This is a genomic window from Sphingobium sp. FG58 (assembly GCF_057809055.1).
Genome location: NZ_JBMDJF010000007.1, coordinates 1 through 55,747 on the forward strand (window position 1 = coordinate 1; position 55,747 = coordinate 55,747).

Genomic DNA, 55,747 nt, shown 5'->3' on the forward strand with positions numbered 1-55,747 from the left:
GCGCTACGGTTTCTCGACACGCTCGAAACGAACGGAGGCTGTGCCATGTCGCGTATCAGCCCTTGGGCCGCCAGGTGGCGAGCCGCCACAGATAGACAAGCACCGCCCCCACGACGCACACCGTCGCGGCCGGGCCGATATATGTGTCGATCTCGCTGAAATTCTTGCCCAGCACGAACCCGGCATAGGCCAGGATGATGTTCCAGATCAGCGCCCCGCCCGCAGTCCACGCCAGAAACTTCATATGCCCCATGCGGAACAGCCCGGCGGGCAGCGACACCATCGTCCGCAGCGCGGGCATGAAGCGGAACACGAACACGACGATCTGGCCATATTTGCCGAACAATCGGTCAAGCGCCTCCACATCGCGCCATTCCAGCGTCGCCCAGCGACCATAGCGATCGACCAAAGGCTTCAACCGGCCGAAGCCCAGCACATGCCCGACCATATACCAGAAATAATTACCCACCGTGGTGCCGAGCGTCCCCGCAACCAGCAACCACTCCATCGCCATGCGGCCCTGACCCACGCGAATACCGCCAATGCCCATGATCAGTTCGGACGGAATCGGCGGAAAGACATTTTCCAGCACCATCAGCGCGAAAATGCCCCAATAGCCGCCCGCGTCGATCAGGCGGAGAACCCAGTCGGTCATCGCCTGACTCTGGGTTCCCCGTGCTCCCGCGCAGGCGGGAGCCCAGTTGAAACGGCGGGACTGGACTCCCGCCTACGCGGGAGCACGGCGGGTAAAGACATCAACTAGGCCGCCGCCCGTGCCGCCAGCCTGGCGTCGATCGCGTCCCAGATCAGCCCGCCCGTATCGGTGCCGTCAAAGGCGTCGATCGCCACGATGCCAGTCGGAGACGTCACGTTGATCTCCGTCAGCCACTCGCCGCCAATCACGTCGATGCCCACGAACAGCAGGCCGCGCGCCTTCAACTCCGGCCCCATCGCTGCGCAAATCTCGCGTTCCTTGTCGGTCAGCACGGTCTTGGCCGCCGATCCGCCGACCGCCAGGTTGGATCGGATTTCGCCCGCCCCTGGAATCCGGTTGATCGCGCCCGCGACCTCCCCGTCGATCAGGACGATACGCTTGTCGCCTTGGGCGACGCCGGGGATGAAGGCCTGTACCATGAAGGGCTCAACCCATGACGCGTTGAAGATTTCCACCAGCGCGGAAAGATTCGATCCGCGGGCATCGACATGGAACACGGCGTTACCCGCATTGCCATAAAGCGGCTTGACCACAATCTCGCCATGCTGGGCCAGAAAACTGCGCACTTCGGCCAGATCGCGGGTGATCATCGTCGGCGGCATGAAACGGGCATAGTCCAGCACGAACAGCTTTTCCGGCGCATTGCGGACGCTGGCGGGATCATTGACCACCAGCGTTTCGGCCTGCACCCGCTCCAGCAAATGGGTGGCGGTGATGTAGCTCAGGTCGAACGGCGGGTCCTGCCGCATCAGCACCACATCGACGTCGCGGCCCAGGTCCAGTATCTCCGCCTCGCCAAAAGCGAAATGGTCGCCATCCACTTTCTGCACCTTGACCGGCCGCGCCTTCGCCAGCACCCGGCCATCGCGATAGGTCAGGTCTGGGGCGAGATAATGGTAGAGACGATGCCCCCGCGCCTGTGCCGCCAGCATGATGTGAAAGGTCGAATCGCCCGCAATCTTGATGCCCTCCATCGGGTCCATCTGCACGGCGACGGTCAGGGGGTTCAGTTCGGTCATGCTTGCGCTTCCTTCTTCATCCGTTCGTGCTGAGTAGGGGCTGAGCTTGTCGAAGTCCCGTATCGAAGCATCACCGGCACGCATCCTTCGATATGCCGCTTCGACAAACTCAGCGGCTACTCAGGACGAACGGGGAAGCCAAGGCTCACCCCCCATGCCAGACATTGGCCAGATGGCGTGGCGCGCGGCCCGGCGCAAGGAGGATGACGTCGATTCGCATATCGTCCCCCGCTTTGCCCAGATCATGCCAGAGGATTTCCGCCGCCGCCGCGACCCGGCGCAATCGCCGCTCGTCGATCGCCAGGTCCAGTTCCGCCGCCGTGGCGCGGGCCTTCACCTCGACAAAGGCCAACATCGCGCCCTTGCGCGCGACCAGATCGACCTCGCCCGCTGGCGTCCGCATCCGCCGTCCGACAATCTGCCAGCCTTTCAGCCGCAGCCACCAGGCCGCGATCCGCTCGGCCTGACGCCCGCGTCGTTCGGCGGCCAGTCTGGCAGGAATTGGGCGCTTCACCCCTTCAATTCCGTCGCCCGGTCATAGAGCGTGCGCCGGTCCAGCCCCAATTTCTTGGCAACCTCGCCCGCCGCCTTCGACACCGACAGCCGGGTCAGCGCCTCCAGCAACGCCGCGTCGGCATCCTCCGCGCTGGCGGGTGGCGCTTCGCCCGGCGGGCCGACGGTCACGACAATCTCCCCCTTGGGCGGCGCGTCGGCGTAACGAGCGGACAGTTCGCTCAATGTGCCGCAGGCGGTTTCCTCGAATGTCTTGCTGATCTCCCGGCTGACCGCCGCTTCCCGGTCGCCCAGATGGGCGGCCATGGCGGACAGGCTTTCGGACAGGCGCGGGCCGCTTTCGTAAAAGACCAGAGTCGCCCGCAGCCCGGCCACCTCGTCCAGCACATCCCCCCGCGCCTTGGCCTTGCTGGGCAGGAAGCCCATGAACAGGAAGCGATCGGTCGGCAGGCCCGACAGCGTCAGCGCCGCAATGGCCGCGCTGGGACCGGGCAGGGTCGTGATCCGCCGTCCCGCCGCCCGCGCATCGCGCACCAGCTTATAGCCCGGATCGGATATCAGCGGCGTCCCCGCGTCCGACAGCAGGGCGACCGATTCGCCCGCCATCCGCTCCACCAGCCGCGCCCGCACATTTTCGCCGCTATGGTCATGATAGGGCAGCATCGGGCGATCAGAGCCAGCATGGCGCAACAGCCGCGCGCTCACCCGTGTATCTTCCACGGCGACCACGTCCGCCAGCCGCAACACCTCCGCCGCGCGCGGGGTAAGGTCACCAAGGTTGCCGATCGGCCCCGCGACGATATAAAGCCCAGGTTCAAGACCCGAAGATTGAGTTTCCATAAGGACGCCAGATGACAGAGACGGATGCCTCCCGGCAAGCGGACTTGTTCGCTTCATTGAAGCGTGGCGCGCGAATCGCGCTTGCCGCGGGTACGCTGCTGCTCGCCGCCTGTCAGTCGATCGTACCCAAGGGACCGGCGCCCACCACCCCGACCGGCCCGGTTGGACCAAGCGGCCCGGACGTGACCCAAGGCCTGCCGACCGACACGCTGCGCCACCGCGTCGCGCTGCTGGTGCCGATGAGCGGTCCCAATGCCGGGGTCGGCCAGTCGATCGCCAACGCCACCACGCTAGCGCTGATGGACACCAAAACCGACAAGATCCGCATCACCACCTATGACACCGCCCTGGGCGCAGCAGCGGCGGCGAACCGCGCGCTGGCCGAAGGCAACCGCCTGATCCTTGGCCCCTTGCTCGCCGAGGATGCCCGCATTGTGGGGCCGATCGCCGCGCGCACCAATGTGCCGGTGATCAGCTTCTCCAACGACGCCAGCGCAGCGGGCAGCGGCGTGTATATCATGGGTTATAACCCCAACCAGTCGATCGAGCGGGTCGTCGGTTTCGCCCGCGACAAGGGGCTGTCGCGCTTCGCCGCGCTCATCCCGCGCGGCACCTATGGCGAACGGGCGGGCAATGCGCTGCTGCGCGCGGTCGAGCAGGCGGGGGGTACGGTCGTGTCGATGCAGAATTTCGACCGCAGCCCCGCTTCGATCACCGCAGCGGTCAAGAAATTGCAGGCCTCCTCCAGCTATGATGCGCTCCTGATCGCCGACAGCGGCAAGGTCGCGCTCCAGGTCGCGCCGATCGTGCGCAAAAATGGCGGCGCGACCGCGCGGCTGCTCGGCACGGAACTGTGGAATACCGAAGGCACGCTGGCCGCCAGTCCGGTGCTGCGCGGCGCCTGGTTCGCCAGCGTGTCGGACACGCTCTACGGACAGCTCGCGGGCAAATATCGCGCCCGTTACGGCACGGCGCCCTTCCGCCTGTCCTCGCTCGGCTATGATTCGGTCCTGCTGACGGTGCGGATCGCGCAGGACTGGAAACCGGGCAGCCCCTTCCCCGCGGCGCGCCTGCGCGATTCGGGCGGTTTTTCGGGCATTGACGGCGCGTTCCGTTTTGGCCGCACCGGCATCGCTGAACGCGCGCTGGAAGTGTCCGAAGTGGGGGCGGGCGCAGTCACGGTCATCGCGCCTGCGCCCCGCAGCTTCGCGGAGTAATCAGTCGGCTGCCGACCGGGGCACCCGCCCGGTCGGCAGGATCAGCGGCCAGCCATTGCCCGGATCGATGCAGGCGGTGATGCCATAGACATGGGCAAGCGCCTGCTCGGTCAGCACGTCCATCGGCGCGCCGTCCGCGACCAGCGCACCGCCGTCCATCAGCAGCAGCCGGTCGCACCAGCGCGCCGCCATGCTCAGGTCGTGCAGCACCGTCACCACCAGCGCCCCACCCCGCGCCTCGTCGCGCAACAGGTCCATCACGTCGATCTGGTGGCCGGGATCGAGCGCCGCGAGTGGCTCATCGGCGATCAGTCCCCGCGCACCCACCGCCAATGCCCGCGCCAGCAGCACCCGCGCCCGCTCCCCACCCGACAATTCGGTGGCGATCCGGCCTTTCAGATGCAGCACATCGGCGCGCGCCATCGCAGCCTCCACCGCCGCCTCATCCTCATCTGACAGGCGAGACAGCGGCCCCAGATGCGGCAGCCGCCCCAGCGCCACCAGCCGCTCGACGCTCAAGGGCCAGTGCAATGTCTGGCCCTGCGGCAGATAGGCGATGGCGCGCGCTATTGCCCGCCGGTCGATCCACGCGACATCCTGCCCGTCGATGCAAACCCGACCCGCCTGCGCCTTCGCCAGCCCCAGCATCGCCCGGATCAGCGTCGATTTGCCCGCGCCATTGGGTCCGATGATGCCGACCAACTGGCCCGGTGCCAGCATCATGCTGACATCACGCACCGCCGCATGACGGCCAAGCCGGACCGACAGTCCCTCTACCGCCAGGCTCACCATAGCCGCCGCTCCCGCATCAGGTGGATCAGGAACACCGGCACGCCCAGCATTGCGGTGACGACGCCGAGCTTCAATTCATTGGCCGACGGGATCAGCCGCACGCCGATATCCGCCAGCGTCAGCAGCACCGCGCCGCCGAGCAGCGAGGGCCATAGCACCGCCGAGGGCGACCGGTCGGTCAGCGGGCGCACGATGTGCGGCACGATCAGGCCGACAAAACCGATCGCCCCCGACACCGCCACCGCGCCGCCCACGCCGATCGCGACGCCCAGCATCATCCGCAACCGCGCCGCGTTGAGGTTCACGCCCAGCGCCTGCGCGCCTTCCTCCCCCAGCGTCAGCGCGTCCAGCGTCCGCCCGTCGGCCAGCAACAAAGCCGCGCCGATGGCGATGCAGGGCAAGGCGACGCTGACATGGACATAGCTGCGGTTTTCCAGACTGCCCATCAGCCAGCTCATAATCTCCATCGCCGCAAAGGGGTTGGGCGACAGGTTGAGCGACAGGCTGATCCCTGCGCCTGCCAGCGTTGCGACGGCGATGCCCGCCAGTATGAGCGTCAGCGGGCTTTCCGACGGTCCCGCCAGCAGGAACAGGCCGGCGATGGCGATCAGCGCAGTGGTGATCGCCAGCAACGGCAGGACCAGCGGGTGCAGGGCGCTCAGCCCAAAATAGAGCGCGCACACCGCGCCCAAGGCCGCCGCGTTGGACGCGCCCAGCACGGAGGGTTCGGCCAGCGGGTTGCGCAAATAGCCCTGCAAGGCCGCGCCCGACAGGCCCAGCATCGCGCCGACGAGCAGACCAAGCAGCATCCGGGGCAAGCGCAGGTCGATGATGATGGCGCGGGCAATGTCATCGCCGCCGCCGGTCAGCACCGCCCAGATCCGCGCGGGACTGATCGCGACCGCGCCCAGCATCACGGAACCCATTGCTGCGGCGACCAGCAGAAGCAACAGCGTGGGAATGAGCAGGGGGTGACGGCGGGCCGTCATGGACGCACGCCTTGGCGGTTGGCAAGGCGACGTGTTCCTGCGAAGGCAGGAACCCAGTTCTGAGCGCGGGACTGGGTCCCCGCCTGCGCGGGAACACGTCCTACTACAAGACAGGCTCCATGATCCTTCCGCTGACCTTTGCCATTGCCGCCCTGACGCTCACCGGCACGGCACACGCCACGCCGCGTCGCATCGTCTCGCTCAATGTCTGCGCCGACCAATATCTGATCGCGCTGGCCGACAAGAGCCAGATCGCCGCGCTCAGCAGCAATGCGCGCGATCCTGAATTGTCGGCGGCGGCGGACGCAGCGCGGGACTATCGCGTGCTGCGCCGCGCTTCGGAGGAGGTGCTGGCAATCCGGCCCGACCTGATCCTGGGCTATCCTATCGGGCCGAACATAGTCGCCGGTGCGCCGCCGGGGCAGTGGACCACATTGGGTCTGGCCAGCGCGGACAGCTATGCCGCGATCCTGGACCAGATACGGCAGGTGTCGCGCGCGGTGGGGCATCCTGAGCGGGGTGAACAACTGATCGCGCAGATGAACCGCGAACTGGCGGCACTGCCCAAAGCGAAGCGTAACGGCGTCGCAGCCTATTATCAGCGGCGCGGCTACATGACCGGCACCGGCACGCTGGTCGATGATCTGATGCGCCGGGTGGGGCTGACAAACCTCGCCGCGAAACTCGGCAAGCCCGCGCTGGCGCAGGTGCCGCTGGAGGCGATGGTCGCGGCGCGGCCCGACTGGCTGATTGTCGAAAGCGGCAGCGAAGCGGTGGTCGATCAGGGGACCGAAATGCTCCAGCATCCCGCGATCAAATCCATCCCGCGCATCAGCCTGCCGCAAAGCTGGACCGTGTGCGGCGGCCCTGCCTATGTGCAGGCGGCGCGGGCCATCGTGGCGCAACTTGGGGCGCCACGCAGCAAAAGCGCGACGCGGCTGAACGCGCCGAAATGAAGGAACGGGCTGCGCGCCCGTCCCCCCTTGTGCCATATCAGAAGCGGACACGCACACCGCCAAAGGCGGAGCGGCCATAGACGCCATAGCCATAGGCAGTGGCGTAGGCTTCATCGAACAGATTGTCGATCCGGCCATAGACTTCCAAATGCTCGCCCAGTGGCAGCGAGGCCCGCAAACCGGCAAGCGCATAGCCGTCCAGACGACGGGTGTTGGACGCATTGTCGAAACTGTCGCCCACCATCGTCACCGTGGCACCCGTCGAGAGGCCGAAAGACCAGACATAGTCCGCCGAGACGCTGACCGCATTGACGGCGCGGCGCGGCAGGCGGTTGCCATCATTGATCCCGCCCGACCGGTCGCGCGCATCGACATAGCTATAGCTGCCGGTCACGGTCAGCGCGTCCACCGGCTTTAACGCGATGCTGGCCTCCACACCCTTGGCGCGGGTGCGGTCCAGATTGCTGTAGCTGAAGGTCGCATTGTCATAATTGATCTGGTCGGTGGTATCGCGCAGAAAAGCCGTGACCGAGACTGTCGCCCGCCCGCCGTCCAGGCTCTGGTCGAAACCGACATCATAGCTTTTCGAGCGTTCGGGGCGCAGCGCGCTGTTGCCGCTGAACATGTCGTAAAGCTGATAGAGCGAGGGTGCCTTGAACCCTTCGCCATAGCTCAGGCGAATATTGGTCGCGCCCGCATTGGGCGTATAGTTGGCGTTCGCGCCGAATGTTGTCGCGCCGCCAAACTGGCTATGATCATCATGCCGTACGCCACCGGTGACCGACAGGCCGGTGAAGGGCTTGACGATCGCCAGCGCATAGACGCTGTCGATGTTGATCTTCGCCGACGACGTGCTGCCGAAGCCGAAGAAATCATAATCGGGCCGCTCATGTTCATAGCCGAACACCAGCTTGGCCTGATCGACCGGGGCATAGACGCCTTCATAGTCGAAGCGCAGGTTGGTGCCGGAATAGCCATAGTCCGGGTCGGTGCCGCGCACGAAATAATAGTCGCGGTCGTTGCGCAGATAAGTGACCGCCGCGCGGTTGGTCAGCTTCCCATCCAGCAGGGCGAGGTTGAGGCCCGCATAGCCCACATATTGGTCGAGCTTGCTCACATCGCTGCTGTCGGCAGGCGCGCCGAAGAAGCTGTCATAGTCCAGGTCGGCCTGGATATAATAGCCGCGCAGGTCCAGGCTCAGCGCATCGCTGAACGCCAGTTTCAGCCGGGCGTTGGTGGCGATATTTTCATAACCATCCTTTTCCGTGCCGCCCGCCGCCGAGGAAATGCCGTCGGTGCGGAAGTAAGCCGCGCCCACCCCGCCCGATGCGATGCCGCTGGTGCCGGAGACGTCCGCCTTGGCATTCACCGTATCGCTATAGCCATAATCGACCGAGGCGTTGGCACCAAAGCCGTCAGCAGGCACGCCGGTCATGATGTTGACCACGCCGCCGATCGCCTGGCTGCCATGCACCACCGAGTTGGAGCCGCGCAGCACCTCGATCCGCTTGATATTGCCGGTCAGCAAATGGCCGAAATCATAGCCATCGCCGATGCCGCTGGGGTCGTTGACCTTCACCCCGTCGATCAGCACCAATGTCTGTGTCGTTTCCGCGCCGCGCAGCGACACGCCGGTCACGCCGCCGACCGATCCATTGCGATTGAAGCGCACCCCCGGCGTCGTCGCCAGCAGATCAACCACATCGACCGCCTGCCGCGTCTGGATGGTCTGCGCGTCGATGACGGTGATCGCCTGCCCGACTTCGTCCCGCGACTGTTCGATGCCCGACGCGGTGACGACGATATTATCGTCCTGCGCCAGAGCGGGCGTAGCCGCCAGCAGCGCAATGAGAGAAATCCCTGTTTTTAACATTATAAATGCCCTGAGCGTCTGAATGCGACTTCAAGGCCAGGGCGTCCGCGCAAGCGGTCGCGCCATGATGCGGGACAAACGCCAGCCCCCGCCGCACGGCACGATGCGGCCCCGGCCGCACAGCGTCGCTCGACGGAAAACCACCGTGCCATGACCATCCCCTGGATCAGGGCAAGAGCGACCAGACGCCGGCAGGTCTCCTGGCTCGCGGGTCAGGGCAATAACGCACGGACCTTCCCAGACACATCGTCCAGTGGCCGGGCCTTGCGACCCGCGTGCATCATGCTCACCGCTTACAGTTGCAGGGACAGCCGCGGAATTGGGCGCTTGCACGCCCGCACCGCATTCCCATTTTCAGCCCCTTGCGGGACACCGGCGCGATCTAGCTGCAAGGGAAGCCAAGCCCCCCTCACGCCGCGCGCTCTAGGGGAAAGGCACCGCGATGCCAAGCGGCCTGTGGCGCTACGCCAGCGGAGCGTTGCCCCGGTGCAACACCGCGTCGGCCCGCGCCAGCACGACCAGCGGCAATCCCGCCGCCGCCGCGCGCTCTGCCGCCAGCCTCGTGGGGGCGGAAATCGTCACCAGCAGTGGGCATTGGCTCAGCACCGCTTTTTCCACCAATTCATAGGAACAGCGCGACGACAGCAGGGCAAAGCCGCCGTCCCAGTTCGCCCCCGCCCGCTTCATCGCGCCGATCAGCTTGTCGAACGCATTGTGCCGCCCGACATCCTCCCGCGCCAGAAGGATCGCCCCGTCCGCGCTGACCCACGCGGCGGCATGGGCCGCACCGGTGGCGGCGTTGAGCGGCTGATGCACCGCCAGCCCATCGAGCGCGCGAAAAATCGCCGCCCGGTCGGCGCGCGAACGCGCCGCTACCTGTGGCAGGGGCCGGATCGCCTGCTCCAGATTTTCAATGCCGCATATGCCGCACGAGGAGTCCGACGCCCGGTGCCGCACCCGGTCCAGCAACAGGTCCGTCCGCGACGGCGGCAGGGTGGCGCGGGCGACGATGCCTTGATCGGTGCGATGGGTATCCACATCGAACGGCGCATCGTCCGGGCCGATCAGCCGCTCGGCCAGCGCGAAGCCCTGCACCAGATCGCCAATATCGGCCGGCGTCGCCATCAGCACGGCATAGCCGATACCGTTAAATTCGATCGCAACCGGCACTTCGTCGGCCAGCGCCCGATCGATCGGCTGCGTCGCCCCATCGGCGGTCAGCCGGTCGAAAGTCATGCTCTGGCGGTCTGCATCCATCAAGAAGGGGTAGCGGTGGATCGCGCGCCGCTCAACCGGCGTCGCAATGCCCCGTCTCGTCCACCATGTTGAATTGCGCCGCATCCACTTGCGGAGCGCCCCTGGCCTGCGCCATGCGCGCAACGGCTGCGGCCACTATGGGGGAAAGCCGTTCGGGCTGGTCCTGCGCAATGGCAATGATCTGCGCTTTTATGCGCGGGTCCCAGAAACGGGTCAAATGCTCGGCCAGCGCCGCCACCGCCTTCGCCTCGCCCATGGTTTCCAGGTTGCGCGCAATCTGGTGCGCCATATAGACCAGCCGGTCCGTGGTGGACATGACTTCGGTTTCGTCGCTCATATGCCCGACCCTATTCCGCCGCTTCCAGCGGTGCAATGCGGCGGCTCATCCGGGCCTGATCGGCATAATCCTGCTGCCAGTCGCTCGGCCCGTTGGATGGCATCACCTGCACCGCCGTCACCTTATATTCCGGGCAGTTGGTCGCCCAGTCGCTATAGTCGGTGGTGATGACGTTGGCCTGCGTTTCGGGGTGGTGGAAGGTGGTATAGACCACGCCCGGCGCAACCCGCTCGGTCACTTGCGCGCGCAGCGTCGTTTCCCCGGCGCGGCTCTTCAGCGCGACCCAGTCGCCCTCCTTGATCCCGCGATTCTCGGCGTCCGACGGATGGATTTCCAGCCGGTCCTCCGGGTGCCAGGCGGTATTGGCGGTGCGCCGCGTCTGCGCGCCGACATTATAATGGGACAGGATGCGCCCCGTCGTCAGCAGCAGCGGGAAGCGCGGGCCGGTCTTTTCGTCGGTCGGCACATAGTCGGTGACGACGAACTTGCCCTTGCCCCGCACGAAGCCGTCGATGTGCATGGTGGGCGTGCCATCGGGCGCGGCGTCATTGGCGGGCCATTGCAGCGATCCTTCCGCCTCCAGCCGGTCATAATGGACGCCTGCGAAAGTGGGGGTGAGCGCGGCAATCTCATCCATGATCTGCGCGGGGTGATCATAGGTCCAGCCCAAGCCCATGGCATTGGCGACCAGCTGAACGATTTCCCAGTCGGCATAGCCGTTCAGGGGCGCCATCACCTTGCGCACCCGCTGGATGCGGCGTTCGGCGTTGGTGAAGGTGCCGTCCTTCTCCAGGAAGGTCGAACCGGGCAGAAAGATATGGGCGTAATTGGCGGTTTCGTTGAGGAACAGGTCCTGCACCACCACGCACTCCATCGCTGCAAGGCCTGCCGCGACATGATGGGTGTTGGGGTCGGACTGGAGAATATCCTCACCCTGCACGAACAGCCCCTTGAACGTCCCGTCGGTCGCCGCGTCCAGCATGTTGGGGATGCGCAGCCCCGGCTCGGCGTCGAGCGACACGCCCCAGGCCTGCTCGAACAGGCTGCGCGTGGCCACGTCCGACACATGGCGATAGCCGGAAAATTCATGCGGGAAGCTGCCCATGTCGCAGGCGCCCTGGACATTATTCTGGCCACGCAGCGGATTCACGCCAACGCCCTCTCGCCCGACATTGCCGGTGGCCATGGCGAGGTTGGCGATGGCCATGACGGTCGATGACCCCTGGCTATGCTCGGTAACGCCAAGGCCATAATAGATCGCGCCATTGCCGCCGGTGGCATAGAGCCGGGCCGCAGCGCGCACCTCGTCCGCCTTCACGCCGGTCAGCGGTTCGATCGCTTCAGGCGAACGGGCGGGTTGGGAGACGAAATCGGCCCAGTCGGCAAATTCATCCCAGTCGCACCGTTCCCGAATAAACGCCTCGTCATAGAGCTTCTCGGTGACGATGACATGCGCCATCGCGGTCAGCATCGCGACATTGGTGCCGGGGCGCAGGGGCAGATGATGGTCCGCCTCGACATGCGGGGATTTGACCAGATCGGTGCGGCGCGGGTCCATGACGATCAGCTTGGCCCCTTGGCGCAACCGCCTTTTCATGCGGCTGGCAAATACGGGGTGGCCGTCGGTCGGGTTCGCGCCGATGACCAGGATCACGTCCGACTGCATCACGCTGTCGAAATCCTGCGTGCCTGCCGACGTGCCGAAGGTCTGGCTGAGGCCATAGCCGGTCGGCGAGTGGCAGACGCGGGCGCAGGTATCGACATTATTATTGCCGAAGCCCTGGCGGATCAGCTTCTGGACGAGGAAGGTTTCTTCATTGGTGCAGCGGCTCGACGTGATGCCGCCGATGGAGCGGGTGCCATATTTGGCCTGGATACGGCGGAATTCCGACGCGGTATAGGCGATCGCTTCGTCCCACGACACTTCGCGCCATGGTTCGCTCACCGATGCGCGGATCATCGGGTTGAGGATACGGTCCTGATGCTGGGCATAGCCCCAGGCGAAGCGGCCCTTGACGCAGCTATGGCCGCGATTGGCCTTGCCGTCCTTCCACGGCACCATGCGCACCAGTTCCTCGCCCCGCATTTCCGCGCGGAAGGTGCAGCCGACGCCGCAATAGGCGCAGGTGGTGACGACGGCGCGGTCCGGGGTGCCGACCTCGACCACCTTCTTTTCGATCAGCGATGCGGTGGGACAGGCCTGCACGCAGGCACCGCAGGAGACACATTCGGACCCCAGAAATCCCTCGCCCTGCGACGCGGAGACTTTGGAATCGAACCCCATCCCCTCGATCGTCAGCGCGAACGTCCCCTGCACTTCGTCGCAGGCACGCACGCAGCGGGAGCAGACGATGCATTTGCTGGGGTCGAAATCGAAATAGGGGTTCGACTGGTCCTTCGCCTGCCCCATATTGGTCGCGCCGTCATAGCCATAGCGCACGTCGCGCAGGCCGACCGCACCGGCCTGATCCTGCAATTCGCAGTCGCCATTCGCGCCGCAGGTCAGGCAGTCGAGCGGATGGTCGGAGATATACAGCTCCATCACCCCGCGCCGCAACTGCTTGAGGCGATCGGTCTGCGTGCGCACGACCATGCCCTCTGCCACCGGGGTGGTACAGGAGGCGGGATAGCCATTGCGCCCCTCCACCTCGACCAGGCAAAGGCGGCAGGAGCCGAAACTCTCGACACTGTCGGTCGCGCAGAGTTTGGGGATGGAGCCGCCCAGCAGCGACGCGGCGCGCATGATGCTGGTGCCTTCGGGCAGGGTGACGGCCTGCCCGTCGATGGTCAGGGTGACGGACTTGCCAGTCGCAATCGCAGCGGGCGTGCCATGGTCGGTTTCGCGGGTAAAGGTCATTCCGCAGCCTCCTTCAACGGCGCCAAATCCGGACTTGGACTCGCGCCGAAATCTTCTGGGAAATAATCGAGCGCGCTCAGCACCGGATAGGGGGTGAATCCCCCCAGCGCGCAGAGCGACCCATATTTCATCGTATCGCACAGGTCGCGCAGCAGCGTGGTTTGCGCGTCGAGCGAGGTGTCGATCCGGGCGGGGGAACGGGAGTAGAGGGCTTTGCCAAGATAGCCCCCCTTCCCGTCATGCTGACGAAAGTCAGCATCCAGGGCGGCATCATCCAGCCTTGCATTACGGGACTCTGGATCCTGACTTTCGTCAGGATGACGAAGGGAAATGGGTGGCCGCGCCGCCATGATCCGATCGACAATCTCCACCCCGCGCGTCGATCCGATCCGGCAGGGCGTGCATTTGCCGCAGCTTTCCGCGGCGCAAAATTCCATCGCGAAGCGGGCCATATGCGCCATATCGACACTGTCATCGAACACCGTGATCCCGGCATGGCCAATCAGCCCACCCGCAGCGGCGAAGCTTTCATAATCGAAGGGCAGATGGAACATGGATGGCGGGAAATAAGCACCCAGCGGTCCCCCCACCTGCACCGCGCGCACCGGACGGCCATTCGCGGTGCCGCCGCCAATATCGTTCACCAGTTCGCCCAGCGTGATGCCAAAGCCGATTTCGTACAGCCCGCCATGCCGCACATTGCCCGCCAGCTGCACCGGCATCGTCCCGCGCGACCGGCCAAAGCCAACCGCCGCATAGGCATCCGCCCCTTCCGCCAAAATGAACGGAACGGCAGCGAGGCTCAGCACATTGTTGATGACGGTCGGCTGGCCGAACAGACCTTTCAGCGCAGGCAGGGGCGGCTTGGCGCGCACCTGGCCGCGCTTGCCCTCGATCGAATCGAGCAAGGCGGTTTCCTCGCCGCAGACATAGGCGCCCGCGCCCTCGCGCACTTCCAGCGTGAAGGGCGCGATCAGATGCGCCGAACGCTCGATCGCCAGCCGCATCGTGTAAATGGCGAAGGGATATTCGGAGCGGATATAGATATAGCCATGATGCGCGCCCACGGCATGGGCGGCGATCGCCATGCCCTCGATCAGGCAATAGGGATCGCCCTCCATCAGCATCCGGTCGGCAAAGGTGCCGCTATCGCCCTCGTCGGCGTTGCAGACGATATATTTGTCGCCCGCAGGCGCATCCAGCACCGTCTGCCATTTGATGCCGGTCGGGAAACCTGCCCCGCCGCGCCCGCGCAAGCCCGACGCCTTGACGGCATCGACCACGGCCTGTGGCGCCATCGCGCGCGCGGCGTCCAGCCCTTTCCAGCCGTCCTGCGCGGCGTAATCGGTCAGGCTGACCGGATCGATCACCCCGCACCGGGCAAAGGTGAAGCGCTGCTGCCCGGCGAAGAAGGAGAGTTGATCGACCAGTCCCAGCCGGTTGGGGTGGCTGCCATCCAGCACCGCCGCGACGTCCCATGGCCCCACCGGACCATAGCCGATGCGGCCGTCCGCCGTCTCCACCTCGACCAGAGGCTCGATGCTGAACAGCCCGCGCGATCCGGTGCGGATTACATCGCACCCGGCGTCGGCAAACGCCTGCGCAACATCGTCTGCGCCCAAAGCGACCGATGCCATGTCGCGGCTCACATAAATTTTCATGCCGCCACCTCCGCTGCGATCCGATCCAGCGCGGCCGTGTCGATCCGCGCCATGGGGCGACCGTCGACCAGCGCATTGGGGCCGACCGCGCACAGGCCCAGGCAATAGACCGGCTCCAGACTGACCGCGCCATCGCCGCGCGTCTCCCCCATCGCCACGCCCAGCCGCTGCGCCGCTGCCGCCTCGATCGCCGCGCCGCCGCGCGCCTGACAGCTTTCGGCCCGGCACAGCTTGACGACATGGCGACCCGCAGGCGTACGGCGAAAATCATGATAGAAGGTGACGACGCCATGCACGTCAGCGCGCGACAGGTTCAGCGCGCGCGCGATGACCGGCACGAGCGCATCCTGTACATAGCCAGCCTCTTCCTGCACCGCGTGCAGCAGCGGCAGCAATTGGTCGCGCGTCGCGCCGTGGCGCGCCGTCCAGCCTTCGATAAACTCTTCCATCCCGATACCCTGCCTTATGGCCGCAATTTTGACCGGATAGTGCGGCAGCGGGGCGCGCCGGTCAAATCGAAGCCAGCGATGCTTGATAGAGATACCCTATCAAAGCGATCCGAAGCCGGGCGGCAGGCGCAACCCGCGCGCCACCGCCAGCACCGCCTGCGCCAATGGGCCCATCGGCGCACTGTCCGACACGATGACGCCCACCCGGCTACCATCCCCCATGTCCGGCAGCGGCGTCGTGCGCGCCCAGCGCAGCCCGTCCAGCAAAGCAGCATGGCTGTCGGGAATGATCGAACAGAGCCGCCCCTGCTGCACCAGCCCCAACAGCGCGACATAGGAGTCGGCGGTGACCAAGGGCCGCAGCGCAAGCCCGCGTGTCGCCAGCCGCGCGTCCAATATCCGCCGATTCTGCATCCCCTGATGCAACAAGCAGAGCGGCAGACTGGCAACGTCCGCCCAGTCGACGACAGCAGGAATCGACACGCCATCCATCGCGCTCACCAGCATCGCCCGCTCGGCATAGAGCGGCACCGATAGCGCATGGGCAGGCGGCTCGAAATCCAGATAGGTGAGGCCCGCGTCCAGCTCGAACGCGGCCAGTTCACGCTCGATCTGGCGCGATGTAAGCGCGCGAACGGAAATATTCAGCCCCGGATGCCGCTCCAGCATCGCGGTCGCCAGACAGCCGATCGCGGGCATGGCCGCAGGGATCGCGCCCAGCCGCAATTCCCCTTTGAGTGGCCCGCGCGCCGTTTCCGCCGCCTGCCCCAGCGCCTCGGCGGCGGCCACCAACTGCCGCGCCCATGGCAAAATCGCCTCGCCCTCCGGCGTCAATCCGGCATATTTACGGTCGCGCCGGATCAGCCTTTTGCCCAGCTGCGATTCCAGTGTGGCAATGCCCGCCGACAGCGTGGGTTGCGACACATGGCATAGCGCCGCCGCCCGCGCAAAATGGCCTTCGCGCTCCAGCGCCAGGAAATATTCGACAAGGCGGGTCTGCATATATTTGGTATAGGCCTGATAGAAGGGCGCTATCAAGGAAGCATCATGACGGAACGGCGGATATTGGGCGCGGTGCTGGCGGGGGGCCGGTCCAGCCGCTTTGGCAGCGACAAGGCGCTGGCGGTGATGGCGGACGGACGGACCTTGCTGGACCATGCGGTTGCGGGCCTTGCGCCCCATGTCGCGCAGGTGGTGATTTGCGGGCGGGACGGTGGCCTGGCCGATCGGCCCGCGCCGGACATGGGACCATTGGGCGGACTGAATGCTGCGCTATACTACGCGCATATCCATGGCTTTGCCGGGATTTTGACGACGGGGTGCGATATGCCACTCTATCCGGTGGACCTGCCAGCGGCCTTGATCGGAGGGGATGCTGCGATATTGAAGGGTCAGCAACTGCTCGGCTGGTGGCCTGCATCTCTCGCGCCTGAACTCGACGCCCATCTGGCGGCAGACAATAACCGCTCCATCTATGGCTGGCTCGACCGCATCGGCGCGCGGGTGGTGGAGATGCCGGGGCTGGTGCTGCCCAACATCAACCGGCCGGAGGATCTGGCGGGTTTGTGACCTGTATTCCCGCGCAGGCGGGAACACAGTCCCGACGTTGCAACTGGATTCCCGCCTGCGCGGGAACATATGGGGACAGGTCAGAATGTCAGCGCCACGCTCGCCCCAATCTGCACCGGCACCCGCGTCCCCGCCACCGCTTCGCCGATCAGCAGCAGGGTCGGATCTTCGTCGCTGATCGTCTGCACCAGAAAGGCCAGCGCCGACAGCTTGCCGCGGATCAGCCGTTCGCTGGACAGCGAGACATTGACCGCCACCATCACCGGGGTTTCCGGGTCGCGCCCGGCCGCGATCAGGTTGCGCGCAATCTCGCCCGCCGCCGCGCGGCCCATATAGATGCCGATCGTCCCGCCGGGCCGTGCCAGCGCGTCCCAGTCGAGTTTCAACGGTTCGCCCGCCTTCAGATGGGCCGTAACCAAAGTCAGCCCGCGCGCCTTGCCGCGCAGGGTGAGCGAGGCATGGCCGCTCGCCGCCGCCGCGCTGGCCGTGGTGATGCCGGGACAGATGCGCACGGCTATGCCAGCCTCCCCCAGATGGTCCATTTCCTCCGCCGACCGGCCGAATATCGACGGATCGCCGCCCTTCAGCCGCACGACGCGCTTGCCCGCCCGCGCGGCGGCCAGCAGCAGGTCATTGATGCTCTCCTGCTGCTTGCTGTGACGACCGGAGCGTTTACCCACGCTCACCCGCTCGACCCCGGCGGGGATCAGGTCCCGCACTTGCCGCCCTACCAGCGCATCGTAAAAGACGATGTCGGCGGCGGCGATCAGCTTTTCCGCCTTGCGCGTCAGCAGGTCCGGGTCGCCCGGCCCCGCGCCCACCAGCCACACCTGTCCGGGCGCGATCAGTTCATTCGGCTGCATGAAGCGTCTCCTGTTGGGCCTGGGCCAATATGTTGGCCAGCGCCGGACGGCATGACCCGCAGTTGGTCCCGGCCCCCAAAGCGGCACCGATCGCGGGAACATCGACCAGCCTCTGTTCGCGAATGGCCGTGACGATGTTGTTCAGGCCAATGTCGAAGCAGACGCACACCACCGCGCCCTTGTCGGGCTGATTGCCCGGTCCGCGCGCGGCCAGCACCGATGCGCCGACGCTTTCGACAGCGAGTTGCCCGATCAGCCAGTCGCGGGTGGGCAATATGCCGCTGCGGGTGACGATCAGCACGCCCGCCAGCTTGCCGTCGCGGATGATCGCGACGCGGCGGGTGCCGCGCGTCATGTCGATCGCCTCGACCCGATCGCCCTTGGGCAGGCACGCTTCCAGCCGCGCCGGATCGCCATTGCCCGCCACTTCGTAGAGCGCGCCGCCCGGCACGGTGATGCGTGTGGCCCACAAGCATGGCACGCGGACGGGTTCGCTCCCGCGCAGGATCAGAAAGCCCTTCCACTCGGTAGCGACTTTTTCGACCCGGACCGGGGTGGCTTTGAACCCCGGCTGACCCGAATGGGGATCGACCAGCGGGCGCGGCAGCAGGCCGGTGCGGCCGCCGGTGGATTGCTGATCAGTCCAGTGGATCGGGGTAAAGACTTCGCCGGGGCGCTGGCCATCGCTGATCCGCGCGCGGAACAGGCTGTCGCCCTGCGGCGTCGATACGCGGGCGAGATCGCCATCGGCGATGCCCAAGGCGGCACCGTCTTGCGGGTGAACCTCGACCAGTGGCTCCTCGCGATGGCGCGCCAATTTGGGCGACAGGCCGGTGCGGCTCATCGTGTGCCACTGGTCGCGATACCGCCCGGTGTTGAGCGTCATCGGCCAGTCCTTGAGCGGCCCCTGCACATCCATTTGGCTGACCGGCAACAACCGCGCCTTGCCATCGGGCGTCGAAAAACGCCCGTCGGTAAAGGGCGTGTCGCCCCAGCGGAACGGCTCCATCACCTCATAGGCATCATTGCCCAGCGTCGCGTGTGCGCGCAGGTTCAGCAGCCGCACGCCGTCATTCTGATAGGCGGTCAGGCGCGCATGTTCGCGCCAGATGTCGGCGGGACGATCATAGGCAAAGGCGTTGCGCCATCCCATGCGGCGGGCGACTTGCGTGACGATCCACCAGTCCGGCTTGGCTTCGGCGGGTAGCGGCAGCAGCGCGCGCTGGCGGCTGATCGTGCGGTCGGAGTTGGTGACCGTGCCGTCCTTTTCGCCCCAGGCCGCGGCAGGCAGGCGAACATGGGCGTGGACACTGGTGTCGGTAGTCGCCATCACCTCCGACACGACGAGGAAAGGGACCGTCTCCAGCGCTTCGCGGACGCGATTGGCGTCGGGTAGCGACACGGCGGGATTGGTCGCCATCACCCACAAAGCCTTGATTCGGCCTTCGTTGATGGCGCGGAACATATCGACGGCTTTCAGCCCCGGCTTGGTCGCCATGGTCGGCGCGGCCCAGAAGCGGCCGACGCGCGCGACATTGTCTGGTGCGAAATCCATATGGGCCGCCAGCGTGGAGGCGAGGCCACCGACTTCGCGCCCGCCCATGGCGTTGGGCTGGCCGGTGATAGAGAAAGGCGCCGCGCCCGGCTTGCCGATGCGGCCGGTGGCGAGATGGACGTTGATGATCGCGTTGACCTGATCCGTGCCGCGGATCGACTGGTTGATCCCCTGGCTGAACATGGTGACGGTGCGCGGGGTCGCGGCGAAGAGTTCGTAAAATTGCTGGAGCAGGGCGGGCGAGACATCGCACGCCTTGGCCGTGGTCCACAGGTCATGGCCGGTGCGGATATGGTCCCAGAAGCCGTCGGGCGCATTGACGCTGCGCGCCAAAAAGTCCGCGTCCAGCAGCTTTGCCTGATCCATCCAGGCGAGCAGCCCGTTCATCAGCGCGACGTCGCTGCCGGGCCGCAGCGCCAGATGCAGGTCTGCGCCTTCGCAGGTTTCGGTGCGGCGCGGATCGATCACCACCAGTTTCGTGCCGCGCGCGGCGCGGGCGGCCTGTATCCGCTGATAGACGATCGGGTGGCACCAGGCGGTGTTGGACCCAATGAGAACGATCAGGTCCGCTTCGTCCAGATCGTCATAGCTGGCGGGGACGACATCTTCGCCAAAGGCCCGGTTATGGCCTGCCACCGCGCTCGACATGCACAGGCGGCTGTTGGTGTCGATATTGGCCGACCCGATAAAGCCCTTCATCAGCTTGTTCGCGACATAATAATCTTCGGTCAATATCTGGCCGGAGACGTAGAAGGCGACGCTGTCGGGACCATATTTGGCGATCGTGTCGGCAAAGCGTTTCGCCACCAGATCGAGCGCCTTGTCCCAACTGGCGCGCTTGTCGCCGATCATGGGATGGAGCAGCCGGCCTTCCAGCCCCACCGTCTCGCCCAGATGCGTGCCCTTGGAACAGAGCTTTCCGGCATTGGCCGGATGCGCCTCATCCCCCCTGATCGTCACGGCGCGGCCACCCGTCGGCGTCGCCGCGATGCCGCAGCCGACGCCGCAATAGGCGCAGGTGGTGCGGATCGCTTGACTCATCAGGCTGCCACCTTGGCCAGTTCAGGCCGGGCGATCAGGATGCGGCCATCCTCCTGTTTCACCGCGATCGTCGGGGTGCAGCCTTTATCCTCGCCCTGCGCTTCGCCGGTTTTCAGCGCGATATTCCAATTGTGCAGCGGGCAGGCGACGCTGTGGCCATGGACGATGCCCTGGCTCAGCGGCCCCTTTTTGTGCGGGCATTCATTGACCAGCGCGAAAATCTGGTCGTCGCCGGTGCGGAACACGGCGATTTCTTTCTCGCCACCGATTTGAACGGTGCGCGCACCGCGCTGCGGAATGTCGGCCAGCGTGCCGATGTCGATCCAGTCGGTCATATGTCTCACTCCGCCGCGATGGAGATGGGGTCGAGATGCTGGTGCAGGTCGCTATTGGCACCTGCCGCCCGCTCCGCCCAGGGATCGTCCTGCATGAATTGCTGCGAAAACAGGAAGCGGGCGCGCAGCGCTTCGCGACCGGCATCATCCTCGACGATGCGCTGCTTGACATAGTCGACCCCGACCCGTTCGATCCAGGGTGCGGTGCGCTCCAGATAGCGGGCTTCCTCGCGATAGAGCTGGGTAAAGGCGGCGCAATAATCGAGCGCTTCCTGCTCGGTCGCGACCTTGCACAGCAGGTCGGTGACGCGGACATGGATGCCGCCATTGCCGCCGACATGCAGCTCATAGCCGCTATCGACGCAGACCACGCCGAAATCCTTGATCGTCGCTTCCGCGCAATTGCGGGGGCAGCCCGACACCGCAATCTTGAACTTGTGCGGCATCCACGACCCCCAGGTCATCCGCTCGGTCTTGACGCCAAGGCCGGTCGAATCCTGCGTGCCAAAGCGGCACCATTCGGACCCGACACAGGTTTTGACCGTCCGCAGCGACTTGCCATAGGCGTGGCCGGACACCATGCCCGCCGCGTTCAGATCCGCCCAGACGGCGGGCAGATCTTCCTTCTTGATCCCGAAAATGTCGAGCCGCTGGCCACCGGTGACCTTGACCATCGGCGCGTCATATTTTTCGACCACATCGGCAATCGCCCGCAATTCACGCGGGTTGGTCAGGCCACCCCACATGCGCGGGACGACCGAATAAGTGCCGTCCTTCTGGATATTGGCGTGCATCCGTTCATTGACGAAGCGGCTCTGCTGATCATCGACATAGACGCCGGGCAGCGCACACAGCAGATAGTAATTGAGCGCAGGGCGGCAGGAGGAACAGCCGTCTGGCGTGGACCAGTGCAGCTTCTGCATCACTTCGGGGATCGACCGCATGTCCTGCGCCACGATTTCGCGGCGGACATCGTCATGGCCGAAACTGGTGCATTTGCACATCGTCTTGGGGCCAGACTGGACATCTTCACCCAGCGTCAACGCCAGGATATTTTCGACAAGGCCGGTGCAGCTGCCGCAGCTGGCCGATGCCTTGCAGCCCGCGCGCACGGCGTCCAGGCTGCACGCCCCCTTTTCGATGCAGGCGACGACCTGGCCCTTGCTGACGCCGTTGCAGCCGCAAATCTCGGCATCGTCCGAGAGCGCTGCAACGGCCGCCTTAGGGTCCAGCGCGCCTCCTCCAGAGGCGAAGGCTTGGCCAAAGATCAGAAGGTCGCGAATGTCGGCGACATTTTCGCCGCGCTTCAACAGGTCGAAATACCAGCCGCCGTCGGCGGTATCGCCATAGAGGACCGCGCCGACGACCCTGTCGTCCTTCACCACGACCCGCTTGTACACGCCGCGCGACGCATCGCGCAGGACGATATCCTCGCAGCCTTCGCCGCCGGAAAAGTCCCCCGCCGAAAAAACGTCCAGACCCGCGACCTTCAGCTTGGTCGAGGTGACGCTGCCCTTATAGCCTGTGTGCCGGTCGGTCAGGCCATCGGCCAGGCTGCGGCACATGTCCCACAGCGGCGCGACCAGACCATAGACATTGCCGTCATGCTCTACGCACTCGCCCACCGCCAATATGTCGGCATCGCTGGTGACCATATGGTCGTCAACCTTGATGCCGCGTCCGACATCCAGACCCGCCTCGCGCGCCAGCGCGACCGAGGGGCGGATGCCCACCGCCATCACCACCAGACTCGCCGGGATTTGCGTGCCATCCTTCAGGCGGACACCCTCAACCTTGCCGTCGCCGTAGATTTCGGCGGTGTCGGCACCGGTCAGGATCGTCTGGCCCCGCCCTTCCAGCGCGCTCTTGAGCAGCCAGGCGGCGGCTTCATCGAGCTGCCGTTCCATGAGCGTCGGCATGATGTGCAGCACCGTCACCTTCATGCCGCGCAGGGTCAGGCCATGCGCCGCTTCCAGCCCCAGCAGGCCGCCACCGATCACCACGGCTTCACCACCGCCCACAGCCTTGCCCGCCTCAGCCGCCGCCAGCATCGAATCGACATCCTTCATGTCGCGGAAGCTGATCACGCCGGGCAGGTCCTTGCCGGGGACCGGGATGATGAACGGGTCGGAACCCGTGGCGATCAGCAGCTTGTCATAGCCGATGGTGCGACCCGATTGGCTCGTGACACTCTTGTGGGTGCGGTCGATCGCCGACACCGGATCGGACGTGATCAGCGTGATGCCATTATCATCATACCAGGCGCGGCCGTTGATGATGATGTCATCGAACGTCTTTTCGCCCGCCAACACTGGGGACAGCATGATCCGGTTATAATTCACATGCGGTTCGGCCCCGAAGATGGTGACGCGATACCGCCCGGCATCGCGCGCCAGCAATTCCTCGACCGCGCGGCACCCGGCCATGCCGTTGCCGACCACCACCAGATGTTCGCGCACGTCATCGGCGGGGACGAGGATTTCCTCCTCGCTGTCCGTAACCGGACCCAATCCGTCCTGAAATTCCATCCTCGTCACTCCGGAAAACAAAAAAGCCGCCATCCTGACCCCCGGTGAGAACCGGAAGTCAGGATGGCGGCTTTGCCATCATAGTCGCCTTGCCGATCCGTCCCTGGATCGCTTCGGCTATGGTTGGAAGGGCAACATCGCCCTCTTGCAATGCACCATAAACGGAATCGCCTGACGGCTCAAGCGATTCCGTTCGTGATCAATCAATAGGCCCAGTCGGCCTGAAGCCACAATTTCTGCGTGTCCGTGGCCATCGCCTTGGCATCATAGCGGGCGTAGCGGACGGACAGCGCCGTCTTTTTCACCTTCGCCGATGCGATAAGGTTGATTTCATCGCCATAATGCTGGTCCAGCCGGTCGCTGTCGAACCGGTGCCAGACAGCCATCAGCGCCACGCCGGAGAGCGGACCCAGCTGCTTCCAGCCATAGCCGCCGCCGACATAAAGGTCGCGGATGCCGTTACCGGGCGTGGTCAGGAATTTGTCGGCCCAGCCCTGAAACTTGAAATTGGTGCCGAGCGGCGTCTGGAAGCTGGTAAAGGCCGCGCCGCTGCTGGCGCCCAGCACTTCGTAACCGGCGTTGAGTTTCCAGCCCTTCACGTCCAGCGTCGCGTCCGCCAGCCAATAATCCGCGCTGTAATTATTGGGATTAGCGTGATGGTCGGCCTGCTTGGCATAGCTCAGCTGATAGGAGAGTTTCGCGGCCTTGGACAAAGGCTGCGTCCCCGCCAGCCGCACACCATAGGTCTGGCTGGACAGGCGGTAGGCCTGCATCGCCGCTTCATCCTGATCGACCAGATAGGCAAAGCCGCTCAGCGTGCCGACCGGCGTGACATAGGACAGGTTGGCGAAAATATTGTCGCCGCTCACCGCCTGCTGCCGCGCGCCCTTGCCCTGGAAACCCCAGATGGTGCGCACGCTCCACGCATAGGAGACGTCCAGTTTCAGCCCCTTTGCCGGGGTGAGTTCCATCCGCACCGCGTCGAACGTCTGGCCATTGTTGCGGAAGGCGACATTGCCAACGAAGCGTTCGTCATCCAGCGCGATCCGCTGCCGACCGCCGGTCAGCGTGACCATCTTGGTCTTGTACTGGAGCTGTGCGATATAAAGCGCGATATTTTCAGGATCGGCGACGATCGGCCGGGTCGCTGCCCCATTCAGCCCGTCAAAATATTTGTCGACGACCGCCAGATTGCCCTGCCCGATCACCGTGGCGCTCAAGCCGCCGCTGGTCGCGACCAGCCCGGCACGGGCGCGGATGGTCAGCGCATCGGACTTTTCCGTCGCCAGCCCTTCCTGATCGGCATGTTCGTAGCGCAACCGCGCTTCGGCCACGGCTTTCAGCTTGATGTCCTGGGCCTGGGCCGTGGACATGGCGGTCCCTGCGGCGACCAATGTGGCCACCGTTGCGTATATATATTTCATGATAGTCATCCCCCCTCGGATGATGTTGCGACCAATTTAAGGAGGCGGCCTTGCTGTAAAGGTCCGCCCCCGCCCCTCCAAACTCCAATCAGATGCGCGCGCCCGTGCTCCAGGTCGCGCGCCACCGGGCCTTGACCATCGCAAGTCCCACAAAGGCGATGACCGCCAGCCCAGCGAAGATCAGGAACCCGGCCGAAAAGCTGCCGGTCAGCTGCTTGGCAAAGCCCAGCGAACTGGCGAGATAGAAGCCGCCAATGCCGCCCGCCATGCCGACCAGGCCGGTCATCACGCCGATTTCCGCCTGAAACCGCTGCGGCACCAGCTGAAACACCGACCCGTTGCCCGTGCCCAGCGCCAGCATGGCAAGGACGAAAAGGCCGAGCGCAGATGCCAGCGTGGTGGCGAAGGCGACACCGGCCAGCGCAATCGCGGCCACGACATAGACCATCATCAGCGCCTTCACGCCGCCAATCTTGTCCGCGAGCGCCCCGCCCATCGGACGGACCAGCGACCCGGCAAACACGCAGCCCGCGGTGCAATAGCCCGCCATCACCGGTGTCAGGCCGAACTGGTCAGTGAAGTAGATGGGCAGGCTGGCGGCGAGGCCAACGAAACCGCCGAAAGTCACGGCATAGAAGGCCATCAGCAGCCAGGCGTCCGCCTGTTTGAGCGGCTGAAAATAGTCGATCATCTTCTTGGCCGGCGGCGCGTTGGGCGCGTCCTTCGCCATGATCATATAGATGACGAACACGATGCTGAGCGGGATGCAGGCGAGGCCCAGAACCGCGTTCCAGCCGAACAATTTGGCCAGACCCGGCGCGAACAGGGCGGCCAGCACGGTGCCAGAATTGCCCATGCCCGCCAGGCCCATCGCCTTGCCCTGATGCTCGGCGGGATACCAGCGGCTGGCGAGCGGCAGCGCGATCGCGAAGCTTGCCCCGGCAAAGCCCAGCACGACGCCCAGCGCCAGCGTGCCTTCAAAACTGTCGATGCCCATGGCCCAGGCGGTAAACAGGCCGATGATGACAATCACCTGACTGATCGCGCCCGACAATTTGGGACCAATGCGGTCGACCAGCAGCCCGTTGACGACGCGCAGCAGTGCCCCCATCAGCGTCGGCGTGGCGACCATCAGCCCCTTTTCGGCCGGGGTCAGCATCAGCGTCTTGGCGATCATCGGGGCAAGCGGCCCCAACAACACCCACACCATGAAGGCCAGGTCGAAATAGAGAAAGGCCGCGATCAGGGTCGGCGTGTGGCCGGCCTTCCAGAAGCTGGTCGTGGCGGGGGCCAGTTCACCCTCCTTGTCGCCATCCCAATAAGCAGTTGCCATGATAGGTCATCCCAGACTCGAAAATGAACAAAAAAAGCCGCAGGCCGGACATCACCCGATGGGGAGTCCGGTCAGCGGCTTTGCTGTATGATAGGTCGGAATGACGGTCCCGACCTTGGGATGGCGCATTCCTGTCAAACGCGCATCGTCGCGCGGTTACATGTCTTATCTCGCGATTCGCGTCATGTTGCAAGGCACAATTTTTCCCGCCAAATCAACGCGGCGGCGCAAATCCTGCCAAAAACTCTTCGATTCGTTCCGGGTCGAACACGCGCTTGTCAAAGAAGCTGTCGGGTCCCAGCGTCAGCTCGCCCCGGCGTGATCCGACCGCCAGTGGTGAAGCCACCGCCCCTTCCAGCTTCATACTGGCGCCAGGCATCGGCACATTGCTGTCGGCCAGCGCGCGGCGGAATATGTCGGGACGGAACACTGCTCCCGCCCGTGTCGCAGTGGCTGCGTCATGATCGACCATGCCCCAGCGCACCAGTTGCGAATAGATCCACAGCGCCTGACTGCGCCACGGAAAGGGCGTCGCCTCCCGCCCGAACAGCATGAAATCGGGGCTGACGATCGGCGGCTCCCCCGCCCGTGCAACAATGCCGCCCGACAGCGCGCGTTCAATCAGATAGGCAGGCTGATCGACATAATCCGGGCGGGCGAGCAGGTTGGCAAGGTCATCCCTGTGCGCCGGGTCATCGCACCACGCCGCCGCCCGCACCAGCGCGCGCAGCAGCCGGTCGACGGCTTGCGGATTTTCCTCCAGCCAGGATTCGCGGAAAGCCAGCACCTTTTCGACCCCGCGCCGCCAGATGCGTTCGCCGATTGCCACGGCTTCCGCCAAACCAGCCTCCACCGCCGCGCTGCCCCAGGGTTCGCCCGCGATGAAGCCGTCAATCTCGCCCGCGTGCATCGCCTCGACCGTCAGCGATGGCGGCAGCACCCGCAGCACGACGTCGCGATCGGGGTCCACGCCCGCGCTGGCCAGCCAGTAGCGCAGCATGATCGCATGGCTGGAAAAGCGATGGACCACGCCGATCACCGGCTTGCGCCGCCACAGGCCGATCGCCGCGGCGAAATCATGCGCAGTGCCCAGCGGATCGGCCAGACGGCTGGCGATGACCGGCTCCAGCGCCTTGGCGAAATCGCACGCCATCACCAGCATATTGCCGTTGACGTTCAGCTTGTAGGGCGCGGCCAGCGGGGCGGGCTGCTGGCTCAGCCCCAGCGTCACCGCAACCGCGAGCGGCGCCAGCATATGCGCGCCCTGCACCTGGCCATAGACCAGCCGGTCGCGCAGCGTCGCCCAGCTGGTGGTGCGCACCAGATCGAGGGCGATCCCCTCTTCCTCGGCAAAACCCCGCTCCCGCGCCGCCACCAGAACGGCAGCATCGGTCAGCGGCAGGAAGGCGATGCGCAGCCCTATCGTCATAATCCCCCTCCCAGCAGGTCGCTGGCGGTGATCAGCGCCTGCGCCACTTCCACAATCTTCTTGCCCTGATTCATCGCCGCCGTCCGCAGCAGCGCATAGGCGTCCTGTTCGCTTAAACGTCGCTGGTTCATCAGGATGGACTTGGCCCGGTCGATGACCTTGCGGTCGGACAATGCGCTGCGCGCTTCGTCCAGTTCGCTCTGGATCTTGGCAAAGGCGTTGAAGCGCCGCACCGCCAGTTCCAGCACCGGCTTGACCCGTTCCTTGCGCAATCCATCGACGACATAGGCTGACACGCCCGCATCGATCGCCGCGCCGATCATCGCCTCGTCGGACTGGTCCACGAACATGGCGATCGGCCGGGCCAGCGCGCGGCTGACCGTCAGCATCTCCTCCAGCGTATCGCGGCTGGGGCTGCCCAGATCCATCAGTACGACATCGGGGGCCATGCGTTCGAGGCGCGCGACAAAGCCGCCGCGCGGCGGGACGATATGAATATCGTCATAGCCCGCCTCATGCAGCCCCTCTTCCAGGACGCTGGCCCGCAATCCACTGTCATCGATGATGACGATTCGCATCTGTCCCCGCCTCTTCGCGCGCTTAAGTGGCCGCGATGCTGCGCCGCGTCAATCATCGACATGCCGGTCAGTGCGCGGCGGACGTATCCACATTAGCGCGAGGACGCGGCGCGAGCCAGACGAGGAGCGAGGCACCGAACAGGATCATAGCCGAGATGAAAAAGATATGATCGACCGCGATCGCCAATGCTTCCTGATCGACGATGTTCGATATGACCTGTCGCGCCTGATCGGTCGACATGCCGATATTGGCCAGCGCCGATTGCGTATCGGCCGGCTGGAGCGTGGCTGCCAGTTCATTGCGCGACACACGCTGGCCATTGCCCCAGCCGGTCAACACCAGCGATGTCGCAATCGCCAGCGCCAGAGTGCGCAGGAAATTCTGGAGGCCCGCCGCCGACGCGGTCTCTTCGGGCCGCACCGACCCCAATGTCAGCGTGGTCAGCGGGATCAGGAAGAAGGGCATGGCGAATCCCTGAATGAACTGGGGCGCGGCCATCGTCCAGAAATCGACCGAACTGGTCCAGTGCGCCCGCCACAATGTCATCAGCCCCAGCCACAGCACCGCACTTGAAATCATCAGGCGCGGATCGACCCGGCCCATCATCCTGGCGGCGATCGGTGCGCTCATCAACGCGGCCATGGCGGTGAAGGCGGTGACGATACCCGCCCAGGTCGCGGTATAACCCATGGACGACTGGAGCCATTGCGGGATGACGACGATGCCGGAAAAATAGGCGCCAAAGCACAGCGCCAACGACAGGACGCCCGACGTGAAACCGATATGACGGAACACCCGCAAATCGACGATCGGATGCACCTCCGTCAATTCCCAGATGATGAAGGCCAGGAAGCCGATCACCGCCAGCACGGCCAGGATGATGATCAGCGGATCGGCAAACCAGTCATGGTCGCGGCCGATATCCAGCATGATTTGCAGACAGCCGATCCAGAACACCAGCAAGACCAGCCCAATCTTGTCGATCGGCACACGCGCCGTTTCCGTTTCAACGGGGCGCAGCAGCGCCATCGCCGCGAACACGCACAGGACGGCGATCGGCAGGTTGATGAAGAAGATCCAGTGCCAGCTCCAATTGTCGCTGATATAACCGCCGATAATCGGTCCCATCGCCGGACCCAGCAGCGTCGTCATCGCCCACAGGCCCATCGCCCGCGCCCGCCGGTCGGGCGGAAAGACGCGCAGCATCAGCGTCTGCGACATCGGCATGATCGGCCCGCCACACAGGCCCTGCCCGATGCGGCAGGCGACGATCATGCTGAGCGACATCGACAGACCGCACAGCACGGAAAACAGGCCAAAGCCGATCATCGCCCAGATGAACATCTTTACCACGCCAAAGCGCTGCGCCAGCCAGCCGGTCAGCGGCACACAAATCGCTTCGGCGACCGCGTAGGATGTGATGATCCACGTTCCCTGATCCGGCGTGATGCCCAGATTGCCCGCAATATGCGGCACGGAAACATTGGCGATGGTCAGGTCCAGCACGACCATGAAATTGCTGAGCGCCAGCACCAGCCCGGCCAATGTCCGCTGCCGCGGGGTCAACCGGTTAAAGACATTATCCTCGACGCTCACGACCGGTCCTTTCAGTGACCGGAAAGGTCGATCTCGACCTCCGTGGAAAAGCCGACGCGCAACGGGTAGGCGGCCAGTTCCTTGGGGTCCAGCGCGATGCGGACCGGCAGGCGCTGGACGACCTTGATCCAGTTGCCGGTCGCATTTTGCGCCGGGATCAGCGAGAGCGACGATCCGGTGCCACCGGAAAAGCCCACGACCTTGCCATGATAGACGACGTCGCCGCCGTAGATATCAGCGACCACCGTGGCGGGCATCCCCACCTTCACCTGACGCAGCTGGCGTTCCTTGAAATTCGCGTCGACATAGACCTGCGCCAGCGGGACGATCGTCATGATCGGGCTGCCCTGCGCGACGCGCTGGCCGACCTGCACCTGTCGCTTGGTGATGACACCGTCGATCGGCGCGCGGATCACCGTGCGGTCCAGGTCCAGCTTGGCGGAATCCAGCTTGGCCTGCGCCACCATCACGCCCGGATCGGTATCCACGCTCGATCCGCTGACCAGCGCATCATTGGCGGCCAGCTGCCCGCTCGCCGCGCTGCGCGTCGCCTGCGCGGTGGTGACGCCCGCCCGCGCCAGATCCAGCGCGGCGCGTGCGGCGGCATAGGCGGTGCGCGCGCCGGTCACTTCATCGCCCGACACCGCGCCTTCGCCCACCAGCGCCTCACGCCGTTGCAGGTCGATCCGCGCCTTGTCCACATTGGCCTGCGCCGTCGCCAGCTGGGCGCGCGCCTGCGCAATGTCCGCGCCGCGCGCATCGACCTGCGCCGCCAACGCGCCGCTGGTCGCGCTGCTCTGGCGAAATTTCCGGCGCGCTTCGGCCAGATCGGCCTGCGCCTGGGCAATGGCGATGCGCGCATTGGTCGGGTCGAGCCGCACCAGCACATCGCCACGCTTCACCGCCTGGGTATCGCTGACCAGCACCTGCGTGACCTGTGCCGAGATAAGCGGCGTCACCTGCGCCATTTCCGCATTCACATAGGCATTGTCGGTGCTGACATGGTTGCGCCCGATCAGCAGATACCAAGCTGCCCACAGCAGCGCCCCGATCACGACCGCCAGCGCCAGCCGGGTCAGCCAGGTCTTGCGCGCTGCGGCGCGATCCGCCTTTTGCGTGTCGGTCGGCGCAGCGGCGCCTGAAGCTGCGGGGGCGGAAAATTCGGGGGCGGCATCAGCCATGCGCAGCGTCCTTGGGCAGTGTGGCGCTGGCGGCGAAACCGCCACCCAGCGCACGGATCAGGGCAATATCGAGCGAAAAGGCGCTGGCCTCCAGCGCGGAAACGGACCGGCGCGCAGCGATCAGCTGATCCTCGACATTCAGCACGTCGAGATAGGTGGAAAGGCCACCATCATAGCGTTTGCGCGCGATGCCATAGGCGTCCTGCGACGCCGCCAGCGCCGCGCGGGCGTCCACCAGCCGATCGTCGAGCGTGCGGCGGCTGGTCAGCGCATCGGCAACGTCGCGATAGGCGGCCAGGACCGTCTTGTCATAATTGGCCACCGCTTCATCATAACCGGCGCGCGCGCCACGATACTGGCCCTGCAACGCGCCGCCGTGGAAGATCGGCAGGCTGATCGCCGGACCGGCGCTGCCGAACAGCGAATCCTTGTCGAACAGGCTGTTATAGAAGGGTTTGGCCGATCCGGTTGCGCCGGCGCCGTTAAACATAGTGTTGTAACCCAGCGACTGGACCCCGATCAGCGCGCTCAGCCGCACCGCCGGGTAGAAATCGGCGCGCGCCACCTTGACCTGTTTCGCTGCGGCTTCCGTCCGGGCCAGCGCCGCGGCAATGTCCGGGCGGCGGGCGACCAGATTGGTGGTGACATCGGCGGGCAGGCCGACCGGCATCAGGCGACCCTTGGGCGGGCGTGTGATCGACAGGCCCCGATCCGGCCCGGCCCCGACCAGCGCGGCAATCTGATGCTGGCGCAGCGCAATCGCCATGCGCGCGCCCGCCAGCTGCGCCCGCGCCGCCGCGACGGTCGCGTCCGACTGGCGCAGATTGCCGCGCGTTTCGAGGCCGTTCTGGCGGCGATCAGCAACCAGCTTCTGGCTGGCAATGCGAACATCGAGCGTGCGCTGTTGCAGTTCGGCTTCGTCATAAAGCCGCGCCAGATCGGCATAGGCGTCGGCAATGCCCGTGGTCAGCGCCAGCCGCGCCTGTTGCGCGTCCAGCTGCGCCGCGCGCGCCTGCGACGTGGCGGCAGCCAGGGCCGCCTTGTTCCGGCCCCACAAGTCCAGGTCAAAGCCCAGATTGAGCGCCAGCTGACCCGTGCCGAGCCAGCCCTGCGGAACGAACTCCTTGGGTTGTCCCATAGTATAGCTTTGCTTGGTCGTCCCGGCCTTTGCATCCAGATCGACCGATGGCAGCAAAGCTGCGCCCGCCTGTTGCGCCATGCCCTGTGCCTGCGCGAAACGGGCGGCGGCAATCGCCATGTCGGGCGCGTTCGCCAACCCTTCCTCGATCAGCGCGGTGAGTTGCGGGTCGCCATAGGCAGTCCACCAGCCCTCGCCCGGCCAGGCCGCTTCAGGCGCGCGCAGGCTGTCCTGCGCCGCCACGCTCTGCGCCGTGCGGATCGCGGGCGCAGGCCCCAGATCGGGTACAGCCGCGCACGCCGACAGCAGCGTCAGGGCGCTCACCGGGACCAGCAGGCGTTGGGGGGGAAACAGGCGACTCACCGACATGACAAACCGTACCATCCAGTATGAAAACTGCCATTGCCGCTGTTGCGAGGCCTTGTCAACAAAATTACCATACCCTATGGTACGGTTTAATGACAGGTCTGGACACATCTCCGCCCCCCAGTCGAAGGGAAGCGCGCAGGCAAGACCGGCGGGACGCTATCCTTATGATTGCAGAGGGGTATTTCCTGGAACATGGTTATGCTGGAACAACCATGTCCGGCATCGCGGCGGCACTGGGCGGGTCCAAGGGGACACTCTGGAATCACTTTCCATCCAAGGAAGAGCTGTTCTCGGCCGTGCTTGATCGTGCCACCCGCACGTTTCGCGCCAATCTGTCGCAAATCCTCAACCCCTGCGGCGAAGTGAAGGCGACCCTGCTGCGGGCCTGCACCAGCCTCATCGAAAAACTCACCTCGCCCAAGGCTATCGCGCTCCATCGCCTCATCGTTGCAGAGGGGACCCGCTTTCCCGGCATGCGCGAGATTTATTTCGATCTGGCCCCGATGCGGGTGCGCTACATGTTCAGCATTTTTCTGGAAGGCGCGATGGAGCGTGGTCAGTTGCGATCGGCCGATCCGCTGGATGCCGCCCGCGCCCTGATTGCGCTGGTCATGTCGGGCAGTCACCAGCAATTGCTGATGGGGCAGCTTGAACAAAGCACCCCGGCGCAAACCGCCGCCGACGCCGATTTTGCCGTCACCACCTTTCTGCGCGCCTATGCCCCTGACAGCGCGGTCCCGACCGCCGGGCAAAGCGCATAGCCCCGCCCCTTGACCGTCCGCAGCAGCGGCCAGTCATGCCCCCGGTCGATCTTGGCGCGCAGACGCGACATATGCACCTCGACACTGTTTGTGCCGGGATCAAACTCCAGCCGCCATACTGCCCGCAACAGCGCGTCGCGGCTGACCGCCTCCCCCGGCCGCCGCGCCAGATGGAGCAGCAGCGCATATTCGCGCGCCAGCAGCGGGATCGCCCGGCCCGCCCGTTCGACCTGCCGGTCGACCAGATGGATCAGCAGGTCGCCGACCCGCAAACGCGGCTGGTCGTCGCGGGCCAGCCGGATGATCCGGGCCACCGCTTCCCCCTCATGCATCCACGGGCCGACCACATCCTGTGCGCCACCCTCCAGCGCGCGGGCGCGGGCGGCGGGATCGTCCACGCCCTGCCACAATATCGTCGCGTCGCTGATGCTGACCCGTGGCGGATCACTGCCCGCCCCCTGCATCGCCAGATCGAAGCCGCGCGCGCTCAGCGCCCGTGCCAGCGGAGCGAAATCACTGCCCAATCCGTGACAATCGACCCGCCTGCCCACCCGTCATCCACCAATAACTGACCGCTGCATCCGACCGCCGACACAGCGCAAAGACAAGCCAATCCCTATCCATTTCGGACAGATCGCAGTGCCGCCTCACTCGCCGACCGGATCAGCGGACTGCTGCTACACGCGCCGGATTCCCAATGGGCCAGCCGCGCCGCGCCGGTCAGCCCGGTGCCGATCGCATCCCACGCCGTCCGCCGCATGGCGTCGGCAGGATGGCGCGCGACGAAATCCTGGGCCAGGTCGATCGCATTGCCGCTTTCGCACCCCACCGCCAGTTCCAGCAGCAATTGCGCGCTGGCCACGGTCATACATTCGGCGATCGTGCTGCGGACGGTGTCGAACCGATATTGCCGCCGCCAGCCCTGATCGGGCGCGCTGGCCAATATGTTGAGCGAGACCGACAGGGACTCAGGCGGCAATTGCGCATGAATGTCGCGATTGGCGCGGTAGAGCAGCATCCGCCCCTGCGACAAATGGCTGCGCTCCACGAAACGCAGCGCCACCGCCTCTCCCGCCGCGCCCGCGACATCGCCGTCATAGTCATAATAGTCCGAGCCATAGCCCGGTCCCAGATAGCCGATGGTCAGGAAGTCAAAACCATGATCGTGCGGCACATGATAGAGGAAGGGGGCAGGACCACTCATCCGCACCACATGGTCGCGCTCGGCGGGCCAGAAGGCGGCGCGCAGCACATATTTGCCCTTGGGCGGGCGAAGCAGCATGACCTGCGCCGAATAGGGATTGGCCTGCCGCTGACCCGCGCAGCGCGTCTTGAGTTCGGCGATCGCGAAGTCGGCCAGGAAATCCCGGTTGCGCCCCAATGCCCGCAGCATCGGCGCGGCAGCGGCCAGCCCCTCCTCGCAGGAGGGGTCGAAGGCCGGACTTTCGCACCAGTCGACCAGCGCATCGAGGTCCACGACTTTGTCATCCGCTGCCGGTTCGATCAGGCGGGGCATGGCACGCCCCCGATCTGCGCCAGCGTCCGCGCCGCCAGCGCCCGCACCGCCGCGTCGCTTTCCTCCTGCGCCATCGCGCGCAACGCAGGCAAAGCACCCCCGGTATCGAGCGCCAGATATTCGCGCATCACCGCCCAGCGCTGCGCGGCAAGCGGCGTGTCGAGCGCCTCGGCAAATTGCGCCGCCGCATCGCTACGCCCCTGCACTCGCAGCAGCGACAGCAGCATCAGCGCGCGGGCATGGCCCTCGTCCGCCTCCGCCCGCACCACCAGCGCGCCGGTCGCGGACTCATATATGCGCGAACAGACCGGGCCTTGCCCCGCAATCTGCGCCCGCAACAGCATCAGCGGCGCGTCGTCCGGCAGAATGCGCAGCGTCTCACGCCGCTCGTCCAGTTCCAGCACATCGCCCACCGCGCAATGGCGCTGCCCGGTCGGCACCGCCCGCTCTCCCTCCAGCCGGAACCCTTCCCCCCGCAACGCGCGGTTGAGCGGGCGGCAGAGCATATGGCGGCCGGAAAAATGCACCCGCGATCCCGCTTGCTCGACCGGGTCGATTACCGTCGCCGACAGCCAGATTCGCTCGGTCCGGGCCAGCACCAGATGCCGGGCCGCGCCACTGCGGCTCGCGCGAAAGCCCGGCAGGTGCATGGGATCGGCGGTCATCGCCGTGCAGCCCTGCGCCAGCAGATCGTTGAACCAGCCTATGTCGTGCAAGAACGGCCGGATCAGCGCCAGCGCTCGGTCCAACGGCGCATCCCGCGCCGCGGCCACCGCCTGCCCCAGCGCCGCCCCCAACGCTCCTGGCGTCACGGCTGGTCGATGATCGCGATCACAATATCCATCAGGCTGATGTCCAGCACATCGCCATCCTGCAACCCGAACAGGCTGGCCCCGGCGGGCAGATCGGCAATATCTTCGATGGCCAGTTGCGGCACGGTCTGTGGCATGAGCATCCTCCTTCTATGGGTCGCAAAGGGGAGGCTATGGCGGGCGCGCACGCCAAACCAATTAAATGAAATTAATCGTGGCTACCCTCCATTAACCATTTCTTTGCGCGGCAATCCTATTCTTTGGAGCGCAGCAAAAGGGTGGAGCCATGCAGATCTTCAAGCGCAATCGCAGCCGTCGGCCTGACGATCAGGACATGAGCGAGATCGCCCGCCCCCAGCGCCGCCTGCGCGTGCTGCTGATCGACGAAAACCCCACCGCGCGCGCCGTCGTCGCCCGCCGCCTGTCACATCTAAACTATGATGTCGCGCTGGCGGAAAATGGCTTTGTCGCGGTCAACCTGCTGGTGACGCGCCCCGCCGACATCGTGCTTGTAGACATGGGGCTGACGATGCTGCCCGCCGTCGCGACGATGAAGAAGATCCGCGCCGCGAACCTGGCCCTATCCGCCTGCTTCGTCATGCTCACCGGGCGGCTCGACAGCCAGTCGACGGTGGAGGCGCTGGATGCCGGGGCCGATGACCATGTCGTCAAACCCTTCGATTTCGACGTGCTGGACGCCCGTATGCGCCATCTTTGCCAGCGGGCCGAAACGCTGGGTACGCTCACCCGCCACAATGCCGAACTCGACGCCCGCATCGCGCGGCGCGCCGTGGAACTGGGCGAAACCCGCGAAACCCTGCGCGAACTCCAGGCCGACCGCGCCCGCCTCGTCTCGTCCATCCAGGCGCTACATGATGAAGTCGAACGGCTGAGCGCGCAGCAGGGCTGAACCACCCAACGCCGTTCGTTTCGAGCGCAGTCAAGAAACTGCGCGCCACCGTTTCTCGACTTCGCTCGAAACGAACGGATGTGGTCAGGCTATCGCCCCGTCCAACGCAACCCACAACGACAGCCCCTCGCCCGGATCGGCAGGCGGCACATCCGCGACGATCCGCGCGGCATCAGCCCGCGCCCGGTCGAGGATCACCGCTGGCACCGACGCGGAATGATAGACCCGATCCGCCTCCCCCAATAGCCGTGCAGCGCGCAAAGTCAGATCGTCGGGATCGCCCGACAGCAGCGGAATCGCGATCAGCCGCGAGCCTTCCACCTGTCCCTCCGCCGCCAGCCAGTCCGGCAGCGCGTCCACCGCATTGGCGCGCAGCGGGTCGATCGTCCCGCCCGGCGCCAGCCCCGCGTCTATCCCCCGCCGCCGCGCCCCTGCATCCGCCCAGCGCGCCTTGATCGGCCCGCGCGCAGCAAACAGCGCCTGCGCCAATTCACCGAGCCGGGCAGGTAACAGCGCCTCCAGCCGTTGCCGCAACGCCTTGGCCAGCCCCGCCGAAGCCCCGCCCGTGCCGATGGCAATCAGCACCGGGTCACGATCGACAATGGCAGGCAGGGTGAAATCGCACAGGTCAGGATTGTCGGTCGCGTTGACCAGCACCCCGCGCGCCCGCAACCGCTGCGCCGTCGCCGCGTCGCCATCCGACACGATCGCGATCCGCGCGCGCTTGTCCGCCTCGCCCACGATTACTGCGCCTGCCCGCTCCAGCAGGCGGCGCTTGGCGTCCGCCGCCTCGCCATCCCCGGTCACGATCACCGGCCTGCCCGTCAGGCGCAGAAAGACGGGCAGGCTATGCATCAGTCGGCCAGCCAGTCGGGAATGCTGTCGCCCGCGATCAGCGCCTCGATCGGCGGACGCGCACGCACCACCGCCCATTTGTCACCCGACACCAGCACTTCAGGGGTCAGCGGGCGGCTGTTATACGTCCCCGCCATCGTCGCGCCATAAGCGCCCGCGGTCATGAAGGCGACCAGATCGCCCGCCGCCACCACATCCATTTCGCGGCCCATGGCGAAAGTATCGCCCGTCTCGCACACCGGCCCCACCACATTGGCCGCCGCGCGCTGCCCCACCGGGGCCACCGCGCGAATATCATGCCAGGCGTCATAGAGGCTGGGGCGCAGCAGGTCGTTCATCGCCGCGTCGACGATCACGAACGGAGCCTGCGCCCCCTGCTTCACCCGCACCACGCGCGACAGCAGCGCGCCCGCATTGCCCACGATCACCCGGCCCGGCTCGAACATCAGCCGCACCGGCCAGCCCTGCGTCACCCGGCATACCATCTCGCCATAGGCGGCAGGGCTGGGCGGCACCGGCAAGGCGGGGTCGTAGGGGACGCCCAGACCACCGCCCAGATCGGCGGTGCGAATATCATGGCCCGCGTCGCGCAAGGCCACGACCAGCGCGCCGACCTTGGTAAAGGCGGCCTCCAGCGGCGCGAGATCGGTCAGCTGGCTACCGATATGAACCGCGACACCCTGCACATCCAGCCCCGGCAGGTCGCGCGCGGCGGCATAGCTTTCCAGCGCTCGGTCATAGGGAATGCCGAACTTGTTTTCCGACTTGCCGGTCGAAATCTTGGCATGGGTGCCAGCGTCCACATCCGGGTTGATGCGATAGGCCACGGGCGCGCGCTTGCCCATCGACAGCGCGACTTCGGACAGCATTTCCGCTTCCGGTTCGCTTTCCAGATTGAACTGGTAAATGCCATGGCTCAGCGCCAGCCGCATCTCGTCAGCCGTCTTGCCCACGCCCGAAAAGACGATGCGGTCCGCCGGAATCCCCGCCGCGATCGCGCGCAGCAATTCCCCGCCCGACACCACGTCCGCGCCCAGACCCAGTTTCGCCAGCGTCGCCAGCACCGCCGCATTGGGGTTCGCCTTGACCGCAAAGGCGATCAGCGGATTGTCGAGGGTCGAAAGCGCGTCGCGAAACACGCTGACATGGCGTGTCAGCGTCGCGGTCGAATAGACATAGACCGGCGTGCCGACCGCATCGGCAATCGCCGCCATCGGCACCTGCTCCACCTGCATGGCACCGTCCACATAGTCGAAATGGTCCAAAATCGCGTCCTTAGTCTCTTATTGGGGCTGCTTTTCGGGCGGCAGGTCGAACTCGTCCGCCTGCCGCTTTTCCGACTGGGTCAGCAATTCCACATTGCGCTGCGGCCGCGCCTGGGTCGATGGCGTCATCAGCTGCGCGCCCGTCGGGGCGGTCGCCGCGCCCACCGGCACCGCAGGCAGTTCCTGGCCCGCCAGAGGCTTCAACGGTTGCCGCCCGCCACAGGAGGCCAGCGCCAGCGCCGCGCAGGCCAGCCCCACGATCGTCCAAGTGTGTCTCATCCCAATTCCTCCTGCGCCTGCGCGATCCGCGCCCGCACCTGCGCCGGGGCCGTGCCGCCATGGCTCATCCGGCTGGCGACCGAGGCATCGACCGTCAGCACCGCATAGATGCGATCGTCGATCCGCGCGTCAATCTCCTTGAGCGTCGCGATCGGCAACTGGTCGAGCGGCACGCCCGCCGCCTCCGCCGCCGCCACCGCGCGCCCGGTGATATGATGCGCCTCACGGAACGGAATGCCCCCTTCGCGCACCAGCCAGTCGGCAAGGTCCGTCGCCGTGGCAAAGCCGCTTTCGGCCAGCCCGCGCATCCGGTCGGTGCGGAACGTCACCGTTTCGATCATGCCGGTCATCGCCGCGATCGACAGAGCGAGCAGGTCGTGCGCCTCGAACACGGGCGGCTTGTCGTCCTGCATATCCTTGGAATAAGCGAGCGGCAGCCCCTTCATCGTCACGCACAAAGCCGTCATGCAGCCCATGATCCGCCCGGCATGACCGCGCACCAGCTCGGCCGCATCGGGATTGCGCTTCTGCGGCATGATCGAGCTGCCGGTCGAATAAGCGTCGGGCAGTTTCACAAAACCAAAGGGCTGGCTCGCCCAGATGATGAACTCCTCGGCCAGCCGCGACAGATGCAAAGACGCCTGCGTCGCCGCCATCAGATAATCGAGCGCAAAGTCGCGGTCGGACACGCTGTCCAGGCTGTTGTCGGTCGGCTTGGCAAAGCCCAAAGCCGCCGCCGTCGCATGCCGGTCGATCGGGAAACCGGTCCCCGCCAGCGCCGCCGCGCCCAGCGGACATTCATCCGCCCGCGCCCGCGCATCGGCAAAGCGGCTGCGGTCGCGGCGGACCATTTCATAATAGGCCATCAGATGATGCCCCAGCGTCACCGGCTGCGCCGACTGCAAATGGGTAAAGCCCGGCATCACCGCATCGGCATTCTCGTCTGCCCGCGCCAGCAAAGCGCGTTGCAGACCGACCAGCCCCGCCTGCACCTCGTCAATCGCATCGCGCACCCACAGGCGGAAATCGGTCGCCACCTGATCGTTGCGGCTGCGCGCGGTGTGCAGCCGCCCGGCGGTCGGCCCGATCAGCTGCGCCAGCCGCGATTCGGTGACCATGTGGATATCTTCCAGGTCCAGGTCCACCGGCACGCCATCGGCTTCATATTCCGCCGCGATCCGGGTCAGCCCCTCGGTAATCGCCTGCGCATCCTCACCCTCGATTATGCCCTGCTGCGCCAGCATCGCGACATGCGCCTTCGATCCTGCGATGTCCTGCTTCCACAATCGCTTGTCGAACGGGATGGAGGCATTTATCTCGCGCATGATCGAAGCGGGGCCGGCCGCAAACCGGCCACCCCACATGCTGTTGGAGCCTTCCCCCTTGGAACCTGTTTCGCGCGCGCTGATGTTACTGCTCCTGACAGCCGGATTGGCGGCCTGCGATAGGCAATCGCCGCCCGCTGGGCAAGCCAATGCAAGCATGAGCGGTGAGGTTCCCGCATCGGGCAACGCCACAAAGGGAGACGGCGAGTTCAGCTACCGGCTGGACCGTAGCAAGGCTGGCACCCCCGCCCCGACCTTCGCCTTCCAGAATCCCGACGGGGGGGAGGCGACCTTGCAGGATTTTGCCGGACGCCCGCTGCTCGTCAATCTGTGGGCGACATGGTGTACGCCCTGCGTAGCGGAAATGCCCACGCTCGATCGGATCGCCGAACGCTACGGTCCCAAGGGGCTGGCGGTGCTGACCATTTCGCAGGACACACAGGGCGCGAAGGCGGTAAAACCCTTCTTCGCCAAACACCCCCTGCCCCACCTTAAAGGTTGGGCCGACCCCGACAATCATTTCGGCTTCGACTATGCCACGGGCCTGCTGCCCACCACCGTCCTCTATGATGCGCAGGGCAAGGAAATGGTCCGCGTCATCGGCGCGATGGATTGGGAAGGGGCGGAAGCCAAGGCGCTGATCGACGCAGCCATGGCCTCCTGATCCGCCGCACCTTGGCGCAGCTGCAAAATCTGTTTCTCACGTTTCAATAGATCATAAACAGCGTGTTTCCGGGCTAGAAACGAACTAGAAACAATCCATAAAACTGTAATTTTTGTGCAGCGCAATAGAGGATTGGTGCCGCGCATTCGTCATTCCCCCTGTCATCAATAAAGCTAAACAGGGGGCATGAATGACACGGTTGTCGGCGCTTAAACTCTCACTGATCCTCGCATCGTCCTGGTCCGCCTGCGCCATCGCGCAAGACGCGCCGCAGGAACCCCAGGTCGACGACGGCACGGCGATCATCGTCACCGGCACCCGCGCGGTCGGGATGCAGGCCGCAGACAGCGCAGCACCCATCCAGGTGCTAAGTTCCGACGCGATCGCCCATGTCGGCCAGCCAAACCTGAACCAGGTGCTGACCCAGATCGTCCCCAGCTTCACCGCGCAGACGCAGGGTACCGACCTTTCCAGCTTCTCGCTGTCGGCCCGCCTGCGCGGCCTCAGCCCCAACCATACGCTGGTGCTGGTCAACGGCAAGCGCCGCCACGGCAACGGCATCCTTCAGGTGCTGGGTGCCTTCTCCGGCTCGGCCGCGCCCAGCATCGACCTGATCCCGCCAGATTCGGTCGCGCAGGTCGAGGTGTTCCAGGAAGGTGCCGCCGCCGTGTACGGCACGGATGCGATTGCGGGCGTCATCAACTTCATCCTCAAGGATGATGCTGAAGGCGGATCGATCAAGCTCACCGGCGGTCAATATTATGACAGCGAGGGCGAGCTGTTCTCCATCTCCGGCAATTATGGCGTCAAGCTGGGCGAGGATGGCTTCATCAACCTGTCCCTGTTCCACCGCCGTCAGGATTATACCACGCTGGGCGAAGGGCAGGTGCAGGTCACCAAGCTGGACGGCACGCTCCAGCCCAATGCCCCTGCCCAATGGTCGAATCTGGCAGGCGACGCGCTGGCCGGGATCAATGGCGGCCAGCCCAAGACCGAACTCAACCTGCTCTTCTACAATGCCGGCTATGATTTTGGCGGTGTCGAAGTCTACAGCTTTGGCAGCCTCGCCCGGCGTGAAGGCTGGGCCAAGCAGGGCTACCGCCATCCCAAGCGCATCTGCTACGAAACCGGCAATCTGGGTGGCGGTGTCACGCCTGCGGCCTACAACCCCAATATCTGCTACAGCGACACCGGCATCAATGGCATGGTTCCGCTCCAGCATGTGATCGAAGATGAATATAGCTTCACCGTGGGTGCCAAGGGCGAAGTCGGCGGGGGCTGGAATTACGACCTCAGCACCACTTACGGCCATCAGAAGAACGACATCTGGACCGAAAAGTCCGCCCATCGCGAAGTGTGGCAGGAAAGCTTTGCCGCATCGCTTCTGGGCGTCGGCGTCCCCAATACACCCGACAAGGCCTATGATGGCGGCTTCCGCCTCAGCCAGACCACGGTGACCGCCGACATCCGCAAGGAATTTGACCTCGGCATGGCTGCACCGCTGACCTTCGCCTTCGGTGGCGAATATCGCAAGGACACCTATGAAATCGTCCAAGGCGATTTCTATTCGACCTACAAGACCGGGGTTCAGTCCTTCCCCGGCTACAAGGCGACGGACGCAGGCTATTATAAGCGCAGCTCACGCGCCGGTTACATCAACTTCATTGCTCAGCCGGTCGATGGTTGGACGGTCGATCTGGCCGGTCGATACGAAGATTATACCGATTTCGGCGACACGCTGATCGGCAAGATCACGACCCGCTACGACTTCTCCGACGCCATCGCCATTCGCGGCACCGCCAGCACCGGATTCCGCGCGCCGACACTGGCCGAACAGAAATATTCGACGATCAACGTCGGCCCAACCAGCGCCGTCGCCCAGCTTCCCGCCGGCACGCCCGCCGCTGCGCTGCTCGGCTTCGGTCCGCTCGGCCCGGAAAAATCGAAAAACTTCTCGGCCGGCCTTGTACTGCGCCCCGTCCCCAAGCTGGCGGTCACGATCGATGCCTATATGATCAAGATCAAGGATCGTATTGCCGCCACGGCATCGCGCAACGCAGTCCAGGGCGGCGTGGTCCAGCCCGGCGCTGCGGCGATCTTCAGCGCACTGGCGGCGGCAGGCATTGTCCTCGACACCGCTCTGCAACAGGTGGGCGTGCAAAGCTTCACCAACGGCATCGACACCAAGACGACGGGCGTGGATTTCTCCATCGCCTATCCAGTCTCTCTGGGCTTTGGTTCCCTCAATCTCTCGATCAACGGCAACTATAACAAGACCAAGATCACCAAGAACAAGGTCGGCTACCCGCTTTTCAACGCCGCGTCGGAAAGCAATATCGAGGATACGACGCCCAAATATAAGGTCGGCTTCGGTGCTCTGCTCAAGGCTGACAAGCTGACCGTCAACCTGCGCGAAACCCTCTATGCCAAGCAAAGCGTTCTGGTCCGGCCGGGCGTCGGCAGCGGCGTAATCCCCGATGGCGGCTTCCTGATCGCCGACGGGGCGCTGGTGAACGGCGTCAACGCCAACCAACTCTACTTCAATGGCGTGGTGAAACGGGCGATCATCACCGATCTGGAAGTCGGCTATGATTTCACCGACAATGTCACCTTCTCGATCGGTGCGAACAATCTGTTCGACAAGATCCCCGAAGTCCCCAAGCTGGTGTCCGGCACGGGCGTGGTCGTGAACCCCGGCGTGTCGCCCTACCAGAATGGCTCTGGCTCCTATAACAACCCCTATGGCCATGGTGCCTATGGCACATCGGGCGGCTATTATTACGCCCGTATCGACTTTAAATTCTGATCAACACTTAGACATGTCATAAAGGAAGGGCCGGTTCGGAAACGCACCGGCCCTTTTTCTGTCCGACAGGAGCCGTCCATGCAGCCATTCGCCCTCCTCGCCGCGTTCGGCCTGACCATCGCAGCGCCAGCCATGGCGCAACAGGCAATGCCCGCCACCCTGCCTTTCTCCCCCGCCGTCCGCGTCGGCGACACCCTCTATATGTCCGGCCAGATCGGTCAGGTGCCGCCCGGCATGGACCCGCACAAGGAAGGGTTCGACGCCGCGGTGCGACAGGCGATGGATTCGATCGGCAAAATCCTGGCCGACAACGGCCTCGATTTCGGCCATGTCGTCAAATGCACGGTGATGCTGGACGATATGGCCGACTGGCCCCGCTTCAACGCGGCCTATCTGCCCTATTTCAAGGGCAAACGCCTGCCCGCCCGCAGCGCATTCGGCGCGGACGGGCTGGCGCTGGGCGCACCGCTGGAAGTGGAATGTATCGCCGCGTTCAAATAGGGCTGGCCTCGCCCACCAGCAGCACCGGCACGCCATCGCGCACCGGATAGGCCAACCCCGCTGCCTCGGAGACCAGCGCCCCGCGCGCGCCATCCCAGCGCAGCGGCGTGCGCGTCACCGGGCAGACCAGCTTGGCCAGCAACCACGGATCGACCGGCGCGCCCGCACCTGCCCCAGTCATTGCATCGTCGCGCCGCCGTCGCGCTCGATCCGGCCGAAAATCTGCATCAGCTGGATGATCAGTTCCGACCGCTCGCCCAGCGTATCGGCCTCCAGCAGCGTCTGCTTGGCCGCCGCATCGAACGGCGCGATTTGGGCAATGCCGTTGACCAGCGCCATATCGTCCAGCCGCGACACCGCGGTCCAGTCCACGACATAGCCCAGCGCATCGGCAAAGCGCCGCGATTCCTGCTCCAGCGCGGCCCGCTCGACCGCGTGCAGCACTTCATCCTCCTGCGGCGCCTGCATCACGTCCGCCTCGATCTGGCGGAACTGGGTGGTCACCGGCAATTCGCGCACCACCTTGAACCGGGCCAGCCCCGTCAGGATGATGTTGAACCGCCCGTCGTCCAGCGCCTCGATATGGCTGACATGGCCCAGGCACCCCATGTCGAACAAGGGTGGCACCGGACCCTCGCCCCGCGGCTGGATCATCCCGATCCGCCGGTCGCGCGCCATCGCGTCATGGATCAGCGCGCGGTAGCGCGGCTCGAAAATATGCAGCGGCAAATCCATGCCCGGCAACAGCAGCGCGCCGGAGAGCGGGAATATCGAGACGCGGGCGAGTGGCACCGGCCCGGCCGTCAGGCGAACAAGATCTGCGACAGCTTGCGACGCTGCGCCGATACCCAAGGATCTTCCAGCCCGACCGCCTCGAACAGGGTCAGCAATTGCGTCCGCGCCGCGCTGTCGTTCCACGCCCGGTCGCGCCGGACGATCTCCAGCAGCGCCTCTGCCGCGCCCTCGCGGTCGCCATTGGCCATCAGCCCGCCCGCCAGCTCGAACCGCGCCTCATGATCGTCGGGATCAGCCGCGACTTTCGCCTCCAGACCCGACAGGTCCGCCACCGGCTTTGCGTCGCGCGCCAGCGCAATCGCTGCGCGCGCGCGATCCACCGCCTGATCCTTGGCCGCTTCAGCCGACAGCGCGTCCAGCACGGCTTCTGCTTCGTCCAGCTGCCCCAGCGCCACCAGCGCGCGGGCCTGACCCGACGCCACATCGGCATGGTCAGGCACCATTTCGGCAATCTGGGTGAAAATCGACAGGGCGCGCTCGGCATCGCCCGCCGCCAGCGTTTCCTCGCCCATCGCGATCAGCGGGGCGATTTCCAGTTCCTGCGCCTTTTCGTCCGATTCGATCGGCAACTGGCCCAGCAACTGGTCGAGATATTGCTTGAGCTGCCCTTCGGTCCGCGCCTGCGAAAGGTCGGCAACCGGCTGACCCTGAAACACGGCATAGACGGTCGGGATCGACTGGACCCGGAACTGGCTGGCGATGAAGCCATTTTCGTCGACATTGACCTTGACCAGCTTGACGCCCTTGGCCGCATAATCGGCGCACACCTTCTCGATGATCGGCGTCAGCTGCTTGCACGGGCCGCACCATTCGGCCCAGAAATCCACGATCACCAACTGCGTGCGCGAAGGGTCCACCACATCGCGGCGAAACGCCTCCACGGCCAGCTTGTCGGCCTCGCTCATTCCCAGGGTCGCCACGCTTTCATCTCCTGCCACTGCGGTATGTCGCCGCCTCCATAGCCCGCAATATGGGGAGCGTCACCCTCCCCGCGCAAGGTCAGGAAAAGCAGGATATTAGAAGGTATAGCCGATCCCGATCGCGCCCAGAAACTGGTCCTTCGACCCGGCAATCGACACCACCGGCGAATCGGCATAACGGCCCAGCATCCGCGAATAGCCAAGCGCGCCGACGATCACCCAGCCCTTGCGAATGTCACCCGACAGCGAATAGCCGCCGGTCAGATTGGCGTTCACCCGCCGGAACCCGGAATCGGCACCGCCCCGCGTATAGACCGGCAGTCCGCTCGCCAGCGAACCGGCGGCATCGATATCGGAATAATAGCGGCCGAATTTCTTGCCGACATAGTCCGCCGACACGCCGATCCCCGCAAAGCTGCGGATCGACAGCGGCGTGAAATATTCGATCGCCGGGGTGACGATATAGCTTTCGTGCGCGCCCGCGACATCCTTGGTCACCGCAACCCGCGCGCTCAGATTGTCATAGGCGCTGGTGACGATCCCGGTCTTGCCGATGCCGACATAGCCGCCAACCTCGATCGCCGTGTCTCGCTTGCCCAGCGCCTCGACCGCATTGTCCTTGATCTGCTTACGGCTGGTGCGGTCCATCCGCACGCCTGCGACGGGGCCAAGCTGAAAGTCGATGCCGCTATCGTCCCGGTTGGGAATGGCGTCGAAAAACAACATCGGTCCGCGGGTGAAGAAGGCATGGTCCTTCACTGTACCGCGCAACTGCGGGCCAAAAATCATGCGCGAATCGTCGGACCCTTCATAAGTCGGGACCGATGCGACCCCGACACCGATGGTCAGGCTGCTGCGATCCTGTGCCTCCTGCGCCAGCGCAGGCGCGGCGGCCATGAAAGGAAGGGTGAGGAGAAGAATGCGGGAAAGCTGGTTCATAAGGCCCCTGTTCAGCCAATGTCGGTCGGCCCAAGAATGTTTCACGACGGTTACAGGTTCCCCCGCACGATCCTACAGGAAATATTTGAGGCGGATGTCCTGCTCCACCGGCGCGCCTGCGACGGCAAAACTGGCCGACCGGAAACTGGGCGCGCCAAAGCGCAGCACCGGATTGCGCGAAAAGCCGACCCCTTCGCGCGGAATGCCCGCGAACGTATCCAGCTTGCCATTGCCATTTTCGTCATGGACGATGGCAATGGCATAGTCGCCCGGCGTGACATTGCCGATCGTCACCGTCCCGCCCTTCGCCGCTACCGTAAAATGTCGCTTGTCGGGATCATGGCTGCAATCGGGGAAGTAGCGCGGCACCCGCGTCACGCACACCAATATCTGCCCCTTGGTCGACCGCAGCCCCACCAGCGCCATGCTGAGCGGTTGCGGCTGGCCAATCGAGGCCGCGCCCAGCAGCACCGGGACCAGCGCGCACAATCCCCACAACCGACCCGTCACGCGCGCGCCTTCGCGGTAAAATCGCCAAGCCCCCGGTCAGTGCCGCACAGCCGGTCCCAGACCCGGAAATAAAGGCCGTAATTGCAGCTATACAGGTCATGATGCCGCTGATGATGGGTCGCGGTGATCAGCCAGCCACCCAGCGGCCCGCGGACCATCCAGCGCGGGAATATCTCCCACCCCATATGATTGCTGACCCCCATGATCGTCATGATCGTCAGCACCACGGCCAGCGCACCGACATGAATGGGGATCATGAACACCAGCGCCGGGATCACGACCGCCCCGGTCAGCGCTTCCCACGGATGAAAGCTCATCGCCGCCCAGGCGGTCGGCGGGCGGCTGGCATGATGCACCGCATGGGCAATGCGAAAGGGCTTGGGCCGGTGCATCCAGCGATGCGTCCAGTAAAACCATGTGTCATGCGCCGCGAGGTAGAGCAGCACCGATATGGGCAGATACCAGAGCGGCAACGCCGCGACATCAGTATAGATGCGCGTCCATCCCCGCGCCTGCCAGCCCCATGCGACGATCCCGGCGGGGATGCCGTAAATCAGCGCCGACAGCAAAGACCAGCCGATTTCCCGCCGCATCTGCCGCTCCAGCCCCCGATACAGGCCCGGCTGCCGCACCCGCGTCGCCAGCGCGAAACCGCCGCTCGCCAGCAGATAGCGTATGCCGACAATGGCGCTCATCGCCAAAGCGGACCAAAGAATAGCTGCGACCATGGACAGGCCCATAGCCCAATCCACCACCGTCATCCCAGCGAAAGCTGGGATCTCTCTTCCTTTTTTTACGCCGCCGGGCTGCGTAGAGAGTGAGGGACTGATACCAATGTGCATTGATCGTGACCTACTCCATCTCCTCCCCCTTGAGGGGGAGGTTGGGTGGGGGTGTGCTACGGCCAGCGTGGACGCTCAGCTTCGCCTCGCTCCCCCTCCCCCAACCCCTCCCCGCCGGGGAGGGGAGAAGAGTCACAATCAGCGCCATTTAGTATGAGGCCTACCTTGCAAGATTTCGTCGCAAGGCGATCTTCTGCCTGATAGTGTTGAGTGATGGACTTCGTGCAATTTCTCTCGGCCTTCGGACTTGGCGCGCTCGTCACAGCATTTGTGCAAGCGTGGCTCACACATCGTGCCTATCTCCGGCAGCGCAATTTTCAGGAGAAAAAGGAATCGTACATCGGCTTCCTCGATGCCCTGCATAAATCTGAAGTCGAACAGACCGCCGTAGCGGCTCTGCTTGTCGGACATTGGCAGAATAGGATCGAATTGGTAGGATCATCAGCCGTTCGCACAGCCTGTGAAAAAATCAAGAATACCAATCCCACGGCGCGAGGCTTTCATCCTGAGCGGCCCGCCGCGCTCAGGCAATTGAAAGACGCAATGAAAGATGATCTAGGCGTTACGTCGTGACCTGTGGAGGCTAAAGCGGTTTCGCTGGAACAACGATGATGACAATCAACCCCTAAGTCCGTGGCCGTGCCTGCCGATAACTGCCCAGCATCCGCACCCATTTGGTGTGGAATTCCAGTTCCGCCAGCGCCCGGTCGACCGCGGGGTCGCCCGGCATCCCCTCAATATCGCAGAAAAATTCGGTCGCAGCGAAGCTCGCACCGCGCTGATAGCTTTCCAGCTTGGTCATATTGACGCCGTTGGTCGCAAAGCCGCCCATCGCCTTGTAGAGCGCGGCGGGGACATTCTTCACCTCGAACAGGAAAGTCGTCATCACTGGCCCGACATTGGCGACCGGCAATTTGGGCTCACGCGCCAGCACCAGGAAGCGCGTCATATTATCGTCGCTATCCTCGATATTCTCGGCGATCAGGCGCAGGCCATACAGTTCGGCGGCCAGATAGGGCGCGATCGCGCCTTCACCGGGCAGGCGGTTTTCCGCGACCAGCGCCGCCGCGCCCGCCGTATCGGCATAGGCGACCGGCTGGATGCCGCGCTCTCGCAGATAATGACGGCACTGGCCCAGCGCCTGCGGATGGCTGATCGCGCTTTTGACCGGACTATTGTCGGGGGCCATCAAACAATGGCGAATCCGCAGGAAATATTCGTCGACGATGGACAGGCCCGATTCGGGCAGCAGGAAATGCATGTCCGCCACCCGCCCATGCAGGCTGTTTTCGATCGGGATGATCGCGCGGGCCGCCTGTCCATTACGAACCGCATCGATCGCATCCTCGAACGCGAAACAGGGCAAAGGCACGCAATCGGGCGCATAACCCAGCGCCGCCAGATGCGAATTGGCTCCCGGCGCGCCCTGATAGGCGACGGCGCGGGCCGGGTCTGTAGCGGCTTTTTCAGCCAGTTGCGCGACAATCGCGCGCGCGGGGGCGGGATAGTTTTCCATGGATGGCTGCGCGCTTAGGCAGTTGACCGCCGCCGCGCAAGCATCGGCAGGACGGCAAGCTGGCCGGGTCGCGCATTTGTGGCGTCAAGCCGGGTTGCACGTTCGCGTGTCCGCCATTATGGCAACGGCCAAGAGGGGGCGCCAAGACAGCCGCCCGAACAGAAATGCAAGGGAAATCGAGCGAAATGGGCGATCGTTTCAATACCGTAGCGGGCTGGGCGCTGTTCGCGGGCATTATTGCGCTCGGCGGCGCGATCGTCAGTTCCAAATTCTTCCATGACGAACGGCCCGAAACCATGGGCTATGCGATCGAAGGCGTCGAAGCCGAGGGCGAAGGCGCTGCTGCCGGTCCCGGCCTCAACACCCTGCTCGCCAGCGCGGACGTGGCAGCGGGTGAGAAGGTGTTTGCCAAATGCGCCGCCTGCCACACCATCACGTCGGGCGGTGCCAATGGCATTGGTCCCAACCTCTATGCGACGGTCGGCGAGGAAATCGGCAAGGGCAAGGGCGGTTTCGCCTTCTCCGCCGCGCTGTCCGGCAAGGGTGGCAGCTGGACTTTCGAAAATCTCGATCATTGGCTGAAAAGCCCGCGTGAATTTGCGCCCGGCACCAAGATGACCTTTGCGGGCCTTGGCAATCCGGTCGATCGCGCCAACCTGATCGCCTGGATGAACACGCAGGGTTCCAACCTGCCGCTGCCCGCCGCCGACGCAGCCCCGGCTGCCGAAGGTGCGAACGCAGCCGAAGCGGGCAACGCCGCCAATGCAGCGGAAGCCCCGGCAGCGAACGCGGCCAACGCAGCCGAGTAAAGCCCGATCGGTACGCCGGTCGAGATATGCGAATTGACGGGCGCGGCACTGGTTGCCGCGCCCGATTCGTTGGCGGACCTGCGCATCGCGGTCTTTCAGGCCTTCCCGACCGCACTTATGAGCGGGATTATCTGACAGCCTGGCATACGCTGGTGGCAGGCGCCTTTGTCCACGCCACCGCCGACAGCGACCACGCAAGGCAATTCTGGGTGAAAAGGCCGGACTGACCCGCGCCGGTCAGCGTTCCGCGACCAACACTTTATCGATCTTGCGCCCGTCCATATCGACAATCTCGAAACGGAAGCCCTGATCGTCCACATAATCGCCGACTTCGGGCAGGCGCTTGAGCAGCCACAGCGCATGGCCTGCCACGGTCGCATAATCGCGGTCCTCCGACAGGTCGATGCCGATCCGATCGGCCAGCTGGTCGATCGGCATCTGCCCCGACACCAGCAGGCTGCCATCCTCGCGCTCGACCATGTCCGGCTCGTCATAGGCGTCGCGGTCCGACGCGAAATGGCCCGCAATCGCTGACAGCAGGTCGGCCGGGGTCACGATCCCTTCAAAATGGCCATATTCGTCATGGACCATCACCATCGGCACGTCGGACCGACGCAGCACTTCCAGCGCGTCCATCGCATCGACCTGGTCAGGCACCACCTCCGCCTTGCGCATCAGCGCACCGACATTCAGCGTCTCGCCCCGGAACAGCGCGCTCATGATATCGCGTGCCTGGACGATGCCGATAATATCCTCCACCGACCCGCGCCCCACCGGCAGGCGGGTATGGGGCGTTTCCAGCAGCCGCGCGCGAATCGTCGCATCGTCCGCGCCGATGTCGATCCAGTCGACGTCCATCCGCTGCGTCATCACCTCGCGCACCGGTCGGTCGGCCAGCCGCACGACGCCCGAAATGATCGCCCGTTCGCTTTCCTCGATCACGCCCGACTTGCTGGCTTCGGCGACGATCAGGTGCAGCTCCTCCGCCGTCACATGATGTTCCGATTCGCGGTTCATCCGCAGCAGCTTGAAGATCAGCGCGCTCGACCCGTCCAGCACCCACACGATCGGCGCAGTCGCCTTGGACAGCCACAGCATCGGCCCGGCCATGATCACCGCGATCGGTTCTGGCGCGCGCAACGCGAACTGCTTTGGCACCAGTTCGCCGATGATCAGCGACGCATAGGTGGTAAAGCCGATGACCAGCGCAAAGCCCAGATTTTCCGACGCATTGACCGACAGGCCCAACCCCACGCTCTGGCCCAGCGCATAAAGCCGCTCGCCCACCGGCCCGCCCAGGCTCGCGCCCGAATAGGCGCCCGCGATGATGCCAATGAGGGTGATGCCGATCTGCACGGTCGACAGAAATTTACCCGGATCGCTCGCCAGCTTGAGCGCCGTCGTCGCTCCCTTGCGCCCCGCCTTCTCCAGCCCCTGCAAGCGCGGCTTGCGCGCCGACACGATGGCGAGTTCCGACATCGCAAAGACGCCGTTCAGCGCCACCAGCGCAAGGATGATGAAAAGATCGGCCCAGGGAAAGGGCGTCGGATTGGGAAGGGGGATCGTGGCCATGGCGGTCAGCGACCTCCTATAGCCGCTATTCTTTCAATTTCACAACATCCCCATCATCACCAGTTCAGTTCGCTTGTGGAACAAACGGTCTTGTTCGACCATTTTGGGGCTATTCGTCCCTCCCGGACGCAAAAAGACAGATTTCGATAAAGACAAGGGAACAGGATCATGAATATTTCTCACCGCATCATCGGCGCCGCAGGTCTGGCCGCCATGCTGGCCACCACCGCCTGCACCACTGATCCGACCACGGGTCAGCGCTCCATTTCCAAAGCCGCGATCGGCGGCATCGGCGGCGCGTTGGGCGGCTACCTGCTCGGCGATCTGGTGGGCGGCCGCAACGACCGGACCGAAAAGATCCTGGGCGCAGGCATCGGCGCAGTCGCGGGCGCGGGCATCGGCGCCTATATGGACGCCCAGGAACGCAAGCTGCGCGAAGAAACCGCCGGCACCGGCGTGGACGTGATCCGCGATGGCGACAATCTGCTGCTGCGGATGCCGTCCGGCATCACCTTTGGTTATGATCGCGCCGATGTGCAGCCCCAGTTCCAGCCGACACTGAACGATGTCGCCAGCGTGCTGGCGCAATATCCCAAGACCTATATCGACGTGCTGGGCCACACCGACAGCGACGGCGCGGACGCCTATAACCAGACCCTGTCGGAACGGCGCGCCCGATCGGTCGCCGATTATCTGATCGGTCGCGGCGTCCAGTCCGCCCGCATCGGCACCCGCGGCTATGGCGAAACCCAGCCGATCGCGTCGAACGCCACCGAAGAAGGCAAGGCCGCCAACCGCCGCGTCGAAATCAAAATCTCGCCAGTCACCGAAGCCGACGTGCGGGGCTGATATATCCTCCCCGGCACGGGGAGTTCAACAGAGTAACGTGCCTCTGTTGAACATGCGAAGCCTGACGGAGGGGGCGCGCCCGGTGGCACGCCCCCTCCACCATTTGCTTCGCAAACAGTCCCCCTCCCCGTGCCGGGGAGGATTAAAAACTCGCCTTCAACCCGTCGATCACGAACTGCGCCGCCAGCGCAGCGAGCAGCACGCCCAGCAGCCGAGTGATCACCGCCTCGATCTTGTGGCCGAGCAGCGCCATCAGCGGCCCTGCCGCCAGCAACGACCCCAGCATCAGCAGCAGCGTCACGACGACAGCGCCCAGCACCACCATCCGTTCGCCCATGCCGTCTGCGCGCGACATCAGCAGCATGACGGTGGCGATCGATCCCGGCCCGGCGATCATCGGCATCGCCATCGGGAAAACCGACACATCCTCGACATGCGGGTCCTCGGCGCTGATCTTCTGCGCCCGGTCCTCGCGCCGCTGGGTGCGCTTTTCAAACACCATGTCCATCGCGATCATGAACAGCATGATGCCGCCCGCAATGCGGAAACTGTCCAGCGCGATCCCCAGCACGCCCAGCAGCTGCTTGCCCCACAGGGCGAACACCAGCAGGATCGCGGCGGCAATCCCGACCGCGCGGATCGCCATCGCCTTGCGCTGCGCCGGGCTCGCCCCGCCGGTCAGGCTGGCATAGATGGGCGCGCAGCCGGGCGGGTCGATCACCACGAACAGCGTGACGAAGGCGGAAATGAACAATTCGATCATGAAGCCGCCCCTACCCTGTCGTCGATCACATTATCATAGCCGCTGCCATTCCACATCTGCACGGTCACCCGGCGGCTGCCATCGGTCGCAACCTGCGCCGACCAGAGCAGGCTGTCGTCAGGCGGAGGCGGCGGTGCGTCCTTGCTCGGCGGCGGACCATCGGGGCGCGCAGGCCGCTTGCAGGTCGCCACCTTCCCGCTCAGAAATTCCGGCACCTCGCGCGCCTTGGCCAGCGTATCGCCATGGTCGGCGATCCACTTCCACGCGCCCTTCTTGTCGCGCCGCCAGATCGTGGTGAAATAGCCCACCGCCCCGTCCGGCCGCGTCCAGTTGCCGGTGCTGGCCGCCAGATTGCCATCGCACGAGACATAGACGATCGACGGCGACCATTTGACCGGCGCTGGGGGATCAGCCCGCCCTTTCAGCCAGTCCTTGGCCAACACCTGCTGCGGCACGAACATCACCGCATCGTCAGCGGCGGTGGCGCGAAAGGCGGTCCATTGCCCCTTTTCCTGCGCCAACCGGCTGAACGCGATTTCGGCGGCGATGACGGAGCTGGGATCAGGCTGGAAACGCAGCGGCGGTTTTGCGGCGACCAATGCCGCCGCAGCCACAGCCAGCAGCGCCAGCCGCATCCTCACAGCCCGTCGGGCTTGGCCAGCCCCGCGCGGGCATGGGCCGCGACCAGTGTGTTGCGCAGCAGCACCGCGATCGTCATCGGCCCGACCCCGCCCGGCACCGGGGTGATCGCGCGGACATGGGCCAGCGCCTCCGCCGTCGCGACGTCACCGACGATCCGGCTCTTGCCATCTTCGGTATCGGCCACCCGGTTGATGCCGACGTCGATCACCGTCGCGCCCGGCTTGATCCATTCGCCCTTGACCATCTCGGCGCGCCCTACGGCGGCAACGACGATGTCCGCGCGATGGACGATGCTGGCAATGTCGCGGGTGCGGCTATGCGCGATCGTCACGGTGCAGCTTTCGGCCAGCAGCAGCTGCGCCATCGGCTTGCCCACGATGTTGGACCGACCCACCACCACGGCCTCCAGACCACTGAGGTCGCCCAGCTCATCCTTCAGCAACATGATGCAGCCCAGCGGCGTGCAGGGGACCAGCGCCTCCTGCCCCGTCGCCAGCTTGCCCGCATTGACGACATGGAAGCCATCGACATCCTTGGCCGGGTCGATCGCGGCCAGAACCGCGCTTTCGTCGATATGGGCGGGCAGCGGCAGCTGGACCAATATGCCATCGACCCGCTCGTCATGGTTCAACTCCTCGATCAGGTCGAGCAGATCGTCCGCGCCGATGCTGGCCGGGCGCTTGAACTCATAGCTTTCCATGCCGGTCGCGACCGTCATCTTGCCCTTGTTGCGGACATAGACCGCGCTCGCCGGGTCCTCGCCCACCAGCACCACCGCCAGCCCCGGCTTGCGTCCCGCCTGCGCGGCGAAAGCGGCAACGCCGCCTGCCACCTTGTCGCGCAGTCCTGCTGCAAAAGCCTTGCCGTCGATGATCTTGCCGATGGTCATGTCACGTCAACCTGTTGTTCGATGCCTGTTGTTCTACGATAGCGATCAGGCGCGGCTGTGCGCCGCCCCGGATCCGCAGCCGCTTTAGCCGGTTGCTGTCGCCTGATTCCAGCGAAATCGCCCCCTTGGGCAATCCAAGACATTTGCCGAGCAGGGCGACAAGCGCATCATTGGCCCGCCCTTTTTCCGGCACGGCCCGCACCCGCGCGGACAGCCATTGCGCGCCCTTCTCATCGGTCCAGACGCCGCCGACCATCTCCTTGGCCGCACCTGGCGTCAGCCGGACGGCCAGGATCAGGTCGTCGCCCGCCTGAACCCAGGCGGTCACACCAGCCCGAATAACGGGGGCAATACCGCCTGACGGATGATGAGGATCGCCAGCAGCACGACCATCGGCGTCAGGTCCAGCGCGCCCAGATCGGGCATGATCTTGCGAATGGGATTATAGATGGGCGCGGTCATCCGGTCGAGCGCGGTCATGACGGTGCGAACGAAATCGCTGCCCATATTGACGATGTTGAAGGCAATCAGCCAGCTCATCACCGCCTGGATGATGATGATCCACCACAGCACGTCGAGCAGGATGACGATG

56 protein-coding genes and 1 riboswitch (1 of these 57 cut by a window edge) are annotated in these 55,747 nt (G+C 65.0%); of the genes, 11 read left to right on the forward strand and 45 right to left on the reverse strand.

Annotated elements, in window-relative coordinates:
• Positions 1-55 precede the first annotated feature (55 nt).
• The 4 genes from ACODR8_RS10350 to rsmI all read right to left on the reverse strand — a co-directional run bounded on the left by ACODR8_RS10350 (position 56) and on the right by rsmI (position 3,087).
• Positions 56-655, reverse strand: coding sequence for a DedA family protein (locus tag ACODR8_RS10350; protein WP_489007159.1), 600 nt, complete (start codon positions 653-655; stop codon positions 56-58).
• 104 nt (positions 656-759) lie between these two features.
• Positions 760-1,734: a glutathione synthase gene (gene gshB, locus ACODR8_RS10355; protein ID WP_489007160.1), complete on the reverse strand. Its 975-nt coding sequence runs from the start codon at positions 1,732-1,734 to the stop codon at positions 760-762.
• Positions 1,735-1,879: 145 nt separating this feature from the next.
• On the reverse strand, positions 1,880-2,248 hold the full coding sequence (locus ACODR8_RS10360; RefSeq protein WP_368389787.1) for a YraN family protein: 369 nt from the start codon (positions 2,246-2,248) through the stop codon (positions 1,880-1,882).
• A complete protein-coding gene (gene rsmI, locus ACODR8_RS10365) occupies positions 2,245-3,087 on the reverse strand; it encodes a 16S rRNA (cytidine(1402)-2'-O)-methyltransferase (protein WP_489007161.1) in 843 nt (280 codons plus the stop codon). Before rsmI ends, ACODR8_RS10360 begins: the two co-directional genes overlap by 4 nt.
• An 11-nt stretch (positions 3,088-3,098) precedes the next feature.
• Between rsmI and ACODR8_RS10370 the strand changes: the two genes are divergently transcribed.
• Positions 3,099-4,304 carry a penicillin-binding protein activator gene (locus ACODR8_RS10370; protein WP_489007162.1) on the forward strand — a complete coding sequence of 402 codons (1,206 nt, stop codon included), beginning with the start codon at positions 3,099-3,101 and terminating at the stop codon, positions 4,302-4,304.
• Here ACODR8_RS10370 and ACODR8_RS10375 read toward each other — a convergent pair whose 3' ends face one another.
• Together ACODR8_RS10375 and ACODR8_RS10380 are read right to left on the reverse strand one after the other, a co-directional pair.
• Complete coding sequence (locus tag ACODR8_RS10375; protein WP_489007163.1) at positions 4,305-5,096, reverse strand: ABC transporter ATP-binding protein; 792 nt, start codon at positions 5,094-5,096, stop codon at positions 4,305-4,307.
• A complete protein-coding gene (locus ACODR8_RS10380) occupies positions 5,090-6,085 on the reverse strand; it encodes a FecCD family ABC transporter permease (RefSeq protein ID WP_489007164.1) in 996 nt (331 codons plus the stop codon). Before ACODR8_RS10380 ends, ACODR8_RS10375 begins: the two co-directional genes overlap by 7 nt.
• A gap of 119 nt (positions 6,086-6,204) precedes the next feature.
• Here ACODR8_RS10380 and ACODR8_RS10385 point away from each other — a divergent pair, with 119 nt between their 5' ends.
• Positions 6,205-7,041: an ABC transporter substrate-binding protein gene (locus ACODR8_RS10385; RefSeq protein WP_489007165.1), complete on the forward strand. Its 837-nt coding sequence runs from the start codon at positions 6,205-6,207 to the stop codon at positions 7,039-7,041.
• 37 nt (positions 7,042-7,078) lie between these two features.
• Here ACODR8_RS10385 and ACODR8_RS10390 read toward each other — a convergent pair whose 3' ends face one another.
• The 7 genes from ACODR8_RS10390 to ACODR8_RS10420 all read right to left on the reverse strand — a co-directional run bounded on the left by ACODR8_RS10390 (position 7,079) and on the right by ACODR8_RS10420 (position 16,477).
• Complete coding sequence (locus tag ACODR8_RS10390; protein ID WP_489007166.1) at positions 7,079-8,914, reverse strand: TonB-dependent receptor plug domain-containing protein; 1,836 nt, start codon at positions 8,912-8,914, stop codon at positions 7,079-7,081.
• Positions 8,915-9,087: 173 nt separating this feature from the next.
• Positions 9,088-9,306, reverse strand: a riboswitch (cobalamin riboswitch).
• Positions 9,307-9,376: 70 nt separating this feature from the next.
• Positions 9,377-10,171 carry a formate dehydrogenase accessory sulfurtransferase FdhD gene (fdhD, locus tag ACODR8_RS10395; RefSeq protein WP_489007167.1) on the reverse strand — a complete coding sequence of 265 codons (795 nt, stop codon included), beginning with the start codon at positions 10,169-10,171 and terminating at the stop codon, positions 9,377-9,379.
• Positions 10,172-10,202: 31 nt separating this feature from the next.
• On the reverse strand, positions 10,203-10,508 hold the full coding sequence (locus tag ACODR8_RS10400) for a formate dehydrogenase subunit delta (RefSeq protein WP_489007168.1): 306 nt from the start codon (positions 10,506-10,508) through the stop codon (positions 10,203-10,205).
• Between the two features lie 10 nt (positions 10,509-10,518).
• Positions 10,519-13,365 (reverse strand): formate dehydrogenase subunit alpha, encoded by a 2,847-nt coding sequence (gene fdhF / locus ACODR8_RS10405; RefSeq protein ID WP_489007169.1) that lies wholly within the window; start codon positions 13,363-13,365, stop codon positions 10,519-10,521.
• Complete coding sequence (locus ACODR8_RS10410; protein WP_489007170.1) at positions 13,362-15,026, reverse strand: formate dehydrogenase beta subunit; 1,665 nt, start codon at positions 15,024-15,026, stop codon at positions 13,362-13,364. The genes fdhF and ACODR8_RS10410 overlap by 4 nt, the downstream gene beginning before the upstream one ends.
• Positions 15,023-15,475 (reverse strand): formate dehydrogenase subunit gamma, encoded by a 453-nt coding sequence (locus ACODR8_RS10415; RefSeq protein WP_489007171.1) that lies wholly within the window; start codon positions 15,473-15,475, stop codon positions 15,023-15,025. Before ACODR8_RS10415 ends, ACODR8_RS10410 begins: the two co-directional genes overlap by 4 nt.
• A gap of 99 nt (positions 15,476-15,574) precedes the next feature.
• Complete coding sequence (locus tag ACODR8_RS10420) at positions 15,575-16,477, reverse strand: LysR family transcriptional regulator (protein ID WP_489007172.1); 903 nt, start codon at positions 16,475-16,477, stop codon at positions 15,575-15,577.
• A 45-nt stretch (positions 16,478-16,522) separates the two neighbouring features.
• Here ACODR8_RS10420 and mobA point away from each other — a divergent pair, with 45 nt between their 5' ends.
• Entirely contained in the window at positions 16,523-17,044 is a 522-nt protein-coding gene (mobA, locus tag ACODR8_RS10425; RefSeq protein WP_489007173.1) for a molybdenum cofactor guanylyltransferase, read from the forward strand.
• Positions 17,045-17,124: 80 nt separating this feature from the next.
• Here mobA and cobA read toward each other — a convergent pair whose 3' ends face one another.
• The 11 genes from cobA to ACODR8_RS10480 all read right to left on the reverse strand — a co-directional run bounded on the left by cobA (position 17,125) and on the right by ACODR8_RS10480 (position 32,415).
• Entirely contained in the window at positions 17,125-17,907 is a 783-nt protein-coding gene (gene cobA / locus ACODR8_RS10430) for a uroporphyrinogen-III C-methyltransferase (RefSeq protein WP_489007174.1), read from the reverse strand.
• Positions 17,894-20,503, reverse strand: coding sequence for a molybdopterin-dependent oxidoreductase (locus tag ACODR8_RS10435; RefSeq protein WP_489007175.1), 2,610 nt, complete (start codon positions 20,501-20,503; stop codon positions 17,894-17,896). The genes cobA and ACODR8_RS10435 overlap by 14 nt, the downstream gene beginning before the upstream one ends.
• The gene (nirD, locus tag ACODR8_RS10440) at positions 20,503-20,838 is read right to left on the reverse strand and encodes a nitrite reductase small subunit NirD (protein ID WP_489007176.1); all 336 of its coding nucleotides are present in this window, start codon (positions 20,836-20,838) and stop codon (positions 20,503-20,505) included. Before nirD ends, ACODR8_RS10435 begins: the two co-directional genes overlap by 1 nt.
• A 5-nt stretch (positions 20,839-20,843) precedes the next feature.
• Positions 20,844-23,366, reverse strand: coding sequence for a nitrite reductase large subunit NirB (gene nirB / locus ACODR8_RS10445; protein ID WP_489007177.1), 2,523 nt, complete (start codon positions 23,364-23,366; stop codon positions 20,844-20,846).
• A gap of 203 nt (positions 23,367-23,569) precedes the next feature.
• Positions 23,570-24,790: an alginate export family protein gene (locus ACODR8_RS10450; protein WP_489007178.1), complete on the reverse strand. Its 1,221-nt coding sequence runs from the start codon at positions 24,788-24,790 to the stop codon at positions 23,570-23,572.
• An 88-nt stretch (positions 24,791-24,878) separates the two neighbouring features.
• Positions 24,879-26,123: a nitrate/nitrite transporter gene (locus ACODR8_RS10455; RefSeq protein WP_489007179.1), complete on the reverse strand. Its 1,245-nt coding sequence runs from the start codon at positions 26,121-26,123 to the stop codon at positions 24,879-24,881.
• A gap of 214 nt (positions 26,124-26,337) precedes the next feature.
• Positions 26,338-27,552 carry a CmpA/NrtA family ABC transporter substrate-binding protein gene (locus ACODR8_RS10460; RefSeq protein WP_489007180.1) on the reverse strand — a complete coding sequence of 405 codons (1,215 nt, stop codon included), beginning with the start codon at positions 27,550-27,552 and terminating at the stop codon, positions 26,338-26,340.
• The gene (locus ACODR8_RS10465; RefSeq protein ID WP_489007181.1) at positions 27,549-28,130 is read right to left on the reverse strand and encodes an ANTAR domain-containing response regulator; all 582 of its coding nucleotides are present in this window, start codon (positions 28,128-28,130) and stop codon (positions 27,549-27,551) included. The genes ACODR8_RS10460 and ACODR8_RS10465 overlap by 4 nt, the downstream gene beginning before the upstream one ends.
• A gap of 67 nt (positions 28,131-28,197) precedes the next feature.
• The gene (locus tag ACODR8_RS10470; protein ID WP_489007182.1) at positions 28,198-29,727 is read right to left on the reverse strand and encodes a DHA2 family efflux MFS transporter permease subunit; all 1,530 of its coding nucleotides are present in this window, start codon (positions 29,725-29,727) and stop codon (positions 28,198-28,200) included.
• A gap of 11 nt (positions 29,728-29,738) precedes the next feature.
• Entirely contained in the window at positions 29,739-30,908 is a 1,170-nt protein-coding gene (locus tag ACODR8_RS10475; RefSeq protein WP_489007183.1) for an EmrA/EmrK family multidrug efflux transporter periplasmic adaptor subunit, read from the reverse strand.
• A complete protein-coding gene (locus ACODR8_RS10480) occupies positions 30,901-32,415 on the reverse strand; it encodes an efflux transporter outer membrane subunit (protein WP_489007184.1) in 1,515 nt (504 codons plus the stop codon). Before ACODR8_RS10480 ends, ACODR8_RS10475 begins: the two co-directional genes overlap by 8 nt.
• Positions 32,416-32,504: 89 nt before the next feature.
• On the opposite strand from ACODR8_RS10480, the gene ACODR8_RS10485 reads away from it, so the two are divergent.
• Positions 32,505-33,176 (forward strand): TetR/AcrR family transcriptional regulator, encoded by a 672-nt coding sequence (locus ACODR8_RS10485; RefSeq protein WP_489007185.1) that lies wholly within the window; start codon positions 32,505-32,507, stop codon positions 33,174-33,176.
• Here ACODR8_RS10485 and ACODR8_RS10490 read toward each other — a convergent pair.
• The 4 genes from ACODR8_RS10490 to ACODR8_RS10505 all read right to left on the reverse strand — a co-directional run bounded on the left by ACODR8_RS10490 (position 33,131) and on the right by ACODR8_RS10505 (position 35,641).
• Positions 33,131-33,700 carry a winged helix-turn-helix domain-containing protein gene (locus ACODR8_RS10490; RefSeq protein WP_489007186.1) on the reverse strand — a complete coding sequence of 190 codons (570 nt, stop codon included), beginning with the start codon at positions 33,698-33,700 and terminating at the stop codon, positions 33,131-33,133. The two genes, ACODR8_RS10485 and ACODR8_RS10490, sit on opposite strands and share 46 nt — an antisense overlap.
• Before the next feature lie 92 nt (positions 33,701-33,792).
• On the reverse strand, positions 33,793-34,692 hold the full coding sequence (locus ACODR8_RS10495; RefSeq protein ID WP_489007187.1) for a transposase: 900 nt from the start codon (positions 34,690-34,692) through the stop codon (positions 33,793-33,795).
• Positions 34,680-35,504, reverse strand: coding sequence for a hypothetical protein (locus tag ACODR8_RS10500; protein WP_489007188.1), 825 nt, complete (start codon positions 35,502-35,504; stop codon positions 34,680-34,682). The genes ACODR8_RS10495 and ACODR8_RS10500 overlap by 13 nt, the downstream gene beginning before the upstream one ends.
• Complete coding sequence (locus tag ACODR8_RS10505) at positions 35,501-35,641, reverse strand: hypothetical protein (protein ID WP_489007189.1); 141 nt, start codon at positions 35,639-35,641, stop codon at positions 35,501-35,503. The genes ACODR8_RS10500 and ACODR8_RS10505 overlap by 4 nt, the downstream gene beginning before the upstream one ends.
• A gap of 149 nt (positions 35,642-35,790) precedes the next feature.
• Here ACODR8_RS10505 and ACODR8_RS10510 point away from each other — a divergent pair, with 149 nt between their 5' ends.
• Entirely contained in the window at positions 35,791-36,414 is a 624-nt protein-coding gene (locus ACODR8_RS10510; RefSeq protein WP_489007190.1) for a response regulator transcription factor, read from the forward strand.
• An 84-nt stretch (positions 36,415-36,498) separates the two neighbouring features.
• On the opposite strand, the gene ACODR8_RS10515 is transcribed toward ACODR8_RS10510, so the two are convergent.
• The 4 genes from ACODR8_RS10515 to argH are packed head-to-tail and all read right to left on the reverse strand — an operon-like array spanning position 36,499 to position 40,177.
• A complete protein-coding gene (locus ACODR8_RS10515; RefSeq protein ID WP_489007191.1) occupies positions 36,499-37,269 on the reverse strand; it encodes a precorrin-2 dehydrogenase/sirohydrochlorin ferrochelatase family protein in 771 nt (256 codons plus the stop codon).
• Positions 37,269-38,534, reverse strand: coding sequence for a diaminopimelate decarboxylase (lysA, locus tag ACODR8_RS10520; RefSeq protein WP_489007192.1), 1,266 nt, complete (start codon positions 38,532-38,534; stop codon positions 37,269-37,271). The genes ACODR8_RS10515 and lysA overlap by 1 nt, the downstream gene beginning before the upstream one ends.
• 18 nt (positions 38,535-38,552) lie before the next feature.
• The gene (locus ACODR8_RS10525; protein WP_489007193.1) at positions 38,553-38,813 is read right to left on the reverse strand and encodes a hypothetical protein; all 261 of its coding nucleotides are present in this window, start codon (positions 38,811-38,813) and stop codon (positions 38,553-38,555) included.
• A complete protein-coding gene (gene argH, locus ACODR8_RS10530) occupies positions 38,810-40,177 on the reverse strand; it encodes an argininosuccinate lyase (protein WP_489007194.1) in 1,368 nt (455 codons plus the stop codon). The genes ACODR8_RS10525 and argH overlap by 4 nt, the downstream gene beginning before the upstream one ends.
• Positions 40,178-40,220: 43 nt before the next feature.
• Here argH and ACODR8_RS10535 point away from each other — a divergent pair, with 43 nt between their 5' ends.
• From ACODR8_RS10535 to ACODR8_RS10545, 3 genes are all read left to right on the forward strand, one after another.
• Positions 40,221-40,802, forward strand: coding sequence for a TlpA family protein disulfide reductase (locus tag ACODR8_RS10535; protein ID WP_217672861.1), 582 nt, complete (start codon positions 40,221-40,223; stop codon positions 40,800-40,802).
• A 190-nt stretch (positions 40,803-40,992) separates the two neighbouring features.
• A complete protein-coding gene (locus ACODR8_RS10540) occupies positions 40,993-43,608 on the forward strand; it encodes a TonB-dependent receptor plug domain-containing protein (RefSeq protein ID WP_489007195.1) in 2,616 nt (871 codons plus the stop codon).
• Between the two features lie 78 nt (positions 43,609-43,686).
• On the forward strand, positions 43,687-44,109 hold the full coding sequence (locus ACODR8_RS10545; protein ID WP_489007196.1) for a RidA family protein: 423 nt from the start codon (positions 43,687-43,689) through the stop codon (positions 44,107-44,109).
• On the opposite strand, the gene ACODR8_RS10550 is transcribed toward ACODR8_RS10545, so the two are convergent.
• From ACODR8_RS10550 to ACODR8_RS10575, 6 genes are all read right to left on the reverse strand, one after another.
• Entirely contained in the window at positions 44,102-44,290 is a 189-nt protein-coding gene (locus ACODR8_RS10550; RefSeq protein ID WP_489007197.1) for a Trm112 family protein, read from the reverse strand. The two genes, ACODR8_RS10545 and ACODR8_RS10550, sit on opposite strands and share 8 nt — an antisense overlap.
• Positions 44,287-44,901 (reverse strand): LON peptidase substrate-binding domain-containing protein, encoded by a 615-nt coding sequence (locus ACODR8_RS10555; protein ID WP_119746310.1) that lies wholly within the window; start codon positions 44,899-44,901, stop codon positions 44,287-44,289. The genes ACODR8_RS10550 and ACODR8_RS10555 overlap by 4 nt, the downstream gene beginning before the upstream one ends.
• Positions 44,902-44,912: 11 nt before the next feature.
• Complete coding sequence (locus tag ACODR8_RS10560) at positions 44,913-45,824, reverse strand: tetratricopeptide repeat protein (protein ID WP_489007198.1); 912 nt, start codon at positions 45,822-45,824, stop codon at positions 44,913-44,915.
• A gap of 96 nt (positions 45,825-45,920) precedes the next feature.
• A complete protein-coding gene (locus ACODR8_RS10565) occupies positions 45,921-46,721 on the reverse strand; it encodes a MipA/OmpV family protein (RefSeq protein WP_489007199.1) in 801 nt (266 codons plus the stop codon).
• Positions 46,722-46,835: 114 nt separating this feature from the next.
• A complete protein-coding gene (locus ACODR8_RS10570) occupies positions 46,836-47,273 on the reverse strand; it encodes a DUF2141 domain-containing protein (protein WP_489007200.1) in 438 nt (145 codons plus the stop codon).
• Positions 47,270-48,001 (reverse strand): sterol desaturase family protein, encoded by a 732-nt coding sequence (locus ACODR8_RS10575; protein WP_489007336.1) that lies wholly within the window; start codon positions 47,999-48,001, stop codon positions 47,270-47,272. The genes ACODR8_RS10570 and ACODR8_RS10575 overlap by 4 nt, the downstream gene beginning before the upstream one ends.
• A gap of 327 nt (positions 48,002-48,328) precedes the next feature.
• On the opposite strand from ACODR8_RS10575, the gene ACODR8_RS10580 reads away from it, so the two are divergent.
• Positions 48,329-48,688 carry a hypothetical protein gene (locus ACODR8_RS10580; RefSeq protein WP_489007201.1) on the forward strand — a complete coding sequence of 120 codons (360 nt, stop codon included), beginning with the start codon at positions 48,329-48,331 and terminating at the stop codon, positions 48,686-48,688.
• A gap of 52 nt (positions 48,689-48,740) precedes the next feature.
• Here ACODR8_RS10580 and ACODR8_RS10585 read toward each other — a convergent pair whose 3' ends face one another.
• A complete protein-coding gene (locus tag ACODR8_RS10585; protein ID WP_489007202.1) occupies positions 48,741-49,631 on the reverse strand; it encodes a prephenate dehydratase in 891 nt (296 codons plus the stop codon).
• A 185-nt stretch (positions 49,632-49,816) separates the two neighbouring features.
• Here ACODR8_RS10585 and ACODR8_RS10590 point away from each other — a divergent pair, with 185 nt between their 5' ends.
• Entirely contained in the window at positions 49,817-50,440 is a 624-nt protein-coding gene (locus ACODR8_RS10590; RefSeq protein ID WP_489007203.1) for a c-type cytochrome, read from the forward strand.
• 237 nt (positions 50,441-50,677) lie between these two features.
• On the opposite strand, the gene ACODR8_RS10595 is transcribed toward ACODR8_RS10590, so the two are convergent.
• Positions 50,678-52,012: a hemolysin family protein gene (locus tag ACODR8_RS10595; RefSeq protein WP_489007204.1), complete on the reverse strand. Its 1,335-nt coding sequence runs from the start codon at positions 52,010-52,012 to the stop codon at positions 50,678-50,680.
• Positions 52,013-52,180: 168 nt separating this feature from the next.
• Between ACODR8_RS10595 and ACODR8_RS10600 the strand changes: the two genes are divergently transcribed.
• On the forward strand, positions 52,181-52,861 hold the full coding sequence (locus ACODR8_RS10600; RefSeq protein ID WP_489007205.1) for a YiaD family glycine zipper/OmpA-like lipoprotein: 681 nt from the start codon (positions 52,181-52,183) through the stop codon (positions 52,859-52,861).
• Between the two features lie 142 nt (positions 52,862-53,003).
• Here the strand turns inward: ACODR8_RS10600 and ACODR8_RS10605 are convergent, their stop codons facing one another.
• The 5 genes in view from ACODR8_RS10605 to ACODR8_RS10625 are tightly spaced (at most 1 nt apart) and all read right to left on the reverse strand, a layout consistent with a single transcriptional unit that may run on beyond the window.
• Positions 53,004-53,624 (reverse strand): MarC family protein, encoded by a 621-nt coding sequence (locus tag ACODR8_RS10605; protein ID WP_489007206.1) that lies wholly within the window; start codon positions 53,622-53,624, stop codon positions 53,004-53,006.
• Positions 53,621-54,265, reverse strand: a complete 645-nt coding sequence (locus ACODR8_RS10610) for a YybH family protein (protein ID WP_489007207.1) — start codon at positions 54,263-54,265, stop codon at positions 53,621-53,623. Before ACODR8_RS10610 ends, ACODR8_RS10605 begins: the two co-directional genes overlap by 4 nt.
• On the reverse strand, positions 54,262-55,155 hold the full coding sequence (gene folD / locus ACODR8_RS10615; protein WP_489007208.1) for a bifunctional methylenetetrahydrofolate dehydrogenase/methenyltetrahydrofolate cyclohydrolase FolD: 894 nt from the start codon (positions 55,153-55,155) through the stop codon (positions 54,262-54,264). Before folD ends, ACODR8_RS10610 begins: the two co-directional genes overlap by 4 nt.
• A gap of 1 nt (position 55,156) precedes the next feature.
• Positions 55,157-55,483 carry a DUF167 domain-containing protein gene (locus ACODR8_RS10620; protein WP_489007209.1) on the reverse strand — a complete coding sequence of 109 codons (327 nt, stop codon included), beginning with the start codon at positions 55,481-55,483 and terminating at the stop codon, positions 55,157-55,159.
• Positions 55,480-55,747, reverse strand: the 3' portion of a protein-coding gene (locus ACODR8_RS10625; protein WP_119746334.1) for a YggT family protein. Its footprint extends 23 nt past the window's final position; only the last 268 of its 291 coding nucleotides appear in the window; its start codon lies off the right edge, out of view — the gene reads right to left on this strand; its stop codon occupies positions 55,480-55,482. Before ACODR8_RS10625 ends, ACODR8_RS10620 begins: the two co-directional genes overlap by 4 nt.

What these genes read in the sequence shown, in the direction of transcription:
- ACODR8_RS10510 (WP_489007190.1), top strand. Translation starts at nt 35,791, where the DNA reads ATGCAGATCTTCAAGCGCAATCGCAGCCGTCGGCCTGACGATCAGGAC.
- ACODR8_RS10535 (WP_217672861.1), top strand. Translation starts at nt 40,221, where the DNA reads ATGTTACTGCTCCTGACAGCCGGATTGGCGGCCTGCGATAGGCAATCG.
- ACODR8_RS10450 (WP_489007178.1), bottom strand. Translation starts at nt 24,790, where the DNA reads ATGAAATATATATACGCAACGGTGGCCACATTGGTCGCCGCAGGGACC.
- folD (WP_489007208.1), bottom strand. Translation starts at nt 55,155, where the DNA reads ATGACCATCGGCAAGATCATCGACGGCAAGGCTTTTGCAGCAGGACTG.
- cobA (WP_489007174.1), bottom strand. Translation starts at nt 17,907, where the DNA reads ATGCAGCCGAATGAACTGATCGCGCCCGGACAGGTGTGGCTGGTGGGC.
- ACODR8_RS10550 (WP_489007197.1), bottom strand. Translation starts at nt 44,290, where the DNA reads ATGACTGGGGCAGGTGCGGGCGCGCCGGTCGATCCGTGGTTGCTGGCC.
- rsmI (WP_489007161.1), bottom strand. Translation starts at nt 3,087, where the DNA reads ATGGAAACTCAATCTTCGGGTCTTGAACCTGGGCTTTATATCGTCGCG.
- ACODR8_RS10455 (WP_489007179.1), bottom strand. Translation starts at nt 26,123, where the DNA reads ATGGCAACTGCTTATTGGGATGGCGACAAGGAGGGTGAACTGGCCCCC.
- ACODR8_RS10495 (WP_489007187.1), bottom strand. Translation starts at nt 34,692, where the DNA reads ATGCCCCGCCTGATCGAACCGGCAGCGGATGACAAAGTCGTGGACCTC.
- ACODR8_RS10540 (WP_489007195.1), top strand. Translation starts at nt 40,993, where the DNA reads ATGACACGGTTGTCGGCGCTTAAACTCTCACTGATCCTCGCATCGTCC.
- ACODR8_RS10375 (WP_489007163.1), bottom strand. Translation starts at nt 5,096, where the DNA reads ATGGTGAGCCTGGCGGTAGAGGGACTGTCGGTCCGGCTTGGCCGTCAT.
- nirB (WP_489007177.1), bottom strand. Translation starts at nt 23,366, where the DNA reads ATGGAATTTCAGGACGGATTGGGTCCGGTTACGGACAGCGAGGAGGAA.
- ACODR8_RS10400 (WP_489007168.1), bottom strand. Translation starts at nt 10,508, where the DNA reads ATGAGCGACGAAACCGAAGTCATGTCCACCACGGACCGGCTGGTCTAT.
- ACODR8_RS10545 (WP_489007196.1), top strand. Translation starts at nt 43,687, where the DNA reads ATGCAGCCATTCGCCCTCCTCGCCGCGTTCGGCCTGACCATCGCAGCG.
- ACODR8_RS10585 (WP_489007202.1), bottom strand. Translation starts at nt 49,631, where the DNA reads ATGGAAAACTATCCCGCCCCCGCGCGCGCGATTGTCGCGCAACTGGCT.
- ACODR8_RS10605 (WP_489007206.1), bottom strand. Translation starts at nt 53,624, where the DNA reads ATGATCGAATTGTTCATTTCCGCCTTCGTCACGCTGTTCGTGGTGATC.
- ACODR8_RS10460 (WP_489007180.1), bottom strand. Translation starts at nt 27,552, where the DNA reads ATGACGATAGGGCTGCGCATCGCCTTCCTGCCGCTGACCGATGCTGCC.
- ACODR8_RS10380 (WP_489007164.1), bottom strand. Translation starts at nt 6,085, where the DNA reads ATGACGGCCCGCCGTCACCCCCTGCTCATTCCCACGCTGTTGCTTCTG.
- ACODR8_RS10515 (WP_489007191.1), bottom strand. Translation starts at nt 37,269, where the DNA reads ATGCATAGCCTGCCCGTCTTTCTGCGCCTGACGGGCAGGCCGGTGATC.
- ACODR8_RS10410 (WP_489007170.1), bottom strand. Translation starts at nt 15,026, where the DNA reads ATGAAAATTTATGTGAGCCGCGACATGGCATCGGTCGCTTTGGGCGCA.
- ACODR8_RS10350 (WP_489007159.1), bottom strand. Translation starts at nt 655, where the DNA reads ATGACCGACTGGGTTCTCCGCCTGATCGACGCGGGCGGCTATTGGGGC.
- gshB (WP_489007160.1), bottom strand. Translation starts at nt 1,734, where the DNA reads ATGACCGAACTGAACCCCCTGACCGTCGCCGTGCAGATGGACCCGATG.
- ACODR8_RS10465 (WP_489007181.1), bottom strand. Translation starts at nt 28,130, where the DNA reads ATGCGAATCGTCATCATCGATGACAGTGGATTGCGGGCCAGCGTCCTG.
- ACODR8_RS10575 (WP_489007336.1), bottom strand. Translation starts at nt 48,001, where the DNA reads ATGGTCGCAGCTATTCTTTGGTCCGCTTTGGCGATGAGCGCCATTGTC.
- ACODR8_RS10485 (WP_489007185.1), top strand. Translation starts at nt 32,505, where the DNA reads ATGACAGGTCTGGACACATCTCCGCCCCCCAGTCGAAGGGAAGCGCGC.
- nirD (WP_489007176.1), bottom strand. Translation starts at nt 20,838, where the DNA reads ATGACCGACTGGATCGACATCGGCACGCTGGCCGACATTCCGCAGCGC.
- fdhF (WP_489007169.1), bottom strand. Translation starts at nt 13,365, where the DNA reads ATGACCTTTACCCGCGAAACCGACCATGGCACGCCCGCTGCGATTGCG.
- ACODR8_RS10580 (WP_489007201.1), top strand. Translation starts at nt 48,329, where the DNA reads ATGGACTTCGTGCAATTTCTCTCGGCCTTCGGACTTGGCGCGCTCGTC.
- ACODR8_RS10505 (WP_489007189.1), bottom strand. Translation starts at nt 35,641, where the DNA reads ATGCCACAGACCGTGCCGCAACTGGCCATCGAAGATATTGCCGATCTG.
- ACODR8_RS10420 (WP_489007172.1), bottom strand. Translation starts at nt 16,477, where the DNA reads ATGCAGACCCGCCTTGTCGAATATTTCCTGGCGCTGGAGCGCGAAGGC.
- ACODR8_RS10385 (WP_489007165.1), top strand. Translation starts at nt 6,205, where the DNA reads ATGATCCTTCCGCTGACCTTTGCCATTGCCGCCCTGACGCTCACCGGC.
- ACODR8_RS10475 (WP_489007183.1), bottom strand. Translation starts at nt 30,908, where the DNA reads ATGGCTGATGCCGCCCCCGAATTTTCCGCCCCCGCAGCTTCAGGCGCC.
- ACODR8_RS10435 (WP_489007175.1), bottom strand. Translation starts at nt 20,503, where the DNA reads ATGAGTCAAGCGATCCGCACCACCTGCGCCTATTGCGGCGTCGGCTGC.
- ACODR8_RS10370 (WP_489007162.1), top strand. Translation starts at nt 3,099, where the DNA reads ATGACAGAGACGGATGCCTCCCGGCAAGCGGACTTGTTCGCTTCATTG.
- ACODR8_RS10525 (WP_489007193.1), bottom strand. Translation starts at nt 38,813, where the DNA reads ATGAGACACACTTGGACGATCGTGGGGCTGGCCTGCGCGGCGCTGGCG.
- ACODR8_RS10590 (WP_489007203.1), top strand. Translation starts at nt 49,817, where the DNA reads ATGGGCGATCGTTTCAATACCGTAGCGGGCTGGGCGCTGTTCGCGGGC.
- fdhD (WP_489007167.1), bottom strand. Translation starts at nt 10,171, where the DNA reads ATGGATGCAGACCGCCAGAGCATGACTTTCGACCGGCTGACCGCCGAT.
- argH (WP_489007194.1), bottom strand. Translation starts at nt 40,177, where the DNA reads ATGTGGGGTGGCCGGTTTGCGGCCGGCCCCGCTTCGATCATGCGCGAG.
- ACODR8_RS10415 (WP_489007171.1), bottom strand. Translation starts at nt 15,475, where the DNA reads ATGGAAGAGTTTATCGAAGGCTGGACGGCGCGCCACGGCGCGACGCGC.
- mobA (WP_489007173.1), top strand. Translation starts at nt 16,523, where the DNA reads ATGACGGAACGGCGGATATTGGGCGCGGTGCTGGCGGGGGGCCGGTCC.
- ACODR8_RS10565 (WP_489007199.1), bottom strand. Translation starts at nt 46,721, where the DNA reads ATGGCCGCCGCGCCTGCGCTGGCGCAGGAGGCACAGGATCGCAGCAGC.
- ACODR8_RS10600 (WP_489007205.1), top strand. Translation starts at nt 52,181, where the DNA reads ATGAATATTTCTCACCGCATCATCGGCGCCGCAGGTCTGGCCGCCATG.
- ACODR8_RS10595 (WP_489007204.1), bottom strand. Translation starts at nt 52,012, where the DNA reads ATGGCCACGATCCCCCTTCCCAATCCGACGCCCTTTCCCTGGGCCGAT.
- ACODR8_RS10390 (WP_489007166.1), bottom strand. Translation starts at nt 8,914, where the DNA reads ATGTTAAAAACAGGGATTTCTCTCATTGCGCTGCTGGCGGCTACGCCC.
- ACODR8_RS10480 (WP_489007184.1), bottom strand. Translation starts at nt 32,415, where the DNA reads ATGTCGGTGAGTCGCCTGTTTCCCCCCCAACGCCTGCTGGTCCCGGTG.